The sequence below is a fragment of the Curtobacterium sp. GC_Cur_3 genome, assembly GCF_026544205.1.
Classification (GTDB): domain Bacteria; phylum Actinomycetota; class Actinomycetes; order Actinomycetales; family Microbacteriaceae; genus Curtobacterium.
The window spans coordinates 1-56,385 of sequence record NZ_JALNUI010000014.1 but is presented as its reverse complement, the minus strand read 5'-3'; the positions used below and the strand labels follow the sequence as shown (position 1 = coordinate 56,385).

The window sequence follows — 56,385 nt, the reverse complement described above, 5'->3', positions numbered from 1 at the left end:
GGAGTTCGACGTGCTGTCGGCCCTCCGGCGCGCGGGTGATGCGTTCGAGCTCAGTCCGAAGACCCTGCTGCAGCAGACGATGGTGTCGAGCGGCACGATGACGAACCGGGTGGACCGGCTCACGGCACGCGGGCTCGTGGCACGCCGGACCGACCCGAAGGACGGCCGCGGCATCCTCGTGTCCCTGACCGACGCTGGTCGGACGGCCGTGGACTCGGCGATCGCGGACCTGCTGCAGGCCGAGCGGGACATCCTGACCGTGGTGTCCGGCGGCGAACAGGACCAGCTCGCGGGGCTGCTTCGTCGGCTGATCCTCGGCCTGGGCGACTGACGAGACCCCCCACACACCCGACGCCCTGCGCCACCGCACTTCAACCGATCGGCCGAACGAGCACTGCTCGTTTCAGCCGGCCGGACGATGCCGGGCGAGTCCGCCCGACCGGACGATGGACGAGTGACCAACCCCCGCTCGTTCCTCCGCCGTTACCCGTACGTCGTCGCCCTCGTCGCGGTGCTCGTGCTCGTCCTCGGGGGCCTGACCGTGGCGGTGACCGCGATCAGCACAGCACCCAGCCGGGCATCAGCGGCTGAACAGCGCTGCACCGCGGACGACCTCGCCGACAGGTGGTCCTCCGGCCAGCTGCACCTCGACGCCCGATCGGTCCGGACCGGTGCGACGGTGCTCGCCGTGCGCGGGGACGAACCGACGCAGACCGGCAGCACGATGAAGGTCGTCACGGCCTCGGCAGCGCTGACGGCCCTCGGCGCGGACCACCGCTTCACCACCCGAGTGGTCAGCGGGGCATCCTCCGACGCCGTCGTCCTGGTCGGTGGCGGGGACCCGACCCTCAGCCGACTCCCCTCCGGCAAGGACGGTGTCTACCCGGGCGCCCCGCACCTCGACGACCTCGCACGGCAGGTCCGCGCGGCACACCCGGGGCCGATCCGGCTCGTGCAGGTCGACACCGCCCTGTTCGACGGCCCCGCGTGGCACCCGAGCTGGACGGAGAGCGCCCGGACGAGCGGCAGCGTCTCGAACATCACGGCGCTCATGGTCGACGGCGACCGGGACGACCCGACCGAGGCGTACTCACTCCGGAGCGACACCGCGGTGTCACGGGCGACGACGTCGTTCGCGGCCCTGCTCGGCCCGGACGTTCAGGTCGAGACCGCCTCCGTCGCCGTACCGAAGGCCGCGAGGACGCTCGGGTCCGTGCGCTCGGCCACCGTGTCGGAGCTCGTCGGGACGCTGCTCACCCACTCGGACGACACGCTCGCTGAGGTCCTGGCCCGCCACGTCGCCGTCGCCGAGGGCACCGGTCGCTCGTTCGACGCGATCCAGGCCGGCACGACCGCTGCGCTCCGGCACGCCGGCGTCGTTCCTGACGCAGCTGATGCGGGTCGTCGTGCAGCACCGGGACGGCCTCGCCCCGGTCGACGCCGGTCTCGCGGTCGCGGGGAAGACCGGGACGCTGGCGGAGCAGGGGCGCTTCACCGGTCCCGCGAGTGACGCGCGCGGGCACGTCCGAGGCAAGACCGGCACGCTCGACGACATGTTCGGGCTGACCGGGGTCACGGACGAGGTCGGCGGTGACCGCATCGTCTTCACGGTCTTCGCCGAGGGCACGGGCGACGCCGAGGCCCGCCAGGAGATCGACCGGCTGGCCGCCTCCCTGTGGCGCTGCGGCGGCGACGCCCCGACCCTCCACTGAGCACGCGCACGACCGCCCGAAGACGCGCGAACAGGACCCGCTACACCCCGAGCTGCTCCGCGATCTCGAGCCAGCGTTCCTCGAGCTGCTCGACCTCGGCCTCGAGCGCAGCGAGCTTCGCCTGCAGCTCCCCCAGCCCGGCGTAGTCGGACTGGTCGTGCCCCGCGAAGAGGTCGAGCATGGTCTGCCGGTCAACCCCCAACCGGGCGATCCTGCGGTCGAGCGCCGACATCTCCTTCTCCACGGTCCGTCGCTCCGACCCCGACAGCCCGGACGCAGCAGCGGACCCACCGGACCCGGCCCCGTGCCCTGCACCCGACCCCGAGGCGGTGGTGCCGGACCCCGACCCGGCCGTGTCGGGCCTCCCGGCCGTGGCGGCGGCAGCCGCAGACGCGGTCCCGCCACCCGTGCCGGCGGCCCGAAGACGCATGTACTCGTCGACGCCGCCCGGCAGGTGCCGGAGGTGCCCGCCGAGGACGGCGTACTGCTGGTCGGTGACGCGCTCCAGCAGGTACCGGTCGTGCGAGACGACGAGCAGGGTGCCGGGCCAGGTGTCGAGGAGGTCCTCCATCGCGGCGAGCATGTCCGTGTCGAGGTCGTTCGTCGGCTCGTCGAGGATGAGCAGGTTCGGCTCGTCGAGCAGGATGAGCATGAGCTGCAGACGGCGCTTCTGCCCACCGGACAGGTCCTTGACCGGGGTGGAGAGCTGCTCGGCCGTGAAGCCCAGTCGCTCCAGGAGCTGCGACGGGGTCATCTCCTTGCCGTCGGCGACGTAGCTGGTCTTCTTGCGGGCGACGACCTCGCGGACGCGGTCGTTCGCGAACTGCGCCAGGTCCGCGAGCTGCTGGTCGAGCACCGCGACCTGCACGGTCTTGCCCGTCTTCACCCGGCCTGCGGTCGGCTGGAGGCGCCCCGCGATGAGCGCGAGGAGCGTCGACTTCCCCGCGCCGTTCGGCCCGAGGATCCCGGTGCGCTCACCCGGCGCGATCCGCCACTCGATGCTGCGGATGGTCGGTTCGTCGGCGCCCGGGAAGGTCAGCCCGACGTCGAGCAGGTCCACGACGTCCTTGCCGAGGCGCGCCGTCGCGGTCTTCGCCAACGCGACGCCGTCGCGGATCGGCGGGACGTCGTCGATCAGGGCGTTCGCCGCGTCGATGCGGAACTTCGGCTTGCTCGTGCGGGCCGGCGCACCGCGGCGGAGCCACGCGAGCTCCTTGCGCGCCAGGTTCTGCCGACGCTGCTCGCTCGAGGCCGCCTGCCGGTCACGCTCGACGCGCTGCAGGATGTATGCCGCGTAGCCGCCCTCGAAGGGCTCGACGATGCCGTCGTGGACCTCCCACGTGTCGGTCGACACCGCGTCGAGGAACCACCGGTCGTGCGTCACGACGACGAGGCCGCCCTGGTTCGCCGGCCAGCGCCGGTTGATGTGCTCGGCGAGCCACTGGATGCCCTCGACGTCCAAGTGGTTGGTCGGTTCGTCGAGGAACAGCACGTCCCAGTCGCCGACCAGCAGCCGCGCGAGCGCCACCCGTCGACGCTGTCCGCCCGACAGGTCGTCGACGGTGACGTCCCACGGGATGTCCGACACGAGTCCGCCGATGACGTCGCGGATCTTCGGGTCGCCCGCCCACTCGTGCTCCGCGCGGTCGCCGACGACCACGCTGCCGACGGTCTCGCCCGAGGGCAGCTCGTCGCGCTGGTCGAGCGACCCCACGGTCACCCCGCGACGGTGCGTCACACGGCCGGTGTCCGGGTCGAGGCGCTTCGACAGCAGGCTCAGGAGCGTCGACTTGCCGTCGCCGTTCCGGCCGACCACGCCGATGCGGTCACCCTCGTCGATGCCGATGGTGACGCTGTCGAAGACGGTACGGGTGGGGAACTCGAGATGCAGGTTCTCGGCGCCGAGGAGATGTGCCACCCGTCAAGGGTAGGTGGTGCGGGAGGCGGGGTCGGCGCGGGGTCCTGCTCCGGCTCCGGCTCCGGCTCCGGCTGGTGCGAGGTTGCCCACACCGTGCGAGGTCATGCCGCCGCACGGCGCGACCAACCTCGCACCGGCTCGAGCAGCGCGCACCGTGCGACCCGCACGTGGTCCCGACGGGCAGCCGGGAGGCTCGGCTCAGCTCCCCGACGCCGGCTCGCCCCCGTCAGACGGGTGCGCTGCGAGGAAGGCGCGCCAGCGTCGGCGTTGCACGGCCATCCCGACCAGTGCCACCGCCCACACAGCAGCGAGGACGAGGAACACGGCCGCGAGCCAGGTTCCCCAGTGTGTCGTTGCCTGACCGATCGCCAGCGGCAGCTGACCGCCGACGAGCCACACTGCCCAGACGGCCTGGTGCAGCCGGGTCATCGCGAGCCGCCGGAGTGTCCGCGTCCGGGTCGGATCCACCGACACACGCCCGAGGAGACCTCGCTCGATTCCACGACGCTCTGAGCGTGACAGGCCTTCGGTCGGTTCCTTCCAGGCCCACGGGATGCCGCCACCTCGGACCACCAGGACGATGCCGATGGCCCAGACCACGATCGCGATGCCGAACGCGGTGATCCCGACGGCGCTCTGGAGGTCGGACTGCGACGAGGCCGAGGACCGGTCGTGGTCGTTCGGAGCGACGATGATCGCCACCGTCAATCCGGCGAACAGGGCGAGGACCGCGAGACCGATGGCGCCCGCGACACGGTTTCGGCGGCGCTTGGACTGACGAATTCGGTCGTCATCGACGAGGTTGCCGTCGAGGCGGCGGTCGATCGCGTCCCACTGCTCGTCGGTGACGACGTCGGTGGCGTAGGTGCTCTCGGGGGTCATGAGCAGGTCAGAGCGACGAGGCGGTGTCGCCCTCGCCCGCGGCTTCCTTCGCGCGCTTGAGCCGGGCCTTGGCCTCCCAGAACTCGATCTCGCGGTCGAGTTCGGCGAGTTCCTGCTCCGTCGTGGTCACGCGGCGGTCGCCGTGCGCTGCCCGAGCGTGGCCGAGGGTGGGGTGCCGGTCCTCGTGGCGGTTCGGCTCGATGTACCGGCCGTGGTTGCGGGGACCGGGAGCCCAGTCGTGCCCAATCGCGAACCACACGACGCTGCCGACGACGGGCACCAGGATCACGAGGATCACCCACGCGATCTTCGGCAGCCCGCGGATCTGGTCGTCCGTCTTCGTGAGGATGTCGATCAGTGCGAACACCAACAGGACGATGGTGACCCCGGACAACAGCACGCTCATGACGTCGAATCCTATGGATCAGCGGTGAACGGCGCCACGCTCCCCTTCGCGGGGTGCGGTTCCCCGCGGCGAGCCCTGCGGTCTTCTCAGGAACGCAGGCCCCGGCGGCAGAGGTAGCGCTCGGCGAGCCGGAGATCCCGCCATGCCACCAGCAGCAGCACGAACCACAGGACCGTCACCCCGGCCCAGATCGGCCAGATGCCGCCCATGCCGACCGTGCTGCTCGCGAACGCCATGGTGGCCCCGGCCTGGAACCGGACGTCTCGTCCCTCGGCTCGCAGGATCGCGACCGCGTCGACCACCGTCGCGCGGTCGTCAGGCGCATCGGCGCGGCCGTTGACGGCTCGGTGGACGGCCTGCCGCTCGCGTGGTGTGAGCGGCGCCATGACGACGTCGGCATCGACGGGGGCAGCACGGTTGCTCCGTCGAAGGGCCAGGACATGGAAGAGCCGAACGGCGACGATCACCAAGGCGAGGACCAGGAAGACGACGGCGGTCAGCATCCGAGCGACAGAGGGAACCGGCAGAGCGAGCATCACCCCGACCAGCCCGAGCACGGCCGTCGTGGCCAGGACCACGGCGCCCGCTCCTCGGAGTCCATCCCGGCCGAGCGGGAGCGCCAGGACCTGGTCCGCGAGGCTCGCCGCTGCAGCCCAGCGCACGCTCGCGGCGTCGACGGCGTCGGTGTTCGTCTGTCCGCCGGGAACCCCGTGTTCCGAGGTCGCTCCGCGTTCCACGGTCGCTTCGTGTTCGGCGGTCACAGCGACGCGACCCACTCGTCCGAGCCGTCGGCGAACCGCTGGTGCTTCCAGATCGGGGTGCGCTCCTTCACCAGGTCGATGAGCGCGGCGCAGGCGGTGAAGGCATCCGCCCGGTGTGACGACGACACGGCGGCGGCGAGTGCGACGTCCCCGACGACGAGCGCCCCCACCCGGTGCAGGACCGCGACACGCACCCCGGGGTGGTCGGCGGCGATCGTCCGGGCGACCTCGGCGATGACGCTGCCAGCGCTCGGGTGCTGTTCGTAGTCGAGCGCGGTGACGCCCTTGCCGCCGTCGTGGTCGCGCACCACGCCCGCGAAGGTCACGACGGCGCCGTCCTTGTCCGTGGCGACGACCGCGGCGACCTCGTCCACGGAGATCACTCGATCGACGACGTCAGCGACGACCACCCGGTCGGCAGCACCATCGCCCGCGGTCATGACGTACTCCGGGGCGCGTGACCCTCGCCGTGCAGCTGGGCGAGCAGGTGGTCGAGGAGTCCGTCGAGCACGTCGAGCCCGTCCGACACCCCACCGCGAGACCCCGGCAGCGTGATGACGAACGCGCCGCCAGCGATGCCGGCCACCCCGCGGCTGAGCAGTGCGGTGGGCCCGGCGCCGGCGAGACCCCGACGACGGATCTCCTCGACGATCCCGGGGAGCTGCAGGTCGAGCAGGGGCGCGACGGCCTCGGGGGTGCGGTCGGTGGGCGTGACACCGGTGCCACCCGTGGTGATGACCACGCGGGCCTCGGCGAGGAGCTCGCTCGTGACGGTCTCGGCGACGGGTCCGCCGTCGGCGACGATCACCGGCTCGGGGACCGCGAAGTCGTGGTCGCGGAGCCACGCCGCGATGACGGGACCGGTGCGGTCGAGGGCGGGGTCGGCCGCCGCCTGGGTGGACACGACGACGACCGCGGCTCGGCCTCTGCTGAGCAGGTTCATCGTGCGCTCCAGTCCCCGGACCGGCCGCCGTGCTTCTCGAGCACGCGGACGTCCGTGATCGTGGCGGTGCGGTCGACCGCCTTGACCATGTCGTACACCGTGAGGGCGCCGACGCTCGCGCCCGTGAGGGCCTCCATCTCGACGCCGGTCCGCGACGTGGTGCGGACGGAGACCTCGACGACCACGCGGTCACCGGCGCCGGTGATGTCGACCTGGACGCCGGCGATGGGCAGCGGATGGCACAGCGGGATGAGGTCGGAGGTCTTCTTCACCGCCATGATCGCCGCGATGCGAGCCGTGCCGATCACCTCGCCCTTGGGCAACGAGCCGTCGAGGATGCGCTCGACGACGTCCGGACGGGTGACGAGCGTCGCGGTGGCCGTCGCCGAGCGGTCGGTGACGTCCTTCTCGGAGACGTCGACCATGTGCGCGCTGCCGTCCGCACGGACGTGGGACAGGTCGTCGGACGCCGTCCTGGAGGCGGTGGTGTCGTCGGTCATCGGAGGCTCCAGACGGTCAGGGGGTCGCCGGGTTCGACGGCTGCGGTGCCGACGGGCACGTGCACCAGGTGGGTGGCGTCGGCGTAGTGAGCGAGGAGGTGCGAGGACGGACCGCCGACGAAGTGCACGTGGCCGTCCTGGACGCGGCCGCGACGGACCTGGTGCTTGCCCTCGGGTGACACGGAGGCCGATGCCGCCGGCAGCACCTGCGTCGTGCGCGACTCGGGCATCCGGGCGGCGCGGGCGAGCAGCGGGCGGAGGAAGACCTCGAAGGAGACGAGCGCCGACACCGGGTTGCCCGGGAAGGACACGACCGGCACGGGACGCCCCGCGATCGACACGGTGCCCGATGCCTGCGGACCACCCGGCTGCATCGCGACGGGGGTGACCGCGAGCCCGCGGGGCTCGAGTGCCTGACGCACGACCTCGTACGCCCCGGCACTGATCCCGCCGGTCGTGACCACGAGGTCGGCCCACTCCCCCACGGCGGCGTCGAGTGCGGCGAGGAAGCGGGGTTCGTCGTCGGGCACCCGCGCGATCCGGGACTCGACCCCGACCTCGGCGAGCGCCGCACGCAGCGCGATGCCGTTGGCGTCGTTGATCGCGGAACCGGCGTCAGCAGCATCTGAGAGTCCGGACAACTCGGAGCCGGTCGACACGACGAGCACCCGCGGCCGTCGGACCAGCTCGATCCGCGCGACGCCGGCAGCGGCGAGCGCTCCGAGCACGGCGGGTGTCAACGCTGCCCCTGCGGCGACGACCGGTGCCCCGAGCGCCAGGTCGGACCCGGTCGTGCGTACGAAGGTCCCCGGAGCAAGATGGGCCGGTACCTCCACCGTGGTCAGGGACAGTGCGGCGGGGAACGCCCCCGGCCCGGTGGCCTCGACCGGGAACACGGCGTCCGCACCGTCGGGGATGCGCGCGCCGGTCATGATCGGTGCCGCGGTGCCAGGGTCCAGCGGCGCCGGGAGGACGCCTGCCGGGATCGGCTCCACGACGCGCAGCGTCGAGCCGGCATCCGCGGACCGGACCGCGAAGCCGTCCATCTGGCTGTTGTCGAACGGCGGGAGCGGCATCGGCGAGCCGACGGCCCGTCCGAGCACGCGGTACCCGTGTCCGGCGCCGGTGTCGGCAGCGAGGTCGTCGACGAGCAGGGCCTCCAGGCTGTCGTCCCCGACCACGTCCGCCAACGTGCGCAGCGCGGGTGCGACGAGGGCTTCCAGCTCACGCTGGTGCTGACCGATCGTTCGCACGGCTGCCTCCGAAGGACTCGATGCAGCCCATGCGGGCCGCCTGTCAGTAGCGTAACCAGCGCGCTCGGCGCACCCCTGACGATCCGGAGGACCTGTGGAGAACGACCTGACCGCGAACATCGGTGTGATCGGAGGCTCTGGCCTCTACGAGCTCTTCGCACCGGGCACCGCCGACGAGATCGACGTCCCGACGCCGTTCGGGGCGACCTCGTCCCCGATCACGGTCGGCACGATGGCGGGGAAGCGCGTCGCCTTCCTGACCCGGCACGGGCGGGAGCACTCGGTCGCGCCGCACCGCATCAACCACCGCGCGAACATCTGGGCGCTCCGCTCCCTCGGCGTCCGCGCGATCGTGTCGTCGAGCGCCGTCGGTGGTCTGCACCCCGACTACGCGCCGGGCACGTTCGTCGTGACGGACCAGCTCATCGACCGCACGTGGGGTCGCTCGGACACATTCTTCGAGGACGCCGTGCAGCACCTCTCCTTCGCCGACCCCTTCGACCCGGTGCTCCGCCGTGCCGCGGTCGACGCGGTCGCGGGGCTCGACGTCCCGTTCCGCCCGACCGGCACGTGCGTGGTCATCCAGGGCCCGCGCTTCTCGACCCGCGCGGAGTCGGTCTGGCTGCGCGAGGCCGGCGGTCACACGATCAACATGACGATGACGCCCGAGGTGCCGCTCGCCGCGGAGCTCGGCATCGGGACCGTCAACCTGTCGTTCGTCACCGACGCCGACGCGGGCCTGGCGCCGACGGAGGACGAGGCCGCAGCCGCCACGGAGGCACCGGTCTCGCACGCGATGGTGATGGAGCGGCTCGCCCGTGCGAACGAGGTCATCGTGCGCGCCATCGGGTCGATCGTCGCCGCGGTCCCCGACGACTACGCACCGCGCGAGCTCGTCCCCGCAGCGGCGAGCGCGACCATCATGGCGGTCAGCGCGTGAGCCGCCTGCTCGTGACGGGCGGTGCGGGCTTCATCGGCTCCGCCATCGTCCGGCGTGCGGTCGCCGACGGGCACGAGGTGCGCGTGCTCGACTCCCTCCGCACCGACGTGCACGGCGGCGTCGACGGTGGTGTCGCTGCGGTCGCGGCCGAGCACCAGGCGCGCGGCGTCGAGTTCATCCAGGGCGACGTGCGCGACCGGGTGGCGCTCGACGCGGCCCTCGACGGCATCGAGGTCGTCTGCCACCAGGCCGCGAAGGTGGGGCTGGGCGTCGACTTCCAGGACGCGCCCGACTACGTCTCGAGCAACGACGCCGGCACCGCCTGTGTCCTAGCAGGGATGGACCGGCTCCACATCGGCCGACTGGTCGTCGCGAGCTCGATGGTCGTCTACGGCGAGGGTGCCTACGCCACCTCGACCGGTTCACCGATGCGACCGCCGGCCCGCCGCCGCGAGGACCTCGACGCCGGGCGCTTCGACCCGATCGGTCCGGATGGGCAGCCGCTCGTCCCCGGGCTCATCGACGAGTCCGCCGCGCTCGACCCGCGGAACGTCTACGCGCAGACGAAGGTCGCGCAGGAGCACCTGGCCTCGTCGTGGGCGCGGGCGACCGGCGGCCGGGCGATCGCGCTCCGCTACCACAACGTCTACGGACCGGGCATGCCCGCGAACACGCCCTACGCGGGCGTCGCCTCGCTCTTCCGCAGCGCGATCGCCCGGGGCGAGGCACCCCGCGTCTTCGAGGACGGCGCCCAGCGTCGCGACTTCGTGCACGTGGACGACGTCGCCGGGGCGAACCTGGCCTCCATCGGCGCGACCGAGACCATGCCTGCCGACTCCTTCCGGGCGTACAACGTCGGGTCGGGCACGGTGCACACCATCGGCGACATGGCCGCGGCGATCGCCGGGACCGCGGGGTTCGAACCCGTCGTGACCGGGGAGTACCGGCTCGGCGACGTCCGACACGTCACGGCGTCGTCGGCGCGGATCGCGAACGAGCTCGGGTGGCGGGCGCAGGTGGACTTCGAGCGGGGGATGCAGGAGTTCGCGGACGCTCCGCTCCGGGCGGCGGTGGGCTGACGCGGCCCGGGTCGGGCCGGCGGCCGCCGCGCCGACCGGTCCGCCGCGCCGACCGGTCCGCCGCGCCGACCGGTCACGACACCCCGTGTGCTGCTCGCCGATCGGCCACGAACGGTCGGTCAGCGGACGCACGAGCGACGGTTCGTGACCGCTCGGCGGACCTGAGCGGGGCGTCGCGACCACTCGGCGACCACTCGCGGACCACGCGCGAACCACCCCGCCGCTTTGCGCGTCCCCCGGAGACGGGGTGGGGTAGACCGGGCATTCGCAGCCACTCTCCGGTTGCCTGGTGTGCATGGCAACGTCGACCAACCGAAACAGCTCCGCGCACCGAATGGTGGACATGAAGGTCGACGTCATCCTCCCCTGTCTCGACGAGGCCGACGCCCTGCCGTCGGTCATCGGCCGCCTGCCCGACGGATATCGTGCGATCGTCGTCGACAACGGGTCGACCGATGGTTCCGCTGACATCGCCCGTGCGCTAGGGGCGACCGTCGTCACCGAGTCCCGCCGCGGCTTCGGCTCGGCCTGTGCCGCCGGCGTCGCTGCCGCCACCGCCGACTTCGTCGCCTTCTGCGACGCCGACGCCTCGATGGACCCCGCCGAGCTCCCGCCACTCGTCGACCGCGTCGCCTCCGGCCGCGTCGACCTGGCACTCGGCCGCCGCGTCCCGACCACCCGCGGCGCCTGGGCCCCCCACGCACGCTTCGCCAACCGCGTCCTCGCTGTCCTGATGCGCCGGGCGACCGGCTACCGCCTCCGCGACCTCGGCCCGATGCGCGTCATGCGCCGCGAGGACCTCGTCGCACTCGACCTGCAGGACCGCCGCAGCGGCTACCCGCTCGAGATGGTCCTGGCCGCACACGCCGCTGGCTGGCTCGTCGACGAGTCCGACATCGGGTACGCCCAGCGCGTCGGGGACAGCAAGGTCACCGGCACGCTCCGCGGCACGATCAACGCGGTGAAGGACATGACGCGCCTGCTCCGCAAGTACCGCCAGGAGGCCCGGACCGCCACCGTCACGCCTGCCCGCCTCCGGCAGCCGGCCGGCTCCACGGCCCCCACCACCGACCGCACGCCGGCTGCCGAGGTCCGCTCGTGACCGCCGCCGACTCCCCCGCCACCACGACACCCGTCCCGCTGACCGTCGTCGTCATCGCGAAGGAGTGCCTGCCCGGCAAGGTGAAGACCCGCCTGACCCCGGCGCTCTCCCCCGAGGCCGCCGCCCGGGTCGCCGCCGCCAGCCTCGACGACACGCTCAGGACGGTCGCCGCCCTGCCCGTCGAGCGGCGTGTGCTGTTCTTCGACGGCACCGTGGTCCCCGACGCGGCCGCGGGCTTCGACGTGCTCCCCCAGCCCGGCGGTGGGCTCGACGAGCGCCTCGGCTTCCTCTTCGACACGATGACCGGCCCGACCCTCCTCGTCGGCATGGACACCCCGCAGCTCTCCGCTGCCGACCTCGCCCCGGTGCTCGACGCCCCCGAGCGCGACGCCTGGTTCGGCCCGGCGGAGGACGGCGGCTTCTGGTCCCTGTCCCTCGGACAGCCCGACGGCGCGCTCCTCCGTGGCGTGCCGATGTCTCAGGACGACACCGGTGCCGTCCAGCTCGCACGCCTCACCGACGCCGGTCTCGACGTCGGCACCCTCACCACCCTGCTCGACGTGGACACGGTCCCGGACGCCCAGCGCGTCGCCGACCTCGCTCCCACGTCCGCGTTCGCCACGGCCCTGCACGCCGAACCGGTGGACGCCTCCGTCACGACTGGAGCCCTCCGATGAGCGACATCACCCAGACCGCAGTCACGTTCGGCACCGGCGGCGATGAGCCCTACGCCCGTGCGCTCCGCACCGACGGCCGCCTCCGACTCACCGACCTCGGTCGTCCGGACGCCGACGTGACCATGGACGTCGGCCGCTGGAACGCCGCGGCAGACCAGGTCGACCGCTCCCTGCTCGAGGACGTCGACGGCCCCGTGATCGACATCGGCTGCGGCCCGGGACGGATGCTCGTCGCCGCGAAGGCGCTCGGGATCCCGTCGCTCGGCGTGGACGTCTCCGCCGACGCCGTGGCGATCGCGACCCGCTCCGGCGGACGTGCCGTGCAGGGCTCGGTGTTCGACACCGTGCCGGACGAGGGCCGCTGGGACACCGCGCTCGTCCTCGACGGCAACATCGGCATCGGCGGGGACCCCGCCGCGCTGCTCGCCCGCTGTCGGGACATCGTCCGTGTCGGCGGCCGCGTGGTCGTCGAGACGCACACCGACCGCACCGCCGACCGGACTTACCAGGCACGCGTCGTCGACACCGACGGCCACGCCAGCGCCGAGTTCCCGTGGGCCGAGGTCGGCCTCGACGCCCTGCGTCGGCACGCGGCCGACGTCGGGCTGACCGCGCGGTCGAGCTGGACCGCCGCTGGCCGGAGCTTCTGCGAGCTCGTGGCCTGACCCTCCGCCCAGCGCGTTGTTTTGCACAGTGCAAGACAACGCGGTACGGTGGTGGTTCCAGTCGACGACGTCGGAGTCGTCGCACTGATGGCTCCTCGCGCGTCGCACCACCCGAGGAGACCCCATGACGCAGCACACCTCCCCGCTCGGCGGCTCGTACGTGTCCAGCACCGAGCAGCGTGACGAGCGGGGCACCTTCGCGGGCTCACGCTCGATCGACACCGTCGGCACCTACACGGGCGTCCCGGTCACCGGCCGCCTCGGACGCTTCGTCGACGTGCAGTCCGTCCGCCCGGGCACCACCACGGCCGCGAACCGCACCGTCACCGGCTCGTTCCGCACCGCGACCGGGTCGTTCCGCACCGCCTGAGCCGGCGTCCCTGAGCGTGTCCACGCGGACGATGCCAGGATGGGGCCATGAACGACCGCGCCGGCACCCCCGCGACCGCAGACGACCTCGTCGACCTCGACGAACTCGTCTCCGCTTACTACAACCGTGTGCCGGACGTGTCCGTGCCCGAGCAGAAGGTGGTGTTCGGCACGTCCGGGCACCGCGGGTCCTCGCTCGACACCGCGTTCAACGACACCCACATCGCCGCCATCACCCAGGCGATCGTGGAGTACCGGCGCTCCCAGGGCACCGACGGCCCGCTCTTCATCGGCCGTGACACCCACGCGCTCTCCGGGCCCGCCGAGCGCACGGCACTCGAGGTCCTCGCCGCGAACGACGTGCACGTGCTCGCCGACAGCGACAACGGCTACGTCCCGACCCCCGCGCTGAGCCACGCGATCATCCGGTACAACCGCGCGGGGAACACCGACACGGCCGACGGCATCGTGATCACGCCGAGCCACAACCCGCCCCGCGACGGCGGCTTCAAGTACAACCCCCCGCACGGCGGCCCGGCGGACAGCGACGCCACCTCGTGGATCGCGAACCGCGCCAACGCGATCATCGAGGGCGGCAACGCCGAGGTGCAGCGGAGCGAGCACGCGACGCCCGACCGCTACCACTTCCTGCACACCTACGTCGCCGACCTCGAGAACATCATCGACATCGAGGCCATCAAGCGCGCCGGCGTGAAGATCGGCGCCGACCCGCTCGGTGGCGCCTCGCTGCCGTACTGGAACGCGATCCGCGACCACTACGGCCTCGACCTCACCGTGGTGAACCCAGACGTCGACCCGACCTGGTCCTTCATGACGCTCGACTGGGACGGCAAGATCCGGATGGACCCGTCGAGCCCCTCGGCGATGGCGTCCGTGCTCGCCCACAAGGACGAGTTCGACGTGCTCACCGGCAACGACGCCGACTCCGACCGCCACGGCATCGTCACGCCCGACGGTGGCCTGATGAACCCGAACCACTACCTCGCCGTGGCGATCGAGTACCTCTACGCGCACCGCCCCCAGTGGCGCGACGACGCCGCCATCGGTAAGACCCTCGTGTCCTCGAGCATCATCGACCGCGTCGCCGAGTCCCTGGGCCGCCGTCTGTGGGAGGTCCCGGTCGGCTTCAAGTGGTTCGTGCCCGGCCTGATCGACGGCTCCGTGGCCTTCGGTGGCGAAGAGTCCGCCGGCGCCTCGTTCCTCCGCACCGACGGCACCGCGTGGACCACCGACAAGGACGGCATCATCCTGGCGCTCCTGGCGTCGGAGATCGTCGCGGTCACCGGCAAGACCCCGTCGCAGCTCTACACCGAGCTCACCGAGCGCTTCGGCGCCCCCGTCTACCAGCGCGTCGACGCCGCGGCCTCGAAGGAGCAGAAGGCACGCCTGTCGAAGCTCGACGGCGACGCGATCACCGCTGAGACCCTGGCCGGCGACCCGATCACCGCGAAGCTGTCGAAGGCCCCCGGCAACGACGCGGCCGTCGGCGGCGTCAAGGTCGTCACGGACAAGGCGTGGTTCGCCGCCCGCCCGTCCGGCACCGAGGACGTCTACAAGATCTACGCCGAGAGCTTCGTGTCCCAGGAGCACCTCGAGCAGGTCCAGCGCGAGGCCAAGGAGATCGTGGACGCCGCCCTCGGCGCCTAGCAGTCCCCGGTCGGCGGCGGAGGGTCAGTCCTCCGCCGCCACCATCGCCAGCTCGCAGAACATCGCGTCCGCCCACGAGAACCACGGCCGCGAGAACTGCGTCGGGTCGTCGACGTCGAACGACTCGTGCATGTCCCCGGTGCCGGCGTCCGTCGCGACGAGCACGTCGAGGAGCTCGCGGCGCCGCGAGGCCGACCCCGACACCAGGCCCTCCACGGCGAGCGCGATCGGCCACACCCGATCCGGCAGCGTGTGCGGACTGCCCACCCCGGCGGCCACGGAGCCCGAGAACCAGAACGGGTTCGCCGCAGTGAGCACGAACGACCGGGTCGCCGCCCACACCGTGTTGTCGATCACCGACGGCGCGGACAGGGGCAACGACAGCAGCGACGGCGTGTTCGCGTCGTCCATCAGCAGCACCCCGCCGAGGCCGTCGACCTCGTACGCGTAGACGTCCGTGCCGTCGGGCCCGGGGACGACGCCGTGCCGTGCGACCCCCGCCGTGATCTCCGTCCGGAGCACGTCTGCCGCGTCTGCCAGAGCGCCGTCGGACCAGACCGCCCGCGCCAGTTCGGCGACGGCCAGCAGCGCCTGGGCCGCGAACAGGTTGGCCGGGACGTTGTAGCCGTACGTGCAGGCGTCGTCCGACGGTCGGAAGCCGCACCACGTCATGCCCGTCGGACCGACCGGGGTGCCTCGGCCCTCGCGGGCGAGCGTCTCGGTGGGGATCGCGCCCGCTCGGACGAACCGGTAGGCGGACGCGGCGTGGTCCTGCTCCGCCCGCCACTGCGCCACGATCGTGCGGAACACCCGGTGGGCGCGCTCGTCGAGGACCTCGGTCGTCCCGGTGCTCCGCCACAGCGCGTGGGCGAAGGTCACCGGGTAGGCCAGGCTGTCGACCTCGTACTTCTGCTCCCACACGAGCGGGTCGGCGTTCAGGTCGTCCTGGTCCCAGTGCATCCCGTTCGGCTCCCGGTTGAAGGAGTTGGCGTACGGGTCGTGGTCGACCAGCCGGAACTGCCGCCGCACGACGGACCACAGCAGGTCGGCGAGCGCCGGGCTCTGCCCGACCAGCCGCAGGTACGGCGTCATCTGCGTCGTGGAGTCGCGCAGCCACATCGCGGGGATGTCGCCCGTGATGACGAAGGCGCCCTCGTCGTCGAGCGAGATGGTCTCGCGGAGCGTCCGGGTGAGCGCGCGCTCCACACGGTCGCCGACGTCGGTGCCGATCGCCGTGCGGACGCGGTCGGCGGCGGTGCGGAGCGTGGACAGGATCTCGTCGTCGAGGAGCGTCGTCGTCACCCGACCACCGTACCGACACCGCAGGCGTAGCCTCGGGCGATCAGGCGGGCTCGCGCCGGCGCAGTCCGCTGTGCCGTTCCCGTGTGGATCCCTGCCGATCCACTCAGGAAGCCGCTCATGGACAACTGACTGGTTGCGGCAGATGTAACTTTGCAGACAGCGCAATTTTCTGACCACAGCGCCTCGGTACCGGGAGACCCTGCACATGACCCAGACGGCGACCGCCCCCGCGGGAACCACCACCGCGTCCAACGTCGTGATGAACCACCGACAGATCCTGCTCGTGATCTACGGCCTCATGGCCGGCATGTTCCTCGGTGCGCTCGACCAGACGATCGTCGGCACGGCGATCCGCACGATCGGTGACGACCTGCACGGGCTCGACCAGCAGGCCTGGGTGACCACGGCCTACCTGATCGCCTCGACGATCACGACCCCGATCTACGGCAAGCTCTCCGACATCTTCGGACGACGCCCGCTGTTCCTCACCGCGATCGGCATCTTCATCGCCGGCTCGTTCCTGGCGTCGTTCTCGAGCTCGATGCTCATGCTCGCCGGGTTCCGTGCGCTGCAGGGCCTCGGAGCCGGTGGTCTGATGTCGCTCCCGCTCGCGATCATGGGCGACATGCTCGCTCCCCGCCAGCGCGCGAAGTACCAGGGCTACTTCCTCGCCGTGTTCGGCATCTCGAGCGTCATCGGCCCGCTGGTCGGCGGCCTGTTCGCCGGCGCGAACCAGATCCTCTTCGTGTCGGGCTGGCGCTGGGTCTTCCTGATCAACGTGCCGGTCGGCATCATCGCCCTGTTCATGGTCCTGACGTTCCTGCACCTGCCGAAGTTCGGCGACCGGGGCAAGCCCCGCATCGACTGGTGGGGCGCGACGCTCGTCATCACCACCCTCGTGCCGCTGCTCCTCATCGCGGAGCAGGGCCGCGAGTGGGGCTGGGCCTCCCCCGGCGCCATCGCCTGCTACGCGATCGGTGCCCTCGGCCTGATCGGGTTCATCATCGTCGAGCGCGCCATGGGCGACGACGCGATCCTGCCGCTGAAGCTCTTCGGGTCGCACGTCTTCTCGATGGCCGCGATCCTGTCCGTCCTCGTCGGTTTCGGCATGTTCGGCGCGATGCTGACCATTCCGCTGTACCTGCAGATCGTGAAGGGCGTGACCCCGACCGAGTCCGGCTTCGCGATGCTCCCGATGGTCATCGGTCTCATGATCTCCTCGATCGCGTCCGGCCAGATCGTGTCCCGCACGGGCAAGTACCGGATCTTCCCGGTCACCGGCACCGCGTTCACGGCCGTCGGCTTCACCGTGCTGACCTTCCTCACCGCGGACAGCTCCCTCGTGTTCCTGATGACGGGCATGTTCCTCATCGGGCTCGGCCTCGGTCAGCTCATGCAGACCCTGACCCTCGCCGCCCAGGGCTCGGTCAGCCCCCGGGACATCGGCGTCGCGACGAGCTCCGCGACCTTCTTCCGCCAGATCGGCGGCACGATGGGCACCGCCGTGCTCCTCTCGGTGCTGTTCACGCTCATGCCGACGAACATCACGACGGCGATGCAGAACAAGGCCGACCTCTCGAGCGCGCTCAACGCCGCCCTCACCCCGTCCGTCGCGAACGCGCGGGACAACAAGGGTGTGATGGACAACATCTGGACCAAGATCGTCGACCCGGTCAAGCAGAACGTGCAGAACGGCCTCGACAAGGGGGCCGTCCAGGCCAAGCAGGCCGCCGACGCCGCCGTGACGAAGCAGGTGACCGCCGCCGTCCAGCAGCAGGTCGCCGCGGGGACCGTGCCGGCCGCAGCCGCGCAGTCCGTGATCTCCCAGCAGGTCGCCGCCGCGACGCCCGCCGCCGAGCGCCAGGCCCTGCAGACCGCTGCCAGCCGGGCGAACGCCGAGGTCGGCGACGGTGGCACCCTGCAGATCGACTACGCGAACGCCGCCCAGCGGAAGAACGTCGTCGACGAGGTCACCCCGGCCCTCATCAAGCAGCTGAAGAACGGCGACTCCGCCGCGAACTCGTCCTCGAGCTCCGCGACGAGCGACACCTCGTTCCTCAACGGTGCCGACAAGCGCCTCACGCGGCCGTTCCTGGTCGGCTTCAGCAACTCGACGGTCACGGTGTACCTCGTCGGGCTCGGCGTGGTCCTCATCGCGTTCGTGCTGACGTGGTTCTTCCGGGTGCCGCCGCTGCGCAAGACCTCGGCGCTGCAGGAGCAGGCGGACACCGCCCGCGCCGCATCGTCCGGTGGTGGCCAGAACGGCGACGGTGACCAGGACCGCCTGACCGTCGCCGCACAGCAGGCCGCAGCCGGCACCGGCTCGCTCGTCTCGCCGGACACCGGTTCGATGCACGTGGTCCCGACCTCGCCGGACGTCCCCGCGCAGCCGCGGTCCGCCCGCTCGGTCGACGGCCGTGGTGTCTCGGTGCTGCCCCGGGAGAGCGACACCCGCGCTCCCCTGCCCGACGCCCCCACGCACGGCGCCCACTCCGCCGCCGCACCGGTCGACGAGCCGGCCACCACGACGGGTGCGATCCGGACCCAGCACGCGGCGCACGCCGCCGGGTCCGTGGCCGAGCACCCCGTCAGCGGTGCCGACGCTGCCCAGCCGGGCACGGCCTCCCGTCCGGACGAGGGTGACCACCAGCACGGCCGTCACTCGGCCGAGTAGCCACACCGGGGCACGCCCCTGCACGACGAAGCCGCTGTCGGACGACAGCGGCTTCGTCGTTCCACGTCGACCGACCGCCTGCACCGGGCGTCCGGGATCGCCGCGTAGCCTCGCGCGCATGGCTCTTGACGTCCGCAACGACACCGACCAGCAGCAGTACTCCCTCGTCGAGGACGGCGAGGTCATCGGCTTCGCCGCGTACGAGGCCGACGCCGACGAGATCCGCTTCGTGCACACGGAGGTCGAGCCCGCGCACCGCGGCGGCGGCCACGCGTCGATCCTCGTGCAGCACGCGCTGGACGACGTGCGCTCGGGTTCCTCGCTCCGCGTCGTGCCGCAGTGCAGCTACGTCGCCGCGTGGATCGAGCGCCACCCGGACTACCAGGAGCTCACGACGCGCTGACGGGCGCGCGGGTCCGCCCGCTCAGTACGAGCGGTCGTGCGTCCCGGTGCTGCCGACGTGCCGTCCGGCCGGACGCACCGCCGGGACGCGGATGAGCACGGTGCCGCTGAGCAGGTCGTGGTCGTCGCCGGCAGGCGTCGGGGCCTCCTTCGGGAGGCGCGACTGCCGTTCGTACTCGGCCTGCGTCTCGTGACGGGTCGGCGCGAAGACCTCGTCCATCATCGATGCGATGCCGCCGGATCCCCCGGTGTTGGTGGCCTTGTTCGACAGGTCGATCCACCCCAGGCGATCGGCGATCCACGTCACGAGGACCGCCACGGCCATCGCCCCCAGGAGGATCATCCAGTTCACGGCAGTGACGCTACGTGACCGGATGCCGCACCGGATCAGCCGCGCGGAGGATGTTCGCGATCCGCCATCCCCCGATCGGGCTGACCTGCCGCCTTCCGGCTCACGGCACCCGCTCGAGCCACTCCTTCGTCGCGAACTTCGTCTCGACGAGCTCCCGCGCCTTGGCACGCTCCTCGTCGGTGACCTCGCCGGGCGTCGCGCTGTAGCGCTTCGTGAACGTGGCGATGAGCGAGTCGATGATCTCCGCTCGCGAGAGGCCCGTCTGCGACCGCAGGGGGTCGACGCGCTTGGCAGCGGAGGTGGTCCCCTTGTCGCTCATCTTCTCGCGGCCGATGCGCAGGACCTCGACCATCTTCTCGCCGTCCATGTCGTAGCTCATGGTGGCGTGGTGCAGCAGGGCCCCGGTCCCGAGGCGCTTCTGCGCAGCCCCGCCGATCTTGCCCTTCGCGGAGGTGATGTCGTTGAGCGGCTGGTAGAACGCGTCGATGCCGAGGGCCTTGAGCGCCTCGATCACCCACTCGTCCAGGAACGCGTACGAGTCGGCGAACGTCATGCCCTGCACCAGGGCGGTCGGCACGTACAGCGAGTACGAGATGATCGCGCCGGCGTCCATGAACATCGCGCCGCCACCGGAGATCCGCCGGACGACCTGCACGCCGTACTTCTCGGCGCCGGCGGGGTCGACCTCGTTCTTGAGCGACTGGAAGCTGCCGATGACGACCGCGGGCTGGTCCCACTCCCAGATGCGCAGGGTGGGACCGCGGCGGCCGGCCCCCACCTCCTCCGTCAGGACCTGATCGAGCGCGAGGTGCTCGTTCGGGCTGATCGGGCCCTCGTGGACGACCTGCCAGTCGTAGTCGTTCCAGGTCGAGGCGCGCGACAGGGCACGGCGGACGGCGACCCCGACGGACTCGGGCGTGAAGCCGAGCAGGACGGCGTCGGCGGGCAGCGCCGCGCGGACGGCGGCAGCGACACCGGCGGAGTCGGTCGTGGCGGGCAGGCCGTTCACGGCCGCGTCGATCAGCGGGAGCGCATCGTCCGGTTCGAGGAAGAAGTCCCCCGCCAGACGGAACTCCTGGATGGTGTCGTCGACGACATCCAGGTCGACGACGACGAGCTTGCCACCTGGGACCTTGTACTCACCATGCACGCCGCAAGCCTATTCCTGCGGTCGCCACCACAGCGCGGACTGGAGGCTCGGATCACGGATGCCGACCGGCTTCCGTGATCCGCGCCTCCGGTCCGCCGTTCCTGCTGCTGGTTCCTCCGGTGTCAATCCACCACCCGGTCGAGCCACTCGACCAGGTGACCGATGACCTCGTCCCGGTTCGTCTCGTTGTAGACCTCGTGCCGAGCGCCCTCGTACACCTGGACGGTCACGTCCGACAGGCGTCCGCGCCGCCGGTACGCCTGCGCCAGGCGCTGCACGGACTTCGGCCCGCCGAGGGGGTCGTCGGACCCGACCTGGAGGAGCATCGGGAGGTCGTGCGGGATGCCGCGCCGCGGGACGCCGAGCAGTCGGAGGGTGTCCGCGAGGCCGAACAGCCCGATGACGTCGGCCTCCACCGCGAGCGGGTCGACTCCCATCGCGTCGATGACCGCCCGGTCGCGGGTCAACCACTCGAAGCGGGTGGGCCCGAGTGCCGCGTGCCGCTTGTTGAGGTCGCCGCCGCTCATGGAGCCCGGCATCCGGTACGCGGAGCCCGAGAGCACGACGCCCTCGTACGACTCGCTCGAGGTGTTCACGATCCGCTGGGCCATGAGCGACCCCCACGAGTGTCCGAGGAGCACGAGCGGCAGGCCGGGGCTGTCCACACGTGCCACGGTGCTCATCTGTTCGACGGCGGCGATCGCGGCCCGGAGTCCGCCGGGGCCGAGCCGTCCGAGCTTCGAGCGGTCGTCCTCCCACTGGAGGATGCCGGTCCGGCCGTGGCCGCGGTGGTCGTTCGCCACGACGGTGTAGCCCGATCGGACGAGGTCCTGCGCGAGCGGCTCGTACCGCAGGGAGTGCTCGCCGACGCCGTGGGCGAGCTGGACGATGCCCTTCGGCCGACCGGCACGCCAGGTCGAGTAGACGATCTCGACGCCGTGCGCGTCGACGAACGAGGAGTCGCCGCGGGCGGCCGAGAACGTGGGCACGTGAGCATCCTCGCAGATGCTCGAACCTGTTCACCGTCCGTTCACCCGGCCGCGACGGGCCGGGCCTAGCGTCTCGGCCATGGACGTCCTCGTCACCGTCGTACTGGTGATCGTGGTGGCTCTCGTGTTCGACTTCACGAACGGCTTCCACGACACCGCGAACGCCATGGCCACCTCGGTCGCCACGGGAGCCCTCAAGCCCCGCACCGCTGTCATCATCTCCGCCGTCCTCAACCTGGTGGGCGCGTTCCTGTCCACCGAGGTGGCGAAGACCGTCTCGCAGGGCATCATCCGCGAGGGCCAGGACGGCATCCACATCTCCCCCACGATGATCTTCGCCGGGCTCGTCGGCGCCGTGCTCTGGAACCTCGGCACGTGGTACTTCGGCCTGCCGTCGTCGTCCACGCACGCCCTGTTCGGCGGGCTCATCGGCGCCTCGATCATCGGCGCCGGGCTGAACTCGGTCGACTGGGCCACCGTCGTCTCGAAGGTCGTGCTGCCCGCGCTGCTCTCCCCGGTCATCGCCGGGTTGATCGCGCTGGCCGCCACCTACCTGGCGTACACGATCACGAAGAACGCGACCACCCACGGCGCCGCGACCGGCTTCCGGCACGGCCAGACGATCTCGGCCTCGTTGGTGTCGCTCGCGCACGGCACGAACGACGCGCAGAAGACCATGGGCGTCATCACGCTGACCCTCATCGCCGCGAACTACCAGGACTCGGGCACCGGCCCCCAGATCTGGGTGATCCTGGCGTGCGGTCTGGCGATCGCACTCGGCACCTACATGGGCGGCTGGCGCATCATGCAGACCGTCGGCAAGAAGATCTCGGACGTGCAGAGCCCCCAGGGCTTCGCCGCGGAGACCAGCTCGGCCGCCACCATCCTGGTGTCCTCGCACCTCGGCTTCGCGCTCTCCACCACCCACGTCACGAGCGGCTCCGTCATCGGCTCCGGCCTCGGCAAGAAGCTCGCGGACGTGCACTGGGGCGTCGTCGGACGCATCGTCATCGCCTGGGTGATCACGCTCCCGTCGGCTGCGGTGGTCGGCGGTCTGGCGACGTGGCTGGCCTCGACGTCGACGATCGGCCTGGTGATCGTCGCGGTGCTGGCCCTGGCCGGTGGGCTGACCTTCTACACGCTGGCCCGTCGCAAGCCGATCTCGGCGAGTGACGTCAACGAGGGCAGCACGGAGCGCGAGCCCGTGGCTGCCGAGAGCTGAGAGGCACCCTGATGACCATCGACTTCTCCGCGATCGCGACCGTCGCAGGCGTGGGCTTCGTGGCGGCCGTGGGGGTCGTCCTGTTGTACACACTCGGCCTCCGGCTGCTCGGGGTCGGTCAACCGGCCGATGCGGGCGGCGAGCGGACGCAGTACAGCGACGAGACCCCGCGCAGCGGAACGACGCCCCCGATCGCCCTCGCCGGCGCCGGGCTCTGCTTCGCCGTGTGCGTCGCCGCGGTCCTCTACGGCATCTGGATGACGATCCCCCAGTTCCACTGACCACTGGCTCGGGTGACGCCGGTGTCTCGGTTCGAGACACCGGCGTCTGCGCGAGACACCGCCCCAGCGTCGAGACGCCGCCGATTCCGGCGGCGTTTCGTTCGTTCCGAGGCGTTTCGCGCAGACACCCCTGTCTCGCAGCGCCCAACGAGCACGAGGCACCGCGAGACACCCCCGTCTCGCGCAGACACCCCTGTCTCGGCGCCCCAACGCACGCGCACCGCACGCAGACACCCCCGTCTCGCGCAGACACCCCTGTCTCGGCGCCCCACCGCACGCGCACCGCACGCAGACACCCCCGTCTCGCGCAGACACCCCCGTCTCGCCGCACCCACAGCGAGCACACCCTCGCCTGGGATGATCGCCACGTGACCCATCACAGCCTCGAGGCCTCCACCACCACCGCCATCGACGTCTTCACCGCCGAGCGCTCGCCCGTCCTCACGACGACTCCCGGCGACACCGTCACGGTCCACACCCTGAGCGCAGCCGGCTACACCGAACGCCAGCAGGAGCCGGGCGTCGACGTCGCGACGCTCATCGACCCCCGCCGAGGCCACTGCCTGGTCGGCCCGATCGCGGTGGAGGGTGCCCGCCCCGGCCAGGTCCTCGCGGTCCGCTTCGACGACCTCGTACCGGACGACTGGGGCTACACCGGCTCCGGCGGCGTCGACACCGAGCTGAACCGGGCGCTCGGGTTGGCCGACCCGTCCACCCGCGGCCCGCTCCTCTGGGACATCGACGTCGCAGCGGGCGTCGCGCGCAACCAGCTCGGGCTCGGTGTCCGCACGGCGCCGTTCCTCGGGGTAGTCGGCCTGCCGCCTGAGTCCACCGGCGAGCACTCCACGATCCCGCCGCGCCCGGTCGGCGGCGGCAACATCGACTGCCGCGAGCTCGTCGCCGGCGCGACGCTGTACCTGCCCGTGACGGTCCCCGAGGCGCTGCTCTTCGTCGGTGACGGCCACGCGGCCCAGGGCGACGGCGAGGTCTCCGGCACCGCGGTCGAGTGCGGCATGACCACGACGATGACGCTCTCGCTCCTCGACACAGCGCCGGTCGAGGGCATCCACGCCGACACCCCGGCCGGCCGCATCACGTTCGGCTTCGACGCCGACCTCAACGCGGCGACGGCGACCGCGCTGGACCGGATGGTCGACTGGATCGCCGGCACGCACGACATCACCCGCGCCGAGGCACTCGCCATGGCCAGCGTCGCCGTCAGCATGCGGGTCACCCAGGTCGCGAACCGCACCTGGGGCGTGCACGCCCTGCTGCCGCACGACGCGATCCTCGCCTAGCCGGCCACACCGCCGGACTGGAGGCTCGCCTCACGTGATAGACGTCGGGAACGCGAGCCGAGCCTCCAGTCCGGCGCCCGTGGTGCGCGTTCCTTCCCACATCGCCCGCGGTGGGAAGCGGAATCGCGCGTAGGGGGACGGAACTTCCGACCCGCTACGCGCGATTCGACTCGCTACGCGGGATTCGACCCGCTACGCGCGATTCGACCCGCCACGCGGGACGGGGCAGAGCACGCGCGCAAACACCCCGCCCGCACCAACCTCAGTGCGCGGAGTACCCGCCATCGACCAGGTGGTAGCTCCCGCTGATGAACGAGGCCTTATCGCTGAGCAGGAACAGCACCAACGCGGCGACCTCGGCGTCGGTGCCGAGGCGCTTCGCGGCGTGCTCGGCCTCGAGCGCCGACAGGGCCTCGGCCGACAGCGACGCCCGGACCAGGGGCGTGTCGATGAAGCCCGGGCCGACGGCGTTCGTGCGGACGCCCTGCGCCGTGTACTCGAGCGCCGCGACCTTCGTCAGGCCGACGAGCGCGTGCTTCGACGCCACGTAGGCGGCGTTCTGCGCGATGCCGACCGAGCCGAGCACCGACGACATGTTCACGATCGCGCCACCACCGGAGGCGAGCATCGCCGGGATCTCGTAGCGCAGCCCGTAGAAGACGCCGTCGAGGTCCACGCCACGGACACGGTCCCACGCGGCGATGTCGTACTCGCCGATCGGCTGCGGGGCGGCTCCGATGCCAGCGTTGTTCACGGCGAGGTGCAGGCCGCCGTAGGTGTCCACGGCGAACTGCACGGCGCGCTCGTTGTCGGCGGCGACGGCCGAGTTCGCCGTGAACGCGACGGCGGTCCCACCGGCCTCCTCGATCGCCCCGACCACGCGCTCGGCGGCGTCCTGCTTGATGTCGGTGACGACGACCCGCGCGCCCGCCGCGGCGAGCTCCTTCGCGATGGCCTCGCCGATGCCGCTGCCGCCACCGGTGACGATGGCGACCTTGCCCTCGAACTCGGACATGACCTGCTCCAATCCTCGGCAACACCTGTTGCCTATACATCGCACGATACACCTGCGATGCGCACCACGGACCAACCAGTTCGTTCACTGAACTAATGAGTTAGGCTGACGACGTGACCCACCTGAGCACCGACTTCCGCGTGGCCGTGAACCGGCTGTCCCGGACACTGCGTGCGCAGAAGGCCGACAGCACGATGAGCGACGCCGTGTTCTCCGCGCTTGCACGACTGCACCGCGAGGGCCCGCTGACCCTGGCCGACCTCAGCCGACACGAGGGCGTCACCCCACCGTCGATGACGAAGACCGTCGCCGCCCTGGTCGAGCTCGGCCTCGCGACGAAGGCCGACCACGGCGACGACCGCCGCAAGGTGCTCATCGCGACGACCCCGGCCGGTGCGGACTTCGTCGTCGAGACCCGACGCCGCCGCGACGACTGGCTCACCCCGCGCCTCGCGGTGCTCACGCCCGCCGAACGCCGCGTGCTCACCGAGGCCACCGACATCATGAGGAGGCTGGCCCAGCCGTGACCGCCATGTTCCGGTCCCTCTCGGGACGCAACTACCGCATCTGGTTCGCCGGGGCCCTCGTGTCCAACGTCGGCACCTGGATGCAGCGCACCGCGCAGGACTGGATCGTCCTGACGCAGCTCACCCACAACGACGCGATCGCGGTCGGCACGACGATGGCCCTGCAGTTCGGGCCGCAGCTCCTGCTCCTCCCGTGGACCGGCCTGGTCGCCGACCGCTTCGACCGACGCCGCACCCTCATGGTCACGCAGGCACTCATGGGCCTGCTCGGCCTGGGCCTCGGCATCATGGTCGTCACCGAGACGGCGACCCTGCTCTGGCTGTACGGCTTCGCCCTGGCGCTCGGCATCGTGGCCGCCTTCGACACCCCCGTCCGCCAGGCCTTCGTCTCCGACGTGGTCACCGGCGAACAGGTCTCGAACGCCGTCGCGCTGAACTCCGCCTCGTTCAACGCCGCCCGGCTCATCGGTCCGGCGGTCGCGGGCGTGATGATCGCCGCGGTCGGGTCCGGCTGGGTGTTCATCATCAACGCCGCGTCGTTCGCAGCCGTCCTCGGTGCCCTGGCGTTCGTCGACCCCGAACAGCTCGCCGACCGACCCAAGGCCAAGCGCGGGAAGGGGCAGATCATCGCCGGCTTCCGGTACGTCCGCAGCAGACCGGACATCATCGTGGTCCTCGCGATGATCTTCGTCGTCGGCACCTTCGGCGTGAACTTCCCGATCTTCACCTCGACGATGGCGCGGGTGGAGTTCCACAAGGGCGCCAGCGAGTTCGGCCTGCTCAGCTCCGTGATGGCGGTCGGTTCGGTGCTCGGCGCGCTCCTGTCCGCCCGCCGTGACCGCCCGAGGATGCGCCTGCTCGTCATCGCGTCCGGCGGGTTCGGGCTGGCGTGCACGGCGGCGGCCCTCGCTCCGACGTACTGGACCTTCGCGATCGTGCTCGTCTTCGTCGGCCTGGCGTCGCTGACGTTCATGACCACCGCCAACGCCCTCGTCCAGACCACCACCTCCCCCGCGATGCGCGGCCGGGTGATGGCGCTCTACATGGCCATCTTCGCCGGCGGCACCCCGATCGGCGCCCCCGTCGTCGGCGCCGTCGCGGACGCCTTCGGCCCGCGCTGGGCGATCGGCGTCGGTGCCGCGTCCGGCTTCGTCGCGCTCGCGATCGCGCTCGTCTGGCTCGTCCGCCACGAGCACTTCCGCCTCCGGTACGACGCCGACTCGCGGCTGCACCTCGCCGTCACGCACTCGATCCCGGTCGTCGGCGCGCCCAGGTCAGCCGCAGAGATCCGACACGACCTGCAGCGCGACGAGGCGCTCGCCGACCGCTCCAGCGCCTCCTGACGGTCCGGCACCCCACCGGACGGGAGGCTCCCCACCGGTCCGCCACCGAGCCTCCCGTCCGTTGGGCGCGACCGTCCGGCGGAAGCGACGCCGTCCGTGCACCTGCGCGCCGCGACCGCGCCCGTCAGCGGGCGGGTTCGGCGACCGCGAAGACGCGGTCCTCGAGCGCGGCGGCGACCCGTTCGGCGACCGCGGCGAGGCGGGCCCCGGCAGCCCGGGCGGCGTCGACGGCCTCGGCCGGCGGGATCCGCTGGAGCGCACGTCGGGCATCGCGGAGCTCGGCGAGCTCGTCGGTCACGACGCTCGACGCGACGTCCGCCAGGCACTCCTCGGCGCGCTGCGTCAGGAACAGCACCGAGCGTGGACTGCGTTCGTCGAGGAGCAGGAACGCCGCCGCCTCGGTGGCGGGTGCGCCCGGGCGGGATCCGCGGTGGAAGGCCTCACCGGCGCCGCACGCCCGGAGCGCCGTGCCCCACGACGTGGCGGAGGTGGGTTCGAGCAGTTCGGACGCCAGGAGCCGCGCGGTGGCGGCGCAGCGGGCGAGGGACCGGCCGAGCGTGAAGAACTCCCAGACCTCGTCGCGGCTGGCGTCACCCTCGACGACGCCGATCGCGAGGGCACTCCGCTCGCGCACCCAGCCGAGGAACTCGTGCTCCCGGCCGACGGCGATCTTGCGGGGCATCCGCGAGCGCGTGACGTTGAGACAGTCCCACAGCTCGGTCGACACGACGTCCCGGGCTCGGCGGGCGTCGTCCCGCGCCACGGCCACGGCGTTCGCGATGGAGGCCGGTTCGTGCCGGTCGAGTGCGAGCGCCTCGAGGGTCGTCGAGCGGTCGAGGACGGTCGCGGGACGGATCGCCGCGCCGGCGACGACGCGGAGCTCCCGGGCGATCGCGGGCTCCCCGGCTCCCGTGGCCGGATCGGACCGCGTCAGGTAGACGTCGAGCAGCCGCGCGATCACGTCGGCACGCTCGACCGCCGCACCGACGCGGAACACACTCCCGGCGAGTCGGCTCAGCACCGCGGCTCCTGCATCCCGTGAACCTACTGACCCCGCGTTGCGTCGGTGTTTCGGGGCCGCGTCACGGGTGTTGCGAGCGCGCGGACCGGCTCCATCGCTAGACAACCTAACTAGACCGCCTACAATCTCGATCATGAGTTCCGAGGTGACGACGAACACCACGGGGTACTGGTACGGCAACGGGTCCCGGGTCGACGCGGTGGACGTGCTCAACGCCCTCCGGCGCTACCGCACGGCCGAGAGCGCCGCACAGCGTCGCGCACGCGAAGCCCTGGGGATCGGTGAGAACGCACTCCTGGCCCTCCGCGTCCTGGTCGACGCCGAGGCCGACGGCCACGCGGTGAACGCCAAGGAGCTCGCGGAACGCCTGCAGATCACCCCGGCGTCGACGTCCGCGCTCGTCGACCGACTCGTGCAGAGCGGACACGTCGAGCGTCGACCGGACCCGAACGACCGCCGCGGGGTCATCCTCAGCGCCTCAGGGTCGTCGATGCGCCGTGCGATGACCGTCATCGACGAGCTGGACACCCGTGCGTTCGCCGTCGCCGAGCACCTGCCGTCGGTCGACATGGCCGTCGTCGTGGAGTTCCTCGAGGAGATGACCTCCGTCGTCGACGAGATCGACGCCGACAAGACGGCCAGGCGCGCCGACGGGCCCCGCTCGGTGCCCCCGCGGGCGTAGTCCGACGCGCAGCCTCGGCCCACCACCGCACGCGTAGCCTGCAGTCATGACGGAAGCCCGGCCGCACGAGCCCGAGGACGACATGCCTCTGGCCGAACTCGACGCCCGAGCCCGCGCGAACGCCGCACTCCGGCGCATCCGGGACGGCTCCGACCCCGCCCGTGAGGCCTTCGACCTGGCGAACACCATGAACGACGAAGCCGTCGGACGCCTCGGGACGAAGCTCCGACGGCTCTTCCGTCGCGACTAGTGCGGCGTGCTGCTCAGAAGGCCGTGCTGACCGCCGCGATGTCGTCACTGCCGTGGCCGGCGGCACTCGCGTCCGCGTAGACCCGACCGAGGGCGTCGAGGAGCGTCGTCGACACCCCGTTCGCCCTGGCGGCATCGGTGATGAGGCCGATGTCCTTCCGGAGGCCGTCGAGGGCGAACTGCGCGGGGAACTCCCCCGCCATCATCGACGCCCCCTTCGTGTGGGCGTAGGCGGAGTCGCTCGCCGAGCCCTCGATCGCCTGCAGGAACAGCGCCGGGTCGATGCCGAGCGACCGCGCGATGGCGAGGGACTGCCCGGTCGCCGCCGTGATCGACGCGATCCAGGCGTTGGCGGCGAGCTTCAGCGCGGTGCCCTCACCGACGTGCTCACCGGCACGGACGGTCTTGGCGCCGATCGCGTCGAGCACCGGGTCGATGGCGTCCAGCGTCGCCGCGGGTCCGGCCGCGAGCATCGTGAGCTTGCCCTGCTCCGCCGGGGTCTTCGTGCCGAGCATCATCGCCTCGACCAGGGTGATGCCGTACTTCGCCGCGATCTGCACGACGGTGTCGCTGCCCTCGACGCCGACGGTGGAGGCCTGTACCCAGACGGCGTCCGTCGGCGCGTCCCCCGCGGCCTGCTCGAGGACGTCGACCACCGCGTCGGCGTCGAAGAGCGTCAGCAGGACGACCTCGGCCTGCGCGACGGCACTGCCGGCGTCGTCCGCGACGGTGGCGCCGTGCTCAGCGAGCGGCTCGGCGCGCTCGCGGCTCCGGTTCCACACCGTCACGTCGTGTCCCTCGCGGAGGAGCGACTGCGCCACTCCGGCTCCCATGGCCCCTGTTCCCAGCACCGTCACGCGCACCGTGTGTCTCCGTCCTGCCGGTCGGCTCGGTGCCGTCGGCTCGTCGAACGGTACGCGGCGGCGACGCCCGGTTCTCAGAGGAGCCCGCGCGCCCGGAGCCAGACCGCGGGGTCGACCGGACGACCCGACACGATGACCTCGAAGTGCAGGTGCGGCCCCGTCGAGACGCCCGTGTTGCCGACCGCCCCGATGCGCTCCCCCGCGGTCACGACCTGCCCCACGCGGACGCCGATCTGGGACAGGTGCCCGTAGCGTGTCTGCAGGCCGTCGGCGTGCTGCACGAGGACCTGGTTGCCGTACCCGCCGAGCACCCCGGCCGACACGACCACGCCGGCCATCGCCGCGACGGCCGGGGTGCCGACGGGGGCTGCGAAGTCGAGCCCCTCGTGGTTCGTCGAGCACGCCGCACATCCCTCGACCCAGCGCGACCCGAAGCCGCCCGCCACGGGGACGGAGCCGTCGACCGGACGGACGACCGACGAGCCGTCCGGGAGCGCTGCGCCGAGGATGCCGCGCGGCACGCGGCCAGGGGCTCGTTCGACGGAGAAGCCGTCGCGGTCGGCGTCGATGGGCGCGGACCCCGTGGCGCGGTACTCCTGCGCGTCCATGGCGGCGATCGGCGCGGTGGAGTCCGACACGACGTCGTTCGGCGTCGCGAGGGCCGACTGCGGCGAGGCGACGGTCACGAACAGGCAGGCGGCGACCGCGGTGGCCGTCAGCGGGACGGTCCGACGGTGGTGACGGGTGGGCCCCGGTGCGGCGGGAGGGGACACCGCCGCACCGGAGGACTGTGACGGACCCGGTGTGGGTCCGGAGCTGCTGGATGACCGCGACGCACGGGACGCCCGTGCCGCCGCGGTGTTCGCTGCGCGGCGATCGGCCCCGCGCGGGCGCTTCGGCAGCGCGTCGTTCGTCGTCATCGGGCAGCGGAGCGGGTCAGACGCGGACGGCGCCGTCGGCGTGGATGCGGTCGAGCTCCAGCGCGACGGCGTCCATCACCGCGCGGGTGAGGGCGTCGGCGACGGCCTCGACGAGCACGAGCTGCTCCGGACGGACGCTGACCACCTGCGGGAGCGCGGACGCGACCCGGACGGGGATGTCGTCGATCGCGGCGACGAGCGCGGCGGGGACGAGCATCGACCGGGCCGCGGCGACCGGGGCCGACAGTGGTGAGGTCGGAGCCGGCGCGGGCGGTGCGACGGGGGTCGTCGTGCCGTGTGGTCCGCCGAGGACGGCACGGTCGTGCCGCTGGGAGACGGCGTCGAAGAGCGGGGTGGAGGACATGCTGCTGACCTTCCGATCACGGGGTGAGGTCCCTGTTCCGTGTTCGGGCGGCGGGACCGTGCCCGGCGTGGGCACGGCCTCCATTCAAGCACTGATATTTCGTATCTGCAATAGCAGGAGTGCTCAGTCGGGTTCGACGGCCTCGCTCGGGTCGTCGCGGTGCAGCGCGCGGCGGACCCGCTCGACGATGGTCGCCGGCGGGTTGTTGTACGCGTTCGCGGGTTCCTGGCCGCTCATCGCCTGGATCGCGGCCATCACCGCGTCGGTCGCGTGGCGCCGTGCACGTCCGGACGAGGCCTCGCCGAAGGACGACAGGTCGAGCGGCTCGCCGAATTCGATCGTCACGCGGGCGAGCTTCGGGACTCGGGAGCCGACGGGCTGCACGTCCTCGGTCCCGGTGAGCGCGACGGGCACGACGGGCGCGCCGCTCGTCAGGGCCAGCCAGGCGACGCCGGTCCGCCCGCGGTAGATCCGGCCGTCGAGCGACCGGGTGCCCTCCGGGTAGATCGCGAAGGCCTCGCCCTCCTGCAGACGGGCGAGCCCGAGGTCCAGTGCCTGCTGTGCCGCGGCACCCGCACCCCGCTCGACGCCGATCGCGCCGATCGCACCGAAGAACGCGCGGGAGACCCCACCGCGGAACCCCGTCCCGGTGAAGTACTCCTGCTTCGCCAGGAACGACACCTTGCGCGGGGCCATGATCGTGATCGCCGGGGAGTCGATGAAGGACCGGTGGTTGCTCGCCAGGATGACGGCGCCGCGCTTCGGGACGTTCTTCCGCCCGACGATCCTCGGACGCCAGAGCACCCGTGCGAGCGGTGCCACCACCCCACGTCCGAGCACGGTGGCGAACATCGACGAACCGGACACCTGGAGCCTCCTCGGGGCGAGAGGTACCGAGTGTAGCCACGGGTCCGAGGGGCACATGCCGACGGCGGCATGCACCCCGAGGTCACTCCGCGGCGGCCACCACGTCGAGCACGGCACGGCCGTAGGACTCGAGCTTCGCGGCACCGACGCCGGAGATCTCGGCGAGCTGGTCGACGTCGGACGGGCGGACCGCCGCGATGCCCCGGAGCGTGGCGTCGTTGAAGACCACGTACGCGGGGACGCCCTGCTCGCGGGCCTGTGCCGCACGCCATGCCCGCAGGGCCTCGAACAGGCCGACGGCCTCCTGCGGCATGTCGGACACGACCGTGCGGCGGCCACGGCTGGCACGAGGCGCCTTGACCGGGTCGCGGCGCATGAGGACCTGCACGCGACCGGCGAGGACCTCGGCGCTGCTCTGGCTGAGGACGAGCGTGCCGAAGCCGTCACCCGACACCGCGGCGTAGCCCTGCGCGAGGACCTGTCGGGCGACGGTGCGCCACTCGCCCTCGGACAGGTCGGCACCGATCCCGAAGGTCGCGAGGGACTCGTGCTTGAGTTCCTGCACGCGCGGTGACTGCTTGCCCACGAGGATGTCGACGAGGTGCGCGACGCCGTAGCGCTGTCCGCGCTCGCGGTCGAGCCGCACGATGGTCGACAGGAGCTTCTGCGCCGGCACGGTGCCGTCCCACGACTCGGGCGGGGCGATGCACGTGTCGCAGTTGCCGCACGCGGTCGATTCCTGGCCGAAGTAGGCGAGCAACCGCACCCGGCGACACTCGATCGTCTCGCAGAGCGCGAGCATGGCGTCGAGGTGTGCACTGAGCTGACGGCGGTGCGCGGCGTCGCCCTCGGACTGGTCGATCATCCGGCGCTGCTGCACGACGTCGTTCAGCCCGTACGCCAGCCACGCGGTGGAGGGCTGGCCGTCACGCCCGGCACGGCCGGTCTCCTGGTAGTAGCCCTCGAGGGACTTGGGCAGGTCGAGGTGGGCGACGAAGCGCACGTCGGGCTTGTCGATGCCCATGCCGAACGCGATCGTGGCGACCATCACGATGCCGTCCTCACGCAGGAAGCGGGACTGGTTGCGCTCGCGGACCCGGACGTCGAGCCCCGCGTGGTACGGCAGCGCGGGGATGCCCTGGTCGACGAGCGCCGCGGCCGTGCGCTCGACCGAGTTGCGCGACAGGCAGTACACGATGCCCGCGTCGCCCTTGTGCTCCGTGCGGATGAACGTCAGCAGCTGCTGGAGCGCGCCCGTCTTGGGTTCGATCCGGTACTGGATGTTCGGTCGGTCGAAGTCGGCGACGAAGTGCTCGGCGTCGTCCAGCCCGAGCCGGCCGGAGATCTCACGGTGCGTCTGCGGGGTGGCCGTGGCGGTGAGCGCGATCCGCGGCACGGTCGGCCAGCGCTCGTGCAGGACGCTCAGCTCGAGGTAGTCCGGGCGGAAGTCGTGGCCCCACTGGGCGACACAGTGGGCCTCGTCGATGGCGAACAGGGCGATGCGGGCGCGGTCGAGCAACGAGCGGGTGGACTCGAGCTTCAGCCGCTCGGGCGCGAGGTAGAGCATGTCGACCTCACCCTGCACGACGGCACGCTCGACGCGGGCACGCTCGTCGGGGCCCTGCGTGGAGTTGAGGAACGCGGCCTTGACGCCGTTGGCCGCGAGGGCGTCGACCTGGTCCTGCATCAGCGCGATCAGCGGCGAGACGACGACCCCCACGCCGTCGCGCACGAGCGCGGGCACCTGGTAGCAGAGCGACTTGCCGCCACCCGTGGGCATGAGCACCAGGGCGTCCTGCCCCGAGACCACGCGGTCGATGATCGCCGCCTGCTCGCCGCGGAAGTCGTCGTACCCCCACACCCGGTGCAGGACGTCGAGCGCCGCGGTTCGCGACGGGGACGCGTCGGGCACGACGGCGGCCGAGGTGGTGCTCATGCGTCCAGCCTACGGGCGACCGACGACACCCATCCCGCTGTCCACAGGGTGCGCGGTCAGCTGTCGGCGCCGGCGACCGACCCGGCGGGCGCGACCGCGGCGGTGGACCCGGCCACCCCCTCGGAGCGAGCCGGTGCACCCGACCAGCCGAGGCCTCCCGGCTGGACCCACCGCGTGCCGCCCGCCCAGGTGGGGACCATGCCGCGGAAGCGCGGGGTCTCGGCGCCGGGGAAGCGCCGGTCGAGTCCACGCCAGTGGGCGAGGAACTCGACCATGCCCCAGTACGCGAGCGACGTGGCGAGCGTGACGAGCCAGCCGACGACGGTGCCGTTCGAGGAGTCGAGGTCGACCTTCGACCACCCCGGCGCCTGGAGCACGAAGATCATGATGTTGTTGAAGGCGTGCTGCAGGACGGTGGCCTCGAGCCCGCCAGTCCGGAGCACGATGACCGCCGCCACGAGCCCGAACGAGCCGACGTCGAGGATGCCCCAGACGTTGTAGCCGTTGGGGATGTGCAGCAGGGCGAACACGACGGTGGAGACGAGGACGGCCACGACGGCGCCGACCTTCCGCCACGGGATCCAGGCGCCGAGGGTCTGCATGAGGAAGCCGCGGAAGACGTACTCCTCTGCTGCGCCCTGGAACGGCACGAGCAGGACGACCATCGCGATCGTCAGGGTGAGGGTCTGGACGGAGACGGTCGACTGCCCGATCGCGTCGTGGTCCCACCCGAGGCCACCGGCGAACGTGAACATGCCCCAGGTCTGGACGAAGAACATGATCGCCGCGATGACGAGCGTCGGCAGCAGGCACCACGCCGCCCAGCGCCAGCGCACACGGAAGCGAACCGACGACAGGGTGTTCGCCGGGCCGAGGCGCGCGATCTTCACCGCGAGCAGGATCCCCGGCAGCAGCACGACGAGCGACACCAGGGACAGCGACAGCACGATCGGGTCCGTCGGGTCGAGCGCGCCCTGCTGCAGGCTCTGCTCGAGGTCGAGGAGCCCCTGCGGCCCCTGCGTGGCCCCGATCGGCACGAAGTAGGCGACCGTGATGAGGATCTGCGTCGCCAGGTACCACCCGGCGAAGAACGCGAGGGCCACGAGCGGACGCCACCAGCGCCAGCGGCCGTGGACGCGGAAGAGACGGTGGTAGGGAACGCTCACGGTCGCACAGTACCGGTGAGGGCAGGATGGGACCCGTGATCACCGTCGTGCTGGGCCTCTGCGGCGCGCTCGTGTACGGGTTCGCGGACTTCCTCGGCGGCCTGGCGTCGCGGCGACTCCGGCCCGTCACCGTCGCCGCGTTCGCGGCCGTCGTCGGGATCGCTCCGCTCCTGGTCGCGCTGGCACTCGTCGGCGGTCGGGCCTCGTGGCAGGCCACCCTCTGGGGCGCGGTCGCCGGCGTCTCCGGCGCGGTCGGCGTGCTCCTGCTCTACGCGGCGCTGGCGATGGGGCCGATGAGCGTCCTGTCGCCGCTGACCGCGGTGTTCGCCGCCGTGGTGCCCGTCGTCGTCGCGCTCGCGGGCGGGACCGTGCTCTCACCGGTGGCGATCGGGGCGCTGGTCGTCGCGGTCGTGGCCGTCGTGCTCGTGGCGTCGGTCCGGGACCCCGGTGGCGCTCGGCTGACGGCGCGCGGCGTGGTCACGGCAGCGGTCGCCGGGTGCGGGTTCGGTGGGATCGTGCTCGCCTTCAACGAGACGCCGGCGGACTCCGGCATGGCCCCGCTGGTGGTCGCGCGGCTGCTGCAGGCGGTGCTGCTGGGAGCCGCGGCGGTGGCTGCTGTCCTCCGGACAGGAGGCTCCTCCCGCGTCACCGACTCGGCCGGCGCTCCCGACGTGGCCGGTCCCCCGGCCGTCGCCGGCACGGTCCGACGGCTCGCGCTGGTGGTCGTGGCGTGCGGGGTGTTCGACGCCCTGGCCAACGTGTTCATCCAGACCGGGCTGCACTCGAGCACGGACCCGTCGACGCTGCCGGTGATCAGCGTGCTCAACGCGCTCTACCCGATCGGCACCGTGCTGCTCGCGGGGATCGTACTGCGGGAGCGGCTCGCCGCCCTGCAGGCCGTGGGCATCGGCCTGGCGCTGACGGCGTCGGTCACGCTCGCGCTCGCCTGAGTCAGGCGCGATCGTCTGAGTCCGGCGCGATCGTCTGAGTCAGGCGCGATCGCCTGTGTCAGGCGCGATCGCCTGTGTCAGGCGCGATCGCCTGTGTCAGGCGTCCGGGATCAGGCGCTTGCCCATCGACACCGTGTGGTCGTCGGCGTAGCCGAGCGACTCGTAGAAGCCGATCACCTGCTCGTTGCCCGCGCGCACCTGCAGGTTGAGCTTCGGGCAGCCGAGGTCGGTGAGCAGCCGTTCGAACTCCGCCATGAACGCGCGCCCGAGCCCGGAGCCCTGCAGGTCGGGGCGGACCGCCAGGTAGTTGACCCAGCCGCGGTGTCCGTCGAAGCCGGCCATCCCCGCGGCGACGACGGTGTCGCTCTCGGCCTCGGTCGCCACCAGGAACAGCTCGGGCTGCACGGTCAGCTTGCGGGCGATGTCCCGCCGCGGGTCGTTCCACGGACGGACCAGGCCGCAGGACTCCCACACGGCGACGACCGCCTCGGTGTCGGCAGGGGTGAACGGACGGATCACGTGTTCCACCCCGCCACGGTACCGACACTGTGGAGAACGTCCTCGACGGGGCGTCACCGTGGTCTGATAGACCTAGCCCGTCGTCACCGCGACGCAGAACGACCGGACCAGGAGCCACGTGACCACACACGACACCCTTCCCGCGCACGGGGGCGCGCAGGACGAGCAGGTTGGTCGCTCCCGTTCACCCCGTCGACGGCCCCGCCAGACGGTCGGCGGCGCGCTGCTGTCGCTCCTTGCGGAGCTGCTCATCATCGCCGGTGCCGCCACGGGGCTCTACGTCCTCTGGACCGCCTGGTGGACCGACGTGGTCGCCGTGCACGACCAGACCGCACTCGTGCAGGACCTGCAGCAGGTGAAGCCCCCGTCGGAGGTCGGCACCGAGCGCCGCGGGGTCGCGCCCGTGCTCGCGGAGCCCCCGGGGCTGTCGTCCGTCTTCGGCACGATGCAGATCCCCCGCTTCGGCGCGGACTACAACCGGCCCATCGGCGAGGGCACCGATCGTGAGAAGGTCCTCAACACGATCGGGCTCGGCCACTACCAGGGCACCGCGATGCCCGGCGCCGAGGGCAACTTCGCCGTCGCCGGCCACCGCGTCACCTACGGCAAGCCGCTGAACCAGATCGCGGACCTGAAGCCCGGCGACGCCGTCGTGGTGCGCGTCACCGACAAGGCCAAGGACTTCGACACCTGGTACGTCTACAAGGTCACCGACAGCCAGATCGTCACGCCCGACCACGTCGAGACCATCGCCCCCGTGCCGAACAAGCCGGGCGTCGAGCCGAGTGCCGAGGACCGCTGGCTCACGTTGACGGCCTGCCACCCGATGTGGTCCGCCAAGGAGCGCTTCGTCACGCACGCCAAGCTCGACTACTGGATGCCGGCGTCGGAAGGCACCCCCAAGGAACTCTCGGAGACCGCCAAGTGATCTTCCCGTTCGTCTGGCGGGTCCTGCCCGGCCCGACCGCCCTCAAGGTGATCGAGCTGCTCGTGCTCCTCGCCGTCGTCGTCTTCGCGCTCTTCACCTGGGTGTTCCCGTTCGTCGCGGCGGACATCCTGCCGCCGCCGGACGGCACGGTCGACACCTCGGCGACGCCGACGCCCTGACCCGAGGGCGATGCTCGGATCGGTCGTCAGACGGTGGTCGTCACCCGTGAGCCGCCGCCCGGCGCCCGCCGGACCGCGATCCGCTCGGGGATGCGCTGCTTGAGCTCCTCGACGTGACTGACGATGCCGACCTGGCGCCCGCCGGCCGTCAGACGGGTGAGCTGCCCGATCACGCCGTCGAGCGACTCGGGGTCGAGCGTGCCGAAGCCCTCGTCGACGAAGAGCGTGCCGAGGGAGACCCCGCCGGCCTCGGCCTGGACGATGTCCGCGAGCCCGAGTGCCAGGCACAGTGACACCGTGAAGGTCTCACCGCCCGACAGGCTGCGGGGGTCACGCGTGGTGTCCGTGGTGTGGTCGCGGACCGCGAGCGCCAGGCCCGTGCGACGGGAGCGGCTGCCGGACTCGCGTTCGTCGGAGGTCTCGAGGGCGAACCGCCCGCCGAGCATCGCCCGCAGTCGGTCGTTCGCCGCGGCGACCACGTCCTCGAAGCGGCGCATCAGCACGTAGGTGCCGAGCGTGATGCCCGTGGGGTTCACCCCGGGGGCACCGGCGGCGATGTCGGCGAGGCGCACCACCGCGCGGCTGCGGGCGGACGTCGCCGCCCGGGCCGTGAGCGCGCGCGCGACGTCGGTGGCGCAGCGGTCGGCAGCCGTGGCCCGGTCGGCGGCGGTGGTGGCGTCACGCGCGGCGGCCTCGAGCGCAGCGGCGGCCTGGACCCTGGCGGCTCGGGCGGCGTCGAGGTCGAGGGTCGCGGGGTCGTCCTGCGCTGCGGCGACGACCGCCGGTTCCGCGAGGCCGGCATCGACCACCGCACGCTCGCGGTCGGCGACCCGCACCTGCTCCTGCAGCCGCTCGGCGTCGTCGGGGGCGAGCACGGCGGCCCTGGCGGCAGCCACGTCGGCGAAGTCCTGCTCGGCGACGACCTGGTCGACCTCGGTCCGGCGCTCGGCGACCGTGTGCGCGGCGGCGCGGGCGTGCTCGTCTGCGGTGGCGACCGCGCGGAGTGCCTCGGCGTGGCTGTCGATCGCGGCCACGGCGTCCGGCAGCGTGCCGGGCTGCTCGTCGAGGTGCGAGAGGTCGGCTGTCAGTGTGTGCAATGCCTCGGCGACCGCGACGGTGTCCTGCTCGATGCGGTCGGCGTCGCCGGAGGCCGTCGCGAGGAGGACCTGCCGGCGGGCGTCGACGTCGTTGCGGTCGTGTTCGAGCGCGCGGGTGGCTTCGTCGTGGGCGGTGCGGGCGCGTTCGTGCCGGGCGACGTCCGCCGCCGCGGCACGGGCCTCGGCGAGTCGGGCGTCGGCCTGCGCGGCACGGGCGTCGAGGTCGCTCGGGGTGGTCACGCCGAGGACGATGGTGAGGCGCTCCCGTTCCGCCCGCTCGAGCGCGAGCGTGGTGGCGGCGTCGGCGAGGAGGTCGTCGGCTCGGCGCGCGACGGCGGCGGCCTCGGCGATCTGCGTGGGCGTGGGGTGGTCGGCCTGGGGTGCCGCGACGGCGGGGTGCTCCAAAGCACCGCACACCGGGCAGGGGTCCCCGGGCTGGAGTGCTGCGCCGAGCTCCCCCGCGAGCCCGGCGATCCGGCGCTCGCGGAGCTGCTGCTCAGCATCGAGTGCGCGCTGTGCTGCGACACGGGCGGCCGCGACGGCGGCTTCCGCGTCGGTGACCCGGGTCCGCGTGGCGACGAGCTCCGAGGAGACGCGACGGAGTTCGGCGACGGCGTCCACCTGGTGCTGGGCGGCATCGGCACCGGCGGCCGTGACGGCTGCGGCCCGCGCGGCCTCGACGACGTGCTCGCGTTCGGCGGGTCGGGCGTCGAGGGCGGCCACGAGCTCGGCCAGTTGGACACCGAGGTGTTCGGCGTCGGCACGGGCGGCATCGAGCGCGACGCGACGGCCGGGCAGCGCCCGGGCCACGGCCACCAGGTGGCGGACCCCGCCGACGAGGTCCGTCAGGCGGTCGCGCTCGGCCGCGGTGTCCTCGTCGGTCACGCCGTGCTCGGCGCGGACGGCATCGCGCGCGGCACCGGCTGCGGCTGCACGCTGTCCGGCGGCGTCGAGGCCGTCCGCCACGGCGCTGACCCGGGCGGCGCGCTCGGCGACGGCGAGGCGGTGGCGGACGTCCGCCACGGTGGCGGTCTGGGCGTCGAGCGCCGTGGCGCGACGGAGCAGCGCGGCACGGCGCTCGAGGGCGGCGGCCCGGAGCACGACGGCCTGTTCGTGCTCGGCGGTGGCGGTCGCGGTCAGGGCGGCCTGTGCCCGGAGGGCCTCGGCGGTTTCGGCGGCTGCTCGGAGCTCGGCGGCGACACCCGGGACGGCGGGCTCGTCCACGTCCGGACGACCGGAGGCCTCCGTGAACCGGGCGAGGGCGTCCCGCACGCGGCCGTCGGCGGCGTCGACCTCAGCGGCGGCGGCACGGCGACGGGTGGCGAGCTCGTCGGCGGTGCGGTCGTAGATCTCGGTGCCGAACAGGGACTGCAGGAGCCGACGGCGGTCCTCACCCGGGGACTTCAGGAACTTCGCGAACTCGCCCTGCGGCAGCACGACCGTCTGCAGGAACTGCGCGCGGTCGAGCCCGATGATCCGCGTGATCTCGGCGCCGACCTCTTGTGCACGGGCGGAGACGGGCTCGCCGGCGGGGTCCGTCGGGCTGGCCAGGCGGACCAGAAGGGCTGACGCCTGCTCGCGCGTCGTACCAGCGCCCTTCTTCTTAGGGCGGTTGTACGCCGGACGGCGTCGAACGCGGAAGATCCCCGCACCGGTCTCGAAGACGAGCTCGACGAAGGGCTCGACCGTCGGGTCGGCGTGCTGGGAGTGCAGCCGGTCGTCACTGACGTCATCCCCGGCGAGCTTCCCGTAGAGCGCGTACACGACGGCGTCGATGATGGTGGACTTGCCCGAACCCGTCGGGCCCTCGAGCAGGAACACCCCGGACGCGGCGAGCGCGGCGAAGTCGATCGACACGAGGTCGGGGTACGGGCCGATGGCGCGGAGCTCGAGCCGGTGCAGGTACATCAGCGCACCGCCCGGTCCTGGTCGGACATCGTCGCCACGGCGGCTTCGTAGGCGTCGCGCAGCACCACGAGTTCGTCGTCGGACGGGGCGCCGCCGGTGGCGAAGGTCACGAAGTCGGCGGAGACCTCGACCGGGTCGGACGTCGCCGTGATCGCCCGCGTGGTGGTGCGGGCCGGGGCGTCGGTGGGTTCGTGCGTGACGGCCAGGGCGTACGGGAAGTGGTCCTTGACCCTGGCGTACATCCGCTCGGGGTGCACGGTGTCCGTGACGGCGACCCGGACCCAGGCGTCGGCGTGCTGCGCGAACGCGCCGGACTCGATGGCGTCGATCGGTCCCCGGACGTCGACGAGCGGCCGGGGCACGGGCGTGGGCAGGAGCTCGACGGACACCGTGCCCGCGGCGTCGAGGTCGACGAGCGTGACGGACTTGGTGTGGTTCCGCTCCCCGAACGAGAACGCGAGCGGCGAGCCGGCGTACCGGATGCGGTCCGTCCGGCCGACACGCTGCGGCCCGTGGAGGTGTCCGAGGGCGACGTAGTCGATGCCGTCGAACGTGGACTCGGCGACGCGGTCCACCCCGCCGACGCGGATGTCCTGCTCGCTGTCGCTCGGCTCGGCACCGCCCACGAAAGCGTGCGCGACGACGACGCTGCGGGCGCCTGGGCGTGCGGCGAGGTCGGCGCGCACGCGGTCCATCGCGGCACCGACGACGGCCTGGTGCGAGCGGGCGAGCGGTTCATCGGGGACCGTGGCGAGCGCGTACCGGACCATGTCTGGTTGCAGGTACGGGATGCCGTAGACGGCGACGGGGCCGTCCGGGTCGTTCACGAGCACGGGATCGGCCAGGCGTGCCGGCTCGGACAGGATGCGGACGCGCTCGTTCATCACCGCCGAGCCGAACCCCAGCCGGACGGCGGAGTCGTGGTTGCCGGGGGTCACGACGACGGTCGCGACGGTGGCCAGGCGTTCGAGCACGGAGGAGAGCATGCGGACGGCGTCGACGGGCGGGATCGCGCGGTCGTAGACGTCACCCGCGACCACGACGAGGTCGACGGAGCGCTGCACGACGACCCCGACCAGGTGGTCGAGGAAGGCGGCCTGGTGCTCGAGCAGGTCGGCACCGAGCAGGGAGCGGCCCAGGTGCCAGTCGCCAGTGTGCAGGATGCGCATGCCGATCACGCTAACGCCGCCCACGGACATCCCGGCACACCCCGCCCGGGCCTGTGGAGAACCCGGTCAGCCGCAGCTCAGCGTCGTGCCGATCAGGGCGGTCTGGATCCTCGCCGTGGACGTGCTCGTGGCGGTCCACGTCCCACCGAGGTTGGTTCGGACGGTGACCGTCACGGTCGTGCCGAGGTTGAGGATGCCGCTGCCGACCACCCGGACCGAGGACGCCGTGCCGGCAGCGGTCCCCACGACGGTGGAGCCCATCATCACGTCGAAGGACGTCACGACACCGGGCGCTCCCCCGTACGTGAAGCCGATGGCCACGCTGCCGTCCCCGTTGGCCCTGCAGGTGAGCGCCGTCGTCGCGACCGCCGTCGCCGCCTGCAGCGAGTTCGAGGCGTTCGACGTGTGGCCGGTGAAGGGTGCTGCGACAGCCTGCGCCGGCAGCAGGACGCCGAGCCCACCGGCCGCCAGCACCACCGCGGCGACCCCGCCGGTGCCGCGGAGCCGACGCTGCCGCCGGATCCGGCGGCGGTGCGCGCGGCGGGACAGCACGTGCCCGGACGACGCGCGACGGGACAGCACGTGCCGACCGGACCGACCGTCGGACGCGAGGAGCGGGGCGGACGACGGAGGAGCCTCCAGGCCGTGGCGGGGCGACGGGCCGGCCCCGGGACCAGGACCGTCGGAGTCGTCGTCCTCGTGGACGGCCGCCGCCAGCCGCCGCAGCGAGCCGTCGACGGTGGCGAGCCACAGGACCGCCGCGACGGCGAGGGCCAGCAGCGCGACCTTCGACCACGCTCCGTCGCGCATCCAGACGATCGGTGCCCCGACGAGGGGGATGCGCAGGAACGCGACGCCGTGCACGGCGGATCGGCTGATCGCGGTCGAGTCGCGCTCGGGGTTGGCGTCGCCCTTGGTGACGACCGACCCGCCGGGCCCGGCGTCCACGAAGCGGTGCATCCGGAGGTGCCCGGCCTGGTCGGGGTCGTCGGCGAGCAGGACCTGGCCGACCCGGAGCTCTACGGGCGCGACCGGACGGGCGACGACGACGTCACCGGGGACGATCCGCGGCGCCATCGAACCGGTCATCACGGTGGTGGGGAGCCAGCCGATGACGGCGGGCGCGGCGGCCCAGAGCGCCAGGCCGAGGAGCGTGGCGACGACGCCGCGGGCGACCGTCGCGACGACGACACGCCCCCAGTCGACGGCGTCGTGGAGCGCATCGTGCGGTGTGCGTCCACCGCTGACTTCGATGCTGACCATGGGTGCTTTCGACCGGGGGCGTGCTGGGGACGACGGACAGGGCCGGTGCGTGCGCGGTCCTGGTCGTCGCTGCCGGGAGCGGTGCCGGGCGTGCTGGTCACACGTCCGTCACCCCTGGGGCGTCTCAGCTGTTCTGGGCCTCCCACGTGAGGCCGAGGGAGGCGGTGCCGTTCATGACCGAGTTCGGCGCGGTCGGCGAGACCGTGTAGGTCACGCGGTAGACCTTCGACTCGGACCCGGTGCCGGTCGGGGCCCAGGTGCCGACGCCGGTGGCGTAGTTCGTCGCGGACGTGCCGAACGCGGCGAGCGTGCCCGAGTAGACGGAGCTGTTCGTGGCGGCCGGGGTGAAGCCGGTGCAGGAGCCGAAGCCACCGCCGGTCCCGAGCTCGATCGCGACGGTGATGTTCGACGCGAGCGCGTTGGTCGTGGCCGGCGTGGTCGCGTAGAGCTTCACTGCCGACGCGAGCGAGCCGGTCGACGTCACCGTGATGCAGTTCGCACCGGTCGAGCCGGGCTTCAGGCCGGTGGCGGTGAACAGCGCGGTGTTGTTGTCGTCGTCGGTCAGGGCGACGTTGCCGGCGGTCCAGTTGCTCGTCGGGTTCACCGTGGTGGCGGAGAACGCGGCGTACGAGGCGGTGGAGACGACGGCGCCGGAAGCGACGAGGGCGGCGGGGATGGCGATCCAGGCGGCGAGACGGGCAGCACGAGGAGTGACACGAGGCATGGCGGTGCTCCAGAGGAGAAGAGGTCTGATCGGTTGGTTCGGCCGGGACCGCGATGGTTTGAGTCGCGCTGCATGCCGGGGTGGTGCGTGTATTGGTTGGTACGACGATCAAGTTACTTGGTCCGAGAGAGGCTCACAAGATCGAGGGACACCCCCTCTGCTGGGGTCATCAGATGTCTCAATCGGTGAGATACTTGGTCGATGAGCAGCACGGTGCCGGTCACCTCCCCCGAGTCACCCGCCGTGCCGCCCCGCGCCGACGACCTCGGGGACCTGGTCACCGCGTTCCGACTGCTGCAGACGCAGCACTCGCGCGTGCTCCACCACGAGAGCAGCAGCCGCGGGCTGAACGGCACCGACAGCCGCTTCGTGTTCTTCCTGGCAGCGGCCGACGACGCCGGGGTCACGCCGAAGCAGGCCAGCGAGCACCTCGAGCTCTCGACCGGGGCGATGACCTCGCTCATCGACCGGCTCGAACAGCGCGGACACATCGAACGCCGTCCGAACCCGGACGACCGCCGCAGCATCCTGCTCCACCTGACGCCGTCCGGCGAGGCGATCGCCCAGCAGATCGGCGCCGTCTGGTCGGCGTCGTTCCGGGAGGCCATCGCACCCGAGGACCGCCGCGCCCTCGCCGACGCGTTCACTCGGCTCGGCAGCGCGCTCGCCCGACGCTCCGGCGCCTCCGCCTGACGACCGGACTCGCTCCGCGCACCCGGGCGTAGGTTCGGGGCATGACCCCCTCAGAACTCCTCATCGAAGCGTTCTCCCGCGTGCCCGAGACCGTCGAGCGGGCCGTCGACGGGCTCTCCGAGGACCAGCTCGCATCACGGCCCGGCACGGGCGCGAACACCGTGGCGTGGCTCGCCTGGCACATCGCGCGCGGGCAGGACGTCCAGGTCGCCGACCTCGCGGGCACCGAGCAGGTGTGGACCGCGGACGGCTGGTACGACCGGTTCGGGCTGCCCTTCCCCGCGGAGGCGCTCGGCTACGGCATGTCCCAGGACGACGTCGGCCGCGTGCGAGCGTCCGGCGAGCTGCTCACCGGGTACCTCCGTGCGGTCCACGAGCGCACGGTCGCGTACCTCGGCACGCTCGGGCCGGACGACCTCGACGCCGTGGTGGACGAGGCGTGGGACCCGCCCGTCACCGCGGGCGCCCGGCTCGTCAGCATCCTCGACGACTGCACGCAGCACGCCGGGCAGGCCGGCTACGCGCGCGGCCTGCTGTTCTTCAACCGCTGACGGACAGACGGGAGGCCCGGTGCCAGCTGGCACCGGGCCTCCTGTCCGTCATGTGCTCGCGTCTAGCGCGCGGCGAGCTCCGCGACGATGCCGTCGCCGGGTCCGGCCTGGACGAGCTCGGCCTCAATCTCAGCGCGCTCGAGGATGCCCTCGATCTTGCGGATGCGACCACGGGGGACGATCGTGACGACGGTGCCCTCCTTGCCGGCACGACCCGTGCGGCCCGAGCGGTGCATGTACGCCTTGTAGTCGTCCGGGGCGTCGGCCTGCACGACGAGCGAGACGTCGTCCACGTGGATGCCGCGCGCGGCGACGTCGGTCGCGACGAGCACGTTCACCCGGCCGCTCGTGAGCAGCTGCAGGTTGCGCGTGCGACGCGACTGGTTCAGGTCACCGTGGAGCGAGGTCGCGCGGATGCCCGCGTCCTCGAACTGCTCGGCGAGGCGCTCGGCGTAGGCGCGGGTCCGAGCGAAGACGATCGTCTTGCCGTCGCCGGCGACGAGCTCCTCGAGGAGACGGTCCTTCTCGCGCTGCTCGACCACGAGCACGCGGTGGTCGATGGTCGAGGACGCCTGGTCCTCGCCCGCCACCTCGTGCACGGACGGCTCGTGCAGGAACTGCTCGACGAGCGCCGCGACCTGGGTGTCCAGCGTGGCGCTGAACAGGAGCTTCTGCGCGCGCTTGCCGGCCGGGGTGACCTGGGCCGTGGCCTCGAGGATCTCCTGCACGGGCTCGAGGAACCCGAGGTCGCACATGTGGTCGGCCTCGTCGAGGACGGAGACGACGACCTCGCTGAGGTCGAGCGTGCCCTTCTTCATGAGGTCCTGCACGCGCCCGGGGGTGCCGACGATGATGTCGACGCCGCGCTGGAGCGCGCCCTCCTGACGGCCGTACGGCACACCGCCGTAGATCTGCGTCGTGAACAGGCCGACCGAGCGGGCGATGGGCTGCACGGTGCGGTCGATCTGCAGGGCGAGCTCGCGGGTCGGCGCGAGGATGAGCGCACGCGGGGCGCGGCCCATCTTGCGCTTCGTGCCGCCGCCGTTCTCCATGAGCTTCTCGACGAGCGGGGCGCCGAACGCGATGGTCTTGCCGGAGCCCGTGCGGCCACGGCCGAGGACGTCCTTGCCGGCGAGCACGTCGGGGATCGTCGCGGCCTGGATCGGGAACGGGCTGGTGGCACCCAGCTCGGCCAGGGCACGCGAGATGTTGCCACCGATGCCGAGGTCGGCGAAGGTCACGCCCTCGACGTCGGCAGCGATGGTCGACTCGGCCTTGAGCTTGTCGAGCTTGACGTCGTCCGCGGGGACGAAGTGGCCGCCGCGGGCAGCGGGGGCGTCGCGGTCGTCGCGGTTGAAGCTGCGCTGGGGACGCTCGTCGTTGTCGCGACGGGGCGCACGGTCGTCACGGTTGAACGTGCGCGGGGCACGGTCATCGCGGTCGAAGCGGCGCTGCGGGCGCTCGTCGTTGTCGCGACGGGGCGCACGGTCGTCACGGTTGAACGTGCGCGGGGCACGGTCGTCGCGGTCGAAGCGACGCGGGGCGCGGTCGTCGTTGTCACGACGGGGCGCACGATCGTCGCGGTTGAAGCTGCGCGGGGCGCGGTCATCACGGTCGAAGCGACGCGGGGCGCGGTCGTCGTTGTCACGACGGGGCGCACGATCGTCACGGTTGAACGTGCGGGGGGCACGGTCATCGCGGTCGAAGCGACGCTGCGGGCGCTCGTCGTTGTCACGACGGGGCGCGCGATCGTCACGGTTGAACGAACGCGGGGCACGGTCGTCGCGATCGAAGCGACGAGGGGCACGGTCGTCGTTGTCACGACGGGGCGCACGGTCATCGTCACGACGGGGTGCACGATCGTCGCGGTTGAACGAACGCGGGGCGCGATCGTCACGGTCCGAACCGCGTGCGGGACGGCCCGCACCGCGGGGCTCCCACGCCGGACGGCTGCCGCGGCTGTCGCGCGGGTCCCAGTTCGGACGGCTCGGGCGCTCGCCCTGCGACGAACGGGTGCGGCGGTCGTCAGCGTCCCAGCGCTGCTTCTGGCGGGGTGCGGTCGGCTCCGGGGCGCGGAAGCCGCGGTGCTTGCTGCTGCGAGCGGCGGGGGTGCCGTTCGGGTGACGGGCTCGGTCGGAGGCGCGGTTGTCCGCGCCCTTGTCGTAGGGGGCCATGAGTGCTTTCCGGGGTGCAGACGTACCACGCAGCCCGGCAGCGACATCGGCGGGGGCGGTTCGTGGAGAGGGGGTTCATCCCGTCGTCGATCGACGTGATTCCAGCCCTCGAACTACACAACACCCAAACACGTCCGCGGCTCGCAGCCGCGGTGTCGAAGGCCGACCGAGCGAGTCTACGCGACCACGCGCGTCGGCACCAGCCCCGTCGGGTGGCGGGGCTGGTGCCGGGGGCGAGTGGGGCCTCCTGGACGGAGGGTGTCAGGACTCGGCGAGCCGCTGCCGCTGCTCGGCCACGTCGAAGTCCGCCGCGGGCCACGAGAGGTGCATGTCCTCGAGCGCGCGGAGCAGGAGCTGCTGGACGGCGAGGCGGGCGTACCACTTGCGGTTCGCCGGCACGACGTACCAGGGGGCCACGGCCGTCGACGTGCGGTCGAAGGCGATCTGGTACGCCTGCTGGTAGTCGTCCCAGCGCAGGCGCTCGTCGATGTCGCCCGGGTTGAACTTCCAGTGCTTGTCCGGGCGGTCGAGGCGGTCCCCCAGACGCGCGCGCTGCTCGTCCTTGGAGATGTGCAGCATCACCTTGACGATGGTGGTGCCCTGCGCCGCGAGCCGGCTCTCGAAGTCGACGATCGCACCGTAGCGCCGCTCGATCTCCTCCGGCGGCGCGTACCCACGAACCCGCTGGATGAGGACGTCCTCGTAGTGGGAGCGGTCGAAGACGCCGAGCTGCCCGGCGGCCGGGAGCTGCCGTTCCACGCGCCAGAGGAAGTCGTGCTCGCGTTCCTCTGCCGTCGGCGCCTTGAACCCGGCGTAGTGCACGCCGTTCGGGTCGACGGCACCGACGACGTGCGACACGATGCCGCCCTTGCCCGCGGTGTCCATCGCCTGCAGGACCAGGAGCACGCGGCGCTCGTCCCCCGCGGTCGCAGCGGCCCAGAGGCGTTCCTGCAGCGCGGTGAGTCGGTCGGCACCGGCGGCGAGGGACTCGAGGCCGTCGATCTTGCGTCCGGGGAAGCCCGGGGTGCCCTCGGGGTCGACGTCGGCGAGCCGGAAGCCCTCGTCGACACGGAGGAGCGGTTCGGGATCGGCGTTCCAGGCCTTGCGTCGACTCACGGGTCCTCCTGCTTCGACGGTGACGGGTCGCCCTCATCCTGGCACCCCCGGGTGTCCGCCGTGCTGCGATCGGCCACACCTGGGGATACCGTTGTCGGCGATGAGGTCCGGCCGTCGCACCCTGCTCGCGCTCGTCGCCGCGATCGTGGCGCTCGGCGCGGTCGCGTCGTGCAGTGCCGACCCCGCCGGCGACGGCAACCAGACCGTCACCGCCGGCGCCGTCATCTACCCCCTGTCCTTGCGGTACCACGGCATCGACGTCGTCACGGACGTGCCGTACGGCGCCGACCGGCTGCAGCGGCTCGACGTCTGCCTGCCGGCGGACAGCGCACCCGGCACGACCGCGACGCCCGCGGGGACTCCGTCGGCGGCAGGTCCCGCCGACCCCTCGGCGGCGCCGGAGCCCGTTGCGTCGGAGCCCTCCGTGTCGGAGGCGACGGGTGGCACGACCCCCTCGCCGACGGCGGCCGCCACGGCCGACCCGTCCGCGCTCGAGAAGGCCACCACCGGGACCCGGCCCGCCGTGATGATGGTGCACGGCGGCAGCTGGTCCCACGGCGACAAGGACACAGCGGCCTACCGGTCCGTCTGCCAGTACCTGGCGTCCGCGGGCTTCGTCACGTTCAACGTCGACTACCGCCTCGCCCCGACCGACCCGTTCCCCGCCGGGCTCGACGACGTCCGACGGGCGCTCGACTGGGTGTTCCGACCGTCCACGCTCGAGACCTACGACGTCGACGCCGACCGGGTCGGGGTGTTCGGCGGGAGCGCCGGCGGCAACCTCGTGTCGATGCTCGCCGTCGAGGACCACCGCTCGACCGCGTACGCCGACGGCGACCGGATCCGCGCGGTCGTCGACCTGAGCGGCCCGTCGGACCTCACCAGCCGCTCGACCGCGTCCGACGGGGTCGCCGCGGCGTTCCAGCGGAAGCAGCTGCTCTACCTCGGCTGCACGCGGTACGACGCCTGCCCCGCGGCCGAGCGCGCGTCCCCGCGGTACAACGTGACCGCGGACACCGCACCGTTCTTCATCGGGCACTCCACGCACGAGTTCATCCCGATGTGGGAGTCCCAGGACTTCGCGTCCGCCCTGCGTGACGAGGGCGTCCCGGTCACCTTCGTCGCCGTCGAGGGCACCGCGCACTCGATCGCCCAGCTCGACCAGGCGATGAGCGAACGCGTCGTGCGGTTCCTCCGGCGGACGCTGCGCTGAGGGCTCCGCCGGTCGGTCACACCGCGGACCGGAGTTGTACCCCGGGCGGGTGCCACCCGGAGTCGGGACTGCCGGCGGACGACCCTCCGGACGAGACTTCCCGGGTGACCGACACCTCGACCCTCCTCGTGCGACCCACCGTCTCCTGGCAGCACCGCTCGCTCGCCACCACCGCGGCGGAGCTGCTGCTCGGGCTGTCGTTCATGGTGACCGTGGCCTTCGCGGGCTGGGGTGCGGCGACCGGGCACACCTCCCCCGTGGCACAGCTCGGCGCCATCGTGTTCCTCGTGACGCTGACCGTCGTCCTGGTGAACTGGTTCACGCAGCTCGAGGTCGAGGACGCCGAGGGGCGCTAGCCCCTACCCCTCGGTCCGGCCGGCTCGGCGGTCACTGCGCCGCTCCAGCATCCGCTCCACCAGGAAGTACAGCGCCGGCAGCACGACGAGCGTGAGCAGCGTCGAGGACACCAGCCCACCGATCACCACGAGCGCGAGCGGCTGCGAGATGAACCCGCCCTTCCCGGTGACCCCGATCGCCATCGGCATCAGCGCGAAGATCGTCGCGAGTGCCGTCATCAGGATCGGTCGGAGTCGTCGTGTGGCGCCCTCGACCAGGGCCTCGCGCACGCGGAGGCCGCGCCGTCGGTACTGGTTCACGAGGTCGATGAGCACGATCGCGTTCGTCACGACGATGCCGACGAGCATGAGCACGCCGATCAGCGATGCCACCCCGAGCGGGATGCCCGACACGAGCTGCAGCAGGATCGCCCCCGTCGCCGCGAACGGCACGGACACGAGCAGCAGCACCGGCTGGTACAGGTTGCGGAACGTCGCGACCATGACCACGTAGACGATCAGGATCGCCACGAGCGCGGCGAGCAGCAGCTGGCTGAACGCCGACGACTGGCTCGACGCGACGCCGCCGATCGAGGCCGAGGCGCCCTTCGGCAGGTCGAGCTGGTCCACCGCGGTGGTCACGGACTGCACCGCGGCACCGAGGTTCGCCGAGTCCGGGGTCACCGTGATGGTGGCCGTGCGGACCGCGTCGGACGTGGTGACCGTGGTCGGACCGTCAGCGCGCTCGACCGTCGCGACGTCGGACAGCGGGACGGAACCGGTGGCGGTCGGCACCGAGAGCGACCGGAGCGCGTCGATCGTCGTCGGCGGTTCGGGGTCGGCGATGTAGACGTCGAGGGTGGCGTCCTCGATCTCGACGGAGCCCGTGTCGCGCGGCGACACCGACGCGGCGACGAGTCCGCCGACCTGGGTCTCGGTGAGCCCGAGCTCGGCGGCCTTCGCGCGGTCGACCCGGACGGCGAGGTAGGGCTCGGCCGCGGAGAGGTTGCTCGAGACCGCGGTGGTGTGGTCGACACCGCGCATGGTCGAGAGCACCCGGTCGGCCGCTGCCTTGAGCTGCGCCTGGGTCGGCGCCGTGACGTCGACCTCGATGTCGCTGCTGCCACCGAAGGCACCGCCCGCCGACGACAGCGCGACGTCACCGGCACCCTTGAGCCCGTCGAGGCGCTTCCGGGTGTCGGACTGGATCCGGGTCTGGTCGGCGCCGGAGGTGGTGGTGACCGCGTACTGGATCGACGCCGTCCCGCCGCCGCCGAACGCGGCCTGGAGCGACTGCCCGCTCGACCCGATCGTCGTCTGCACGGTCTCGACGCCGTCGACCGCCCGCAGTTCGCGCTCGACCTTGCGGGCGGCGTCCGACTGGACGTCGAGCGAGGTGCCCGGCTCGAGGTCCTGCGTGACCGTGAACGTGTTCTGGCCGGAGTCGCCGAGGTAGTTCGTCTTCACGAACGGCAGCGCGGCGGCCGTCCCACCGAGCACCAGCACGGCGAGGAGGACGACGACCCACGGGAACCGCAGCACCCAGTGCAGCACCGGCTGGTACCCACGTCGGAGCCGGTCGGGAGCGCCGGCGTCGTGCAGGTCGTCCGCGCTGCTGAGCGTGGTGCTCGTGGCGGAGGACGACGTGGTCGCCGCCGCTCCCGCGTGCTTGTGGCCCTTCGGCGCACGGAGGAACCAGTACGCCAGCACCGGCACGATCGTCAGCGAGACGAGCAGTGACGCCACGAGCGCCATCGACACGGTGAGTGCGAACGGCCGGAAGAGCTCACCGACGAGCTCGGCGACGAACGCCACCGGCAGGAACACCACCACGGTCGTCACGGTGGACGCGGTCACGGCGCCGGCGACCTCCCGCACGCCGTCGAGCACGGCCTGCCGCCGGTCGACCCCGGGTTGCAGGTGCCGCTTGATGTTCTCGATGACGACGATGGAGTCGTCGACCACGCGGCCGATCGCGATGGTCAGCGCGGCGAGCGTGATGATGTTCAGCGTGTACCCGGCGGCGCGCATGCCGATCGCCGCGAGCAGCACCGAGGTCGGGATCGAGATCGCCGTGACGAGGGTCGACCGCACGGACAGCAGGAACACCAGGATCACGACCACGGCGAAGCCGAGCCCGAGCAGCCCCTCTTCCGCCAGGGAGTCGATGGACTGCTGGATGTAGGGCGCCTGGTCGAACACCACCGTGAACTTCGGGTCGCCGGTGATCTTCGACTCGATGCCGGGCAGGGCGTCACGGACGGTCGTGGAGACGTCCACCGTGTTGGCCTGCTGCGTCTTGGTGATCGCGATGGTCAGCGCCTGCTCGCCGTCCACGCGGCTGATCGACGTGCGCGGGGACTCCTTGATCGCGACCGTCGCGACGTCCCCGAGCGTGGTCGCCTCGGGGGCACCGGTCACGTCCTTGCCGCCGGTCAGGGGCAGGGCCGCGATGTCGGCGGTCGACGCGATGCGCTGCCCGGTCTGCACCGAGAGCGTGGAGCCGTCCTGCGTGAGGCTGCCGCCCGGGATGAGCGTGCCGTTGTCGTCGAGGGCGTCGGAGATCGCGGTCTCGGACAGGCCCCTGGCGGTCAGCTCGTCGCGGTCGGGGGTGATCACGACGCGGCGGCCCGGGTTGCCGAAGACGTCGGCCTCCCGCACACCGTCGAGCTTCTCGAGGTCGGGGATCGCCGTCGCGTTCAAGCGGTCGACGAGCTGCTCCTGGTCACCCTTGGCCGACACGGCGAGCTGGAGCACGGGCAGGTCGTCGAAGGACCCGGTGACGATCTGCGTCTGCACGGAGTCCGGCAGCGAGAGGGCGTTGACGACGGTCTGGATCTTGTCCTCGGCGCTGGCGAGGTTGGACCCGTAGTCGAACTCGGCGGAGACGACGCTCTGCCCGGTCGAGGACGTCGCCGTCGTGGACTTGAGGTCGGGCACCGCCTGGATGCCCTGCTCGATCTTCGTCGAGACGTCGTTCGACACGACCTGCGGCGTCGCACCGGGGTAGGCGCTGACGATCGCGATCTGCGGGAACTGGACGCTCGGGATGAGCTCCTGCTTGAGGCTGGTGAGCGCGATCCCGCCGAACACCGCGACGACGATGGTCACGAGCGCGATGAGCGCGCGGTTCCGCAGGCTGAAGACCGAGAGGAGGTGCACCCTCCGATCCTCGCAGGCAGGGCTGACAGCGGACGGATCAGCGGTGTCACCGCACCCGCAGGACCACTCGACTGTCCCGACGACCTCAGCTCAGCAGGACGTACGCGCCGAGCACGCCGACCGTCCCGAGCACGCCGCACCCGAGCGCCACGACCCGTCCCACCGGCGTCCGTGCGACCACGACCCCGACGAGGAGCACGGCCGCCCCGACGACGATCTCGACGACCCACGTCGCCACGCCCGTGGTCTCGGCGACCTGGAGCAGGCAGCGGATGCCCTCACCGACGAGCACGGCTGCCGTCACCCCGAAGGCGGCTCCACGCCAGCGGCCGTCCCGGGAGCGGACGGCGACGGCCACGGCTCCGGCGAGCGCCCCGGCCGGGAAGCCCATCAGCACCCAGAAGCTCGTGATCGACAGCACGTCCGGGAACCCGCGCAGGTTCGAGGCCGCCCAGTACCCGACGTGCAGGAGCTCGAGCAGGACGATGCCGGTCACCATCGCCACGGGCAGCCCGACCCGTCCGTCGCGCACCCGCATGACGAGCAGCAGCGCGACGGCGACGATGAACCAGGGTCCGGCCGAGTTGGCGACGCTCGAGAGCCCGGTGACGCCCTGGCCGTAGGAGGTGAGCACCCCCGCGAGCAGCGCCCCACCGAACGCCATCGAGACCCGGGCGGCCGCGGGCACGGCGGGGATCGCGGGGACGGAGCTGCTCGCGCTGATCGGTGTCATGCGCCCAGCATCGCGAGCGGTCGGCGCACCGTCGTCCCACCAGGGAGCCAGCCGGGTCCACCGACAGGATGATCCCTCCCCGTCCTCACACCACCGCGGCCAACGACCCCCGTGCCCCGGCGGGCGCCCCGCCGACGCGTCCCCACGCCCGCTCGAGCACGTCGACCATGCGCACCCGGTCGGCCGGCGGCATCGTGAAGGGCACCCGGAGGAACCGCTCGAACCCACCGTCCGGCCCGAACACCCCGCCGGACGCCAGCACCACGCCCTCGGCCCGCGCGGCGAGCACGAGCGCGCTGGACACCGGTCGACCGAGCCCGACCCACGTCGTCAACCCGCCCGCCGGCGACGGCACGTCCCACTCCGGCAGCCGCGTGCGCAACGCGCCCACGACCTCGTCGCGACCCTGCCTGAGGGCGGTGCGCCGAGCCTCCAGGACGGCCTCGGTCCGTGGGACCAGCTCGCGCGCGACCAGCTGGTCGAGCACCGGCGTGCCGAGGTCGCCCGTCGGACGGGCGAGCAGCAGGCGCTGCAGCAGCGCCGGTCGCGCACGGATCCACCCGATCCGCAGCCCGCCCCAGAAGACCTTGGCGGCGGACCCGATCATCACGACGTCGTCGCTCAGCGTGGCCAGGGGCACGGCCGCCGGTCCGTCGATCCGGAGCTCCCCCATCGTCTCGTCGGCGATCACGGTCGTCCCCACGGAGGCGGCGACGTCGACCAGGAGCGCGCGGACCTCGGCGGACATGGTCGCGCCGGTCGGGTTGTGCAGCTCCGGCATCACGTACGCGACGGCCGGTGCGGAGCGCCGCAGCGCCGTCTCGAGCACCCCGGTGTCCCACCCGCCGCGGGCGTCCACGGGCACGCCGACGAGTCGGCCGCCGGCCTCGCGGAAGGCTTCGTGCGCGTGCGGGTACGTCGGCGACTCCACGAGCACGCCGTCCCCCCGTCGGACGAGGACCCGCGCCAGGAGTGCGATCGCGTGCTGCGCTCCGACGGTCACGATCACCTGGTCGGGGGATGTCGGCAGTCCGCGATCCGTGTAGCGCGATGCGATGGCCGCGCGGAGGCCCGGGTCGCCGACCGTGTCGTACCCGATCCCGGCGAGCGCCGCCGGGACGTGCCGCATCGCCCGTTCGACGGCGTCCGCCACCCCGGGTGCCGCGTGCATGGCCGCCTTCCGCAGGTCGAGCACGTCCCCCTCGACGACACCGCCGAGTCGTTCCGGGTCCGGCCGTCCCGCCAGGTCCGCCGGCAGCCGCACGACGCTCCCGGACCCGCGGAGGGAGACGAGGAAGCCGTCCTCGCGCAGCCGGGCGTACGCGTTCGCGACGGTGGTCCGGGAGACGCCGAGCGCCTCCGCGAGGCCACGTTCCGCGGGCAGTCGCGCCCCGAGCGGCACGCGGCCGTCGATGACGAGGACGCGGACGGCGTCGGCGAGCGCCCCGTACGCCGTGGCATCGGAGTCGGTGCGCCACTCACTAAGCAGCAGGGCGGCCGAGCGGGCGCTGAGGAGGACCGGGGTCATGGGGACCACGCTAGCGAGATTGGCTCTCGACGGGCAGTCCAATCCCGGGGAGCATCGGACCATGTCCCGCCCGACCGCCCTCACACTCCGGACCCTGCAGCTGCTCGTCGGCGTGTTCCTCTACGGCGCCTCGACCGCCCTGCAGGTCCGCGCGGTCGTCGGCGTCTCGTCGTGGACCGTGCTCACCGAGGGACTGGAGCACGTGGTGCCGTGGTCGTTCGGCATCATCACCGTCGTCTCGAGTGGCGTCATCCTCCTGTTCTGGATCCCGCTCCGCCAGAAGCCCGGGGTCGGGACCCTGCTGAACGCCCTGCTGATCGGCCCCTCCGCCGACCTGGTGCTCTGGCTCGTCCCGTCACCGGAGGGCCTGGTCGCGCGGATCGGGCTCTTCGTCGCCGGTCTGCTCCTGCTCGCGGTGGCGACCGCGTTCTACATCGGTGCGGGCTTCGGCACCGGCGCGCGTGACGGACTGATGGTCGGTCTGCACCAGCGGCTCGGCTGGCCGATCTGGCTCGCCCGCACCCTGATCGAGGTCGCCGTGGTGATCGTCGGCTGGTTCCTCGGCGGTGACGTCGGCGCCGGCACCGTGATCGCCGCGTTCGCCATCGGCCCGATGGTCCAGCCGCTGATGCCGGTCTTCCGCCG

At 72.3% G+C, this 56,385-nt stretch carries 55 protein-coding genes and 1 pseudogene (1 of these 56 only partly in view); 26 read left to right on the top strand and 30 right to left on the bottom strand.

Going from position 1 to position 56,385, the window contains the following annotated elements:
- Both OXR63_RS09235 and OXR63_RS09230 read left to right on the top strand, forming a co-directional pair.
- Positions 1–331 carry the 3' portion of a MarR family winged helix-turn-helix transcriptional regulator gene (locus tag OXR63_RS09235; RefSeq protein WP_267422190.1) on the top strand. 164 nt of this gene lie to the left of the window's left edge, so only the last 331 of its 495 coding nucleotides appear in the window; its start codon lies beyond the left edge, outside the window; its stop codon occupies positions 329–331.
- 87 nt (positions 332–418) lie between these two features.
- Positions 419–1,712: pseudogene (locus tag OXR63_RS09230) on the top strand (D-alanyl-D-alanine carboxypeptidase/D-alanyl-D-alanine-endopeptidase).
- A gap of 40 nt (positions 1,713–1,752) precedes the next feature.
- On the opposite strand, the gene OXR63_RS09225 reads toward OXR63_RS09230, so the two are convergent.
- From OXR63_RS09225 to OXR63_RS09190, 8 genes are all read right to left on the bottom strand, one after another.
- The gene (locus OXR63_RS09225; RefSeq protein WP_267422187.1) at positions 1,753–3,630 is read right to left on the bottom strand and encodes an ABC-F family ATP-binding cassette domain-containing protein; all 1,878 of its coding nucleotides are present in this window, start codon (positions 3,628–3,630) and stop codon (positions 1,753–1,755) included.
- Positions 3,631–3,828: 198 nt separating this feature from the next.
- Entirely contained in the window at positions 3,829–4,512 is a 684-nt protein-coding gene (locus tag OXR63_RS09220; RefSeq protein WP_267422185.1) for a hypothetical protein, read from the bottom strand.
- Between the two features lie 7 nt (positions 4,513–4,519).
- Positions 4,520–4,918: a PLDc N-terminal domain-containing protein gene (locus OXR63_RS09215; protein ID WP_267422184.1), complete on the bottom strand. Its 399-nt coding sequence runs from the start codon at positions 4,916–4,918 to the stop codon at positions 4,520–4,522.
- A gap of 86 nt (positions 4,919–5,004) precedes the next feature.
- A complete protein-coding gene (locus tag OXR63_RS09210; RefSeq protein ID WP_267422183.1) occupies positions 5,005–5,655 on the bottom strand; it encodes a hypothetical protein in 651 nt (216 codons plus the stop codon).
- A 20-nt stretch (positions 5,656–5,675) separates the two neighbouring features.
- On the bottom strand, positions 5,676–6,119 hold the full coding sequence (locus tag OXR63_RS09205; protein ID WP_267422180.1) for a molybdenum cofactor biosynthesis protein MoaE: 444 nt from the start codon (positions 6,117–6,119) through the stop codon (positions 5,676–5,678).
- Entirely contained in the window at positions 6,116–6,622 is a 507-nt protein-coding gene (locus OXR63_RS09200; RefSeq protein WP_267422177.1) for a MogA/MoaB family molybdenum cofactor biosynthesis protein, read from the bottom strand. Before OXR63_RS09200 ends, OXR63_RS09205 begins: the two co-directional genes overlap by 4 nt.
- Positions 6,619–7,122, bottom strand: a complete 504-nt coding sequence (gene moaC, locus OXR63_RS09195; RefSeq protein ID WP_267422174.1) for a cyclic pyranopterin monophosphate synthase MoaC — start codon at positions 7,120–7,122, stop codon at positions 6,619–6,621. The genes OXR63_RS09200 and moaC overlap by 4 nt, the downstream gene beginning before the upstream one ends.
- Positions 7,119–8,375 (bottom strand): molybdopterin molybdotransferase MoeA, encoded by a 1,257-nt coding sequence (locus OXR63_RS09190; protein WP_267422172.1) that lies wholly within the window; start codon positions 8,373–8,375, stop codon positions 7,119–7,121. The genes moaC and OXR63_RS09190 overlap by 4 nt, the downstream gene beginning before the upstream one ends.
- A gap of 94 nt (positions 8,376–8,469) precedes the next feature.
- Here OXR63_RS09190 and OXR63_RS09185 point away from each other — a divergent pair, with 94 nt between their 5' ends.
- The 7 genes from OXR63_RS09185 (at position 8,470) to pgm (ending at position 14,875) form a co-directional block, all read left to right on the top strand.
- A complete protein-coding gene (locus OXR63_RS09185; protein WP_267422169.1) occupies positions 8,470–9,315 on the top strand; it encodes an MTAP family purine nucleoside phosphorylase in 846 nt (281 codons plus the stop codon).
- Complete coding sequence (locus tag OXR63_RS09180; RefSeq protein ID WP_267422166.1) at positions 9,312–10,394, top strand: NAD-dependent epimerase/dehydratase family protein; 1,083 nt, start codon at positions 9,312–9,314, stop codon at positions 10,392–10,394. The genes OXR63_RS09185 and OXR63_RS09180 overlap by 4 nt, the downstream gene beginning before the upstream one ends.
- Positions 10,395–10,737: 343 nt before the next feature.
- On the top strand, positions 10,738–11,496 hold the full coding sequence (locus tag OXR63_RS09175) for a glycosyltransferase family 2 protein (RefSeq protein WP_308202153.1): 759 nt from the start codon (positions 10,738–10,740) through the stop codon (positions 11,494–11,496).
- Positions 11,493–12,173, top strand: a complete 681-nt coding sequence (locus OXR63_RS09170; protein WP_267422164.1) for a TIGR04282 family arsenosugar biosynthesis glycosyltransferase — start codon at positions 11,493–11,495, stop codon at positions 12,171–12,173. Before OXR63_RS09175 ends, OXR63_RS09170 begins: the two co-directional genes overlap by 4 nt.
- The gene (locus OXR63_RS09165) at positions 12,170–12,838 is read left to right on the top strand and encodes a class I SAM-dependent methyltransferase (RefSeq protein WP_267422162.1); all 669 of its coding nucleotides are present in this window, start codon (positions 12,170–12,172) and stop codon (positions 12,836–12,838) included. The genes OXR63_RS09170 and OXR63_RS09165 overlap by 4 nt, the downstream gene beginning before the upstream one ends.
- A 124-nt stretch (positions 12,839–12,962) precedes the next feature.
- Entirely contained in the window at positions 12,963–13,208 is a 246-nt protein-coding gene (locus tag OXR63_RS09160; RefSeq protein ID WP_267422160.1) for a hypothetical protein, read from the top strand.
- 47 nt (positions 13,209–13,255) lie between these two features.
- Positions 13,256–14,875 (top strand): phosphoglucomutase (alpha-D-glucose-1,6-bisphosphate-dependent), encoded by a 1,620-nt coding sequence (gene pgm / locus OXR63_RS09155; RefSeq protein ID WP_267422158.1) that lies wholly within the window; start codon positions 13,256–13,258, stop codon positions 14,873–14,875.
- 24 nt (positions 14,876–14,899) lie between these two features.
- On the opposite strand, the gene OXR63_RS09150 is transcribed toward pgm, so the two are convergent.
- Entirely contained in the window at positions 14,900–16,177 is a 1,278-nt protein-coding gene (locus tag OXR63_RS09150; protein ID WP_267422155.1) for a glycoside hydrolase family 125 protein, read from the bottom strand.
- A gap of 205 nt (positions 16,178–16,382) precedes the next feature.
- On the opposite strand from OXR63_RS09150, the gene OXR63_RS09145 reads away from it, so the two are divergent.
- Positions 16,383–18,851 carry an MDR family MFS transporter gene (locus OXR63_RS09145; protein ID WP_267422153.1) on the top strand — a complete coding sequence of 823 codons (2,469 nt, stop codon included), beginning with the start codon at positions 16,383–16,385 and terminating at the stop codon, positions 18,849–18,851.
- Positions 18,852–18,969: 118 nt separating this feature from the next.
- A complete protein-coding gene (locus OXR63_RS18545; protein WP_071274653.1) occupies positions 18,970–19,254 on the top strand; it encodes a GNAT family N-acetyltransferase in 285 nt (94 codons plus the stop codon).
- Positions 19,255–19,275: 21 nt separating this feature from the next.
- On the opposite strand, the gene OXR63_RS09135 is transcribed toward OXR63_RS18545, so the two are convergent.
- The 3 genes from OXR63_RS09135 to OXR63_RS09125 form a co-directional block, all read right to left on the bottom strand.
- Complete coding sequence (locus tag OXR63_RS09135) at positions 19,276–19,605, bottom strand: hypothetical protein (protein WP_267422150.1); 330 nt, start codon at positions 19,603–19,605, stop codon at positions 19,276–19,278.
- 100 nt (positions 19,606–19,705) lie between these two features.
- Positions 19,706–20,755, bottom strand: coding sequence for a lipoate--protein ligase family protein (locus tag OXR63_RS09130; RefSeq protein ID WP_267422149.1), 1,050 nt, complete (start codon positions 20,753–20,755; stop codon positions 19,706–19,708).
- A gap of 122 nt (positions 20,756–20,877) precedes the next feature.
- Entirely contained in the window at positions 20,878–21,744 is an 867-nt protein-coding gene (locus OXR63_RS09125; protein WP_267422146.1) for an alpha/beta hydrolase, read from the bottom strand.
- Positions 21,745–21,823: 79 nt separating this feature from the next.
- Between OXR63_RS09125 and OXR63_RS09120 the strand changes: the two genes are divergently transcribed.
- The 3 genes from OXR63_RS09120 (at position 21,824) to OXR63_RS09110 (ending at position 24,545) form a co-directional block, all read left to right on the top strand.
- Positions 21,824–22,966, top strand: a complete 1,143-nt coding sequence (locus OXR63_RS09120; protein ID WP_267422143.1) for an inorganic phosphate transporter — start codon at positions 21,824–21,826, stop codon at positions 22,964–22,966.
- An 11-nt stretch (positions 22,967–22,977) separates the two neighbouring features.
- Positions 22,978–23,247: a hypothetical protein gene (locus OXR63_RS09115; RefSeq protein WP_267422141.1), complete on the top strand. Its 270-nt coding sequence runs from the start codon at positions 22,978–22,980 to the stop codon at positions 23,245–23,247.
- A 368-nt stretch (positions 23,248–23,615) separates the two neighbouring features.
- Positions 23,616–24,545 carry an acetamidase/formamidase family protein gene (locus tag OXR63_RS09110; protein WP_267422140.1) on the top strand — a complete coding sequence of 310 codons (930 nt, stop codon included), beginning with the start codon at positions 23,616–23,618 and terminating at the stop codon, positions 24,543–24,545.
- A 262-nt stretch (positions 24,546–24,807) separates the two neighbouring features.
- On the opposite strand, the gene OXR63_RS09105 is transcribed toward OXR63_RS09110, so the two are convergent.
- Entirely contained in the window at positions 24,808–25,560 is a 753-nt protein-coding gene (locus OXR63_RS09105) for an SDR family NAD(P)-dependent oxidoreductase (protein WP_267422138.1), read from the bottom strand.
- 113 nt (positions 25,561–25,673) lie between these two features.
- On the opposite strand from OXR63_RS09105, the gene OXR63_RS09100 reads away from it, so the two are divergent.
- Together OXR63_RS09100 and OXR63_RS09095 are read left to right on the top strand one after the other, a co-directional pair.
- Positions 25,674–26,087, top strand: coding sequence for a MarR family winged helix-turn-helix transcriptional regulator (locus OXR63_RS09100; protein ID WP_267422135.1), 414 nt, complete (start codon positions 25,674–25,676; stop codon positions 26,085–26,087).
- The gene (locus OXR63_RS09095; RefSeq protein ID WP_267422132.1) at positions 26,084–27,430 is read left to right on the top strand and encodes an MFS transporter; all 1,347 of its coding nucleotides are present in this window, start codon (positions 26,084–26,086) and stop codon (positions 27,428–27,430) included. The genes OXR63_RS09100 and OXR63_RS09095 overlap by 4 nt, the downstream gene beginning before the upstream one ends.
- A gap of 124 nt (positions 27,431–27,554) precedes the next feature.
- Here the strand turns inward: OXR63_RS09095 and OXR63_RS09090 are convergent, their stop codons facing one another.
- On the bottom strand, positions 27,555–28,451 hold the full coding sequence (locus OXR63_RS09090; RefSeq protein WP_267422130.1) for an alpha-E domain-containing protein: 897 nt from the start codon (positions 28,449–28,451) through the stop codon (positions 27,555–27,557).
- Between the two features lie 133 nt (positions 28,452–28,584).
- Here OXR63_RS09090 and OXR63_RS09085 point away from each other — a divergent pair, with 133 nt between their 5' ends.
- On the top strand, positions 28,585–29,133 hold the full coding sequence (locus tag OXR63_RS09085) for a MarR family winged helix-turn-helix transcriptional regulator (protein ID WP_267422127.1): 549 nt from the start codon (positions 28,585–28,587) through the stop codon (positions 29,131–29,133).
- 46 nt (positions 29,134–29,179) lie between these two features.
- Positions 29,180–29,383, top strand: a complete 204-nt coding sequence (locus OXR63_RS09080) for a hypothetical protein (RefSeq protein WP_194660125.1) — start codon at positions 29,180–29,182, stop codon at positions 29,381–29,383.
- Between the two features lie 13 nt (positions 29,384–29,396).
- On the opposite strand, the gene OXR63_RS09075 is transcribed toward OXR63_RS09080, so the two are convergent.
- The 6 genes from OXR63_RS09075 to OXR63_RS18405 all read right to left on the bottom strand — a co-directional run bounded on the left by OXR63_RS09075 (position 29,397) and on the right by OXR63_RS18405 (position 35,498).
- Positions 29,397–30,239 (bottom strand): NAD(P)-dependent oxidoreductase, encoded by an 843-nt coding sequence (locus OXR63_RS09075; RefSeq protein WP_267422272.1) that lies wholly within the window; start codon positions 30,237–30,239, stop codon positions 29,397–29,399.
- An 80-nt stretch (positions 30,240–30,319) separates the two neighbouring features.
- Positions 30,320–31,018, bottom strand: a complete 699-nt coding sequence (locus OXR63_RS09070) for a M23 family metallopeptidase (protein ID WP_267422123.1) — start codon at positions 31,016–31,018, stop codon at positions 30,320–30,322.
- Positions 31,019–31,181: 163 nt separating this feature from the next.
- On the bottom strand, positions 31,182–31,529 hold the full coding sequence (locus OXR63_RS09065; RefSeq protein ID WP_267422121.1) for a hypothetical protein: 348 nt from the start codon (positions 31,527–31,529) through the stop codon (positions 31,182–31,184).
- Positions 31,530–31,652: 123 nt separating this feature from the next.
- Positions 31,653–32,381 carry a lysophospholipid acyltransferase family protein gene (locus tag OXR63_RS09060; RefSeq protein WP_267422119.1) on the bottom strand — a complete coding sequence of 243 codons (729 nt, stop codon included), beginning with the start codon at positions 32,379–32,381 and terminating at the stop codon, positions 31,653–31,655.
- A gap of 97 nt (positions 32,382–32,478) precedes the next feature.
- The gene (gene recQ, locus OXR63_RS09055; RefSeq protein ID WP_267422117.1) at positions 32,479–34,332 is read right to left on the bottom strand and encodes a DNA helicase RecQ; all 1,854 of its coding nucleotides are present in this window, start codon (positions 34,330–34,332) and stop codon (positions 32,479–32,481) included.
- Positions 34,333–34,388: 56 nt separating this feature from the next.
- Entirely contained in the window at positions 34,389–35,498 is a 1,110-nt protein-coding gene (locus OXR63_RS18405) for a CPBP family intramembrane glutamic endopeptidase (RefSeq protein WP_267422115.1), read from the bottom strand.
- Between the two features lie 35 nt (positions 35,499–35,533).
- On the opposite strand from OXR63_RS18405, the gene OXR63_RS09045 reads away from it, so the two are divergent.
- A complete protein-coding gene (locus tag OXR63_RS09045) occupies positions 35,534–36,448 on the top strand; it encodes an EamA family transporter (RefSeq protein ID WP_267422112.1) in 915 nt (304 codons plus the stop codon).
- Positions 36,449–36,544: 96 nt separating this feature from the next.
- Here OXR63_RS09045 and OXR63_RS09040 read toward each other — a convergent pair whose 3' ends face one another.
- Entirely contained in the window at positions 36,545–36,976 is a 432-nt protein-coding gene (locus tag OXR63_RS09040; protein WP_267422111.1) for a GNAT family acetyltransferase, read from the bottom strand.
- A gap of 109 nt (positions 36,977–37,085) precedes the next feature.
- Between OXR63_RS09040 and OXR63_RS09035 the strand changes: the two genes are divergently transcribed.
- Positions 37,086–37,895, top strand: a complete 810-nt coding sequence (locus tag OXR63_RS09035; RefSeq protein WP_267422110.1) for a class E sortase — start codon at positions 37,086–37,088, stop codon at positions 37,893–37,895.
- Positions 37,892–38,074 (top strand): hypothetical protein, encoded by a 183-nt coding sequence (locus tag OXR63_RS09030; RefSeq protein ID WP_228504792.1) that lies wholly within the window; start codon positions 37,892–37,894, stop codon positions 38,072–38,074. Before OXR63_RS09035 ends, OXR63_RS09030 begins: the two co-directional genes overlap by 4 nt.
- Positions 38,075–38,100: 26 nt before the next feature.
- Here OXR63_RS09030 and OXR63_RS09025 read toward each other — a convergent pair whose 3' ends face one another.
- The 4 genes from OXR63_RS09025 to OXR63_RS09010 form a co-directional block, all read right to left on the bottom strand.
- On the bottom strand, positions 38,101–41,079 hold the full coding sequence (locus OXR63_RS09025; protein WP_267422109.1) for an AAA family ATPase: 2,979 nt from the start codon (positions 41,077–41,079) through the stop codon (positions 38,101–38,103).
- The gene (locus tag OXR63_RS09020) at positions 41,079–42,248 is read right to left on the bottom strand and encodes a metallophosphoesterase family protein (protein ID WP_267422108.1); all 1,170 of its coding nucleotides are present in this window, start codon (positions 42,246–42,248) and stop codon (positions 41,079–41,081) included. The genes OXR63_RS09025 and OXR63_RS09020 overlap by 1 nt, the downstream gene beginning before the upstream one ends.
- Before the next feature lie 66 nt (positions 42,249–42,314).
- Entirely contained in the window at positions 42,315–43,511 is a 1,197-nt protein-coding gene (locus OXR63_RS09015) for a hypothetical protein (protein ID WP_267422107.1), read from the bottom strand.
- Between the two features lie 124 nt (positions 43,512–43,635).
- Complete coding sequence (locus OXR63_RS09010) at positions 43,636–44,235, bottom strand: hypothetical protein (protein WP_267422106.1); 600 nt, start codon at positions 44,233–44,235, stop codon at positions 43,636–43,638.
- 201 nt (positions 44,236–44,436) lie between these two features.
- Here OXR63_RS09010 and OXR63_RS09005 point away from each other — a divergent pair, with 201 nt between their 5' ends.
- Both OXR63_RS09005 and OXR63_RS09000 read left to right on the top strand, forming a co-directional pair.
- Entirely contained in the window at positions 44,437–44,928 is a 492-nt protein-coding gene (locus tag OXR63_RS09005) for a MarR family winged helix-turn-helix transcriptional regulator (protein ID WP_267422104.1), read from the top strand.
- 41 nt (positions 44,929–44,969) lie between these two features.
- Complete coding sequence (locus tag OXR63_RS09000; RefSeq protein WP_267422102.1) at positions 44,970–45,479, top strand: mycothiol transferase; 510 nt, start codon at positions 44,970–44,972, stop codon at positions 45,477–45,479.
- Between the two features lie 62 nt (positions 45,480–45,541).
- Here the strand turns inward: OXR63_RS09000 and OXR63_RS08995 are convergent, their stop codons facing one another.
- On the bottom strand, positions 45,542–47,653 hold the full coding sequence (locus tag OXR63_RS08995) for a DEAD/DEAH box helicase (RefSeq protein ID WP_267422100.1): 2,112 nt from the start codon (positions 47,651–47,653) through the stop codon (positions 45,542–45,544).
- Positions 47,654–47,914: 261 nt separating this feature from the next.
- A complete protein-coding gene (locus OXR63_RS08990; RefSeq protein WP_267422098.1) occupies positions 47,915–48,769 on the bottom strand; it encodes a polyphosphate kinase 2 family protein in 855 nt (284 codons plus the stop codon).
- Positions 48,770–48,869: 100 nt separating this feature from the next.
- Here OXR63_RS08990 and OXR63_RS08985 point away from each other — a divergent pair, with 100 nt between their 5' ends.
- Positions 48,870–49,982 (top strand): alpha/beta hydrolase, encoded by a 1,113-nt coding sequence (locus OXR63_RS08985; RefSeq protein WP_267422097.1) that lies wholly within the window; start codon positions 48,870–48,872, stop codon positions 49,980–49,982.
- A gap of 104 nt (positions 49,983–50,086) precedes the next feature.
- A complete protein-coding gene (locus OXR63_RS08980) occupies positions 50,087–50,338 on the top strand; it encodes a hypothetical protein (protein WP_267422095.1) in 252 nt (83 codons plus the stop codon).
- A 3-nt stretch (positions 50,339–50,341) separates the two neighbouring features.
- Here the strand turns inward: OXR63_RS08980 and OXR63_RS08975 are convergent, their stop codons facing one another.
- The 3 genes from OXR63_RS08975 to yczR form a co-directional block, all read right to left on the bottom strand.
- Positions 50,342–53,479 carry an efflux RND transporter permease subunit gene (locus tag OXR63_RS08975; protein WP_267422093.1) on the bottom strand — a complete coding sequence of 1,046 codons (3,138 nt, stop codon included), beginning with the start codon at positions 53,477–53,479 and terminating at the stop codon, positions 50,342–50,344.
- Between the two features lie 85 nt (positions 53,480–53,564).
- Positions 53,565–54,212 carry a DUF6518 family protein gene (locus OXR63_RS08970; protein ID WP_267422091.1) on the bottom strand — a complete coding sequence of 216 codons (648 nt, stop codon included), beginning with the start codon at positions 54,210–54,212 and terminating at the stop codon, positions 53,565–53,567.
- A gap of 85 nt (positions 54,213–54,297) precedes the next feature.
- A complete protein-coding gene (gene yczR, locus OXR63_RS08965) occupies positions 54,298–55,740 on the bottom strand; it encodes a MocR-like transcription factor YczR (protein ID WP_267422089.1) in 1,443 nt (480 codons plus the stop codon).
- Between the two features lie 61 nt (positions 55,741–55,801).
- On the opposite strand from yczR, the gene yczE reads away from it, so the two are divergent.
- A partial coding sequence (gene yczE, locus OXR63_RS08960; protein WP_267422088.1) for a membrane protein YczE occupies positions 55,802–56,385 on the top strand: 584 nt, incomplete at its 3' end.

What these genes read in the sequence shown, in the direction of transcription:
- OXR63_RS09220 (WP_267422185.1), bottom strand. Translation starts at nt 4,512, where the DNA reads ATGACCCCCGAGAGCACCTACGCCACCGACGTCGTCACCGACGAGCAG.
- OXR63_RS09215 (WP_267422184.1), bottom strand. Translation starts at nt 4,918, where the DNA reads ATGAGCGTGCTGTTGTCCGGGGTCACCATCGTCCTGTTGGTGTTCGCA.
- OXR63_RS09205 (WP_267422180.1), bottom strand. Translation starts at nt 6,119, where the DNA reads ATGACCGCGGGCGATGGTGCTGCCGACCGGGTGGTCGTCGCTGACGTC.
- OXR63_RS09200 (WP_267422177.1), bottom strand. Translation starts at nt 6,622, where the DNA reads ATGAACCTGCTCAGCAGAGGCCGAGCCGCGGTCGTCGTCGTGTCCACC.
- moaC (WP_267422174.1), bottom strand. Translation starts at nt 7,122, where the DNA reads ATGACCGACGACACCACCGCCTCCAGGACGGCGTCCGACGACCTGTCC.
- OXR63_RS09175 (WP_308202153.1), top strand. Translation starts at nt 10,738, where the DNA reads ATGAAGGTCGACGTCATCCTCCCCTGTCTCGACGAGGCCGACGCCCTG.
- OXR63_RS09165 (WP_267422162.1), top strand. Translation starts at nt 12,170, where the DNA reads ATGAGCGACATCACCCAGACCGCAGTCACGTTCGGCACCGGCGGCGAT.
- OXR63_RS09160 (WP_267422160.1), top strand. Translation starts at nt 12,963, where the DNA reads ATGACGCAGCACACCTCCCCGCTCGGCGGCTCGTACGTGTCCAGCACC.
- pgm (WP_267422158.1), top strand. Translation starts at nt 13,256, where the DNA reads ATGAACGACCGCGCCGGCACCCCCGCGACCGCAGACGACCTCGTCGAC.
- OXR63_RS09145 (WP_267422153.1), top strand. Translation starts at nt 16,383, where the DNA reads ATGACCCAGACGGCGACCGCCCCCGCGGGAACCACCACCGCGTCCAAC.
- OXR63_RS18545 (WP_071274653.1), top strand. Translation starts at nt 18,970, where the DNA reads ATGGCTCTTGACGTCCGCAACGACACCGACCAGCAGCAGTACTCCCTC.
- OXR63_RS09120 (WP_267422143.1), top strand. Translation starts at nt 21,824, where the DNA reads ATGGACGTCCTCGTCACCGTCGTACTGGTGATCGTGGTGGCTCTCGTG.
- OXR63_RS09115 (WP_267422141.1), top strand. Translation starts at nt 22,978, where the DNA reads ATGACCATCGACTTCTCCGCGATCGCGACCGTCGCAGGCGTGGGCTTC.
- OXR63_RS09105 (WP_267422138.1), bottom strand. Translation starts at nt 25,560, where the DNA reads ATGTCCGAGTTCGAGGGCAAGGTCGCCATCGTCACCGGTGGCGGCAGC.
- OXR63_RS09085 (WP_267422127.1), top strand. Translation starts at nt 28,585, where the DNA reads ATGAGTTCCGAGGTGACGACGAACACCACGGGGTACTGGTACGGCAAC.
- OXR63_RS09080 (WP_194660125.1), top strand. Translation starts at nt 29,180, where the DNA reads ATGACGGAAGCCCGGCCGCACGAGCCCGAGGACGACATGCCTCTGGCC.
- OXR63_RS09065 (WP_267422121.1), bottom strand. Translation starts at nt 31,529, where the DNA reads ATGTCCTCCACCCCGCTCTTCGACGCCGTCTCCCAGCGGCACGACCGT.
- OXR63_RS09060 (WP_267422119.1), bottom strand. Translation starts at nt 32,381, where the DNA reads ATGTTCGCCACCGTGCTCGGACGTGGGGTGGTGGCACCGCTCGCACGG.
- recQ (WP_267422117.1), bottom strand. Translation starts at nt 34,332, where the DNA reads ATGAGCACCACCTCGGCCGCCGTCGTGCCCGACGCGTCCCCGTCGCGA.
- OXR63_RS09025 (WP_267422109.1), bottom strand. Translation starts at nt 41,079, where the DNA reads ATGTACCTGCACCGGCTCGAGCTCCGCGCCATCGGCCCGTACCCCGAC.
- OXR63_RS09020 (WP_267422108.1), bottom strand. Translation starts at nt 42,248, where the DNA reads ATGCGCATCCTGCACACTGGCGACTGGCACCTGGGCCGCTCCCTGCTC.
- OXR63_RS09015 (WP_267422107.1), bottom strand. Translation starts at nt 43,511, where the DNA reads ATGGTCAGCATCGAAGTCAGCGGTGGACGCACACCGCACGATGCGCTC.
- OXR63_RS09010 (WP_267422106.1), bottom strand. Translation starts at nt 44,235, where the DNA reads ATGCCTCGTGTCACTCCTCGTGCTGCCCGTCTCGCCGCCTGGATCGCC.
- OXR63_RS09005 (WP_267422104.1), top strand. Translation starts at nt 44,437, where the DNA reads ATGAGCAGCACGGTGCCGGTCACCTCCCCCGAGTCACCCGCCGTGCCG.
- OXR63_RS09000 (WP_267422102.1), top strand. Translation starts at nt 44,970, where the DNA reads ATGACCCCCTCAGAACTCCTCATCGAAGCGTTCTCCCGCGTGCCCGAG.
- OXR63_RS08995 (WP_267422100.1), bottom strand. Translation starts at nt 47,653, where the DNA reads ATGGCCCCCTACGACAAGGGCGCGGACAACCGCGCCTCCGACCGAGCC.
- OXR63_RS08985 (WP_267422097.1), top strand. Translation starts at nt 48,870, where the DNA reads ATGAGGTCCGGCCGTCGCACCCTGCTCGCGCTCGTCGCCGCGATCGTG.
- OXR63_RS08970 (WP_267422091.1), bottom strand. Translation starts at nt 54,212, where the DNA reads ATGACACCGATCAGCGCGAGCAGCTCCGTCCCCGCGATCCCCGCCGTG.
- yczR (WP_267422089.1), bottom strand. Translation starts at nt 55,740, where the DNA reads ATGACCCCGGTCCTCCTCAGCGCCCGCTCGGCCGCCCTGCTGCTTAGT.